Genomic DNA, 42,638 nt, shown 5'->3' on the forward strand with positions numbered 1-42,638 from the left:
CGGCCCGCCCGCCGGCCTCGGCCCCCGAACCGGCGCCGCCGCCTGCTCCCCCGCCACCGGCCCGGCGCACCGAACCCGCGCCCGGCGAGGGCCGGGAGGCACCCGCCCCGGCCCCACCGGCCCGCTCCGGCAAGGGACTCTGCGCCCTGGGCGACACCTACGGCAAGTGGCAGCAGGGCGGCAACGCTTCACGGATCTGCCACCAGGTGTACGGCTGATCCGCGGCGCCGCGAGAGCTCCCGGGGCTGCTCAGACCGCGATGTCCGGGATCCGCCAGTCGATCGGCTCGTGCCCCTGCGCGGCCACGGCCTCGTTGATCTGCGTGAAGGGGCGGCTGCCGAAGAACTTCTTCGCCGACAGCGGCGAGGGGTGGGCACCCTTGACGACGACGTGCCGCTCCTCGTCGATCAACGGGAGCTTCTTCTGGGCGTAGTTGCCCCAGAGCACGAAGACCGCCGGGTCGGGCCGGGAGGCCACGGCGCGGATGACCGCGTCGGTGAACTTCTCCCAGCCCTTGCCCTTGTGGGAGTTGGGCTCCCCGCCGCGGACCGTCAGCACGGCGTTGAGCAGCAGGACACCCTGCTCGGCCCAGGGCAGCAGGTAGCCGTTGTCCGGCACGTCATAGCCCAGCTCCTCGCGCATCTCCTTGTAGATGTTGCGCAGCGAGGGGGGCGTCCTGACGCCGGGCCGCACGGAGAAGGACAGGCCGTGCCCCTGCCCGGGGCCGTGGTACGGGTCCTGGCCGAGGATGAGGACCTTGACCCGGTCGTACGGGGTTGCCTCCAGGGCGGAGAAGACCTCCCCGCGCGGCGGGTACACCGGCGCCTTCGCCCGCTCGTCCTCGACGAACTCGGTCAGCGCCTTGAAGTAGGGCTGCTCCAGCTCATTTCCGAGGACAGCGTGCCAGGACTCGGGCAGCACGTCGGTGACGGTCACGTCGACAACCTCCGGGGTTCGTTCCGTTCTCGGAACAAGAACTTACCGGCGGCCACTGACAACGCGGACCGGAAGCCTCAGACCCCGGCGTTGAGGAAGAGGCCTCCGTCCACGACGAGGGTCTGTCCGGTGACCCAGCCGGCGGCGTCGGACAGCAGGAACGCGGCCGCGCCGCCGATGTCCTCCGGCATGCCCAGCCGGCCCAGCGGGTACGAGGCCGCCGCCTCCTCCTCGCGGCCCTCGTAAATGGCCGCGGCGAAGCGGGTCTTCACGACCGCCGGGGCGATCGCGTTGACCCGCACCGCCGGCGCGAACTCGTGCGCCAGCTGCAGCGTGAGGTTGACCATGGCGGCCTTGCTCATGCCGTAGGCGCCGATGAACGGGGAGGCCGCGACTCCGGCGACGGAGGCGATGTTCACGATCGCCCCGCCGTTCTCCTTCTGCCAGGCCTTCCACGTCTGCTGCGCGAAGCCGAGGGCCGAGACGACGTTGGTCTCGAAGACCTTGCGGGCGACGGCGAGGTCGAGCTCGGCGATCGGGCCGAAGACCGGGTTCGTACCGGCGTTGTTGACCAGGTAGTCGACACGACCGTAGGCCTTCATGGCGCGCTCGACGGCCACGGCCTGGTGTTCCTCGTCATGGGCCTTGCCGGCCACGCCGATGCAGCGGTCGGCGCCGAGCTTCCGGACGGCCTCGGCGAGGGTGTCCTCGTTGCGCCCGGTGATGACGACGCGGTCGCCACGGGCCACGAGGGCCTCGGCGATGCCGTAGCCGATGCCCCGGCTGGCGCCGGTGACCAGGGCCACCTTGCCGGTGGACGCGGGTTCTTGTGCGGTCATGTGTCCGTTCCTCCTGTGCGTCTCCTCCTGTGCGTTCCGGCGGTCAGTCGAGCGGCCCGCCGGCCACGTACAGGACCTGGCCGGAGACGAAACCGGCCGCCTCGGCGGTGAAGAACGCGATGGCGTTGGCGATGTCCTCGGGCCTGCCGACCCGCTGCACCGGGATCTGCGAGGCGGCGGCCGTCTGGAAGTCCTCGAAGCTCATGCCGACGCGGGCGGCGGTGGCCGCGGTCATGTCGGTGGCGATGAAGCCGGGGGCGACGGAGTTGGCGGTGATGCCGAACTTGCCGAGCTCCTTGGCGAGGGTCTTGGTGAAGCCCTGCATCCCGGCCTTGGCGGCCGCGTAGTTGGCCTGGCCGCGGTTGCCGAGGGCCGAGCTGCTGGAGAGGTTGACGATCCGGCCGAACCCGGCGTCCACCATGTGCTTCTGGCAGGCGCGGGACATCAGGAACGCGCCGCGCAGGTGCACGTTCATGACGGTGTCCCAGTCGCTGTCGCTCATCTTGAACAGCAGGTTGTCGCGGAGCACGCCGGCGTTGTTGACGAGGATCACCGGGGCGCCCAGCTCCGCGGCGACCCGGGCCACCGCGGCGTCCGTCTGCGCCGAGTCCGAGACGTCGCAGCCGACGGCGAGGGCCCGGCCGCCCGCCGCCGTGATCTTCTCCACGGTCTCCGCGCAGGCCGCCTCGTCGAGGTCGAGAACGGCGACCGCGCGGCCCTCCTCGGCCAGGCGGACGGCGGTCGCGGCGCCGATGCCCCGGGCCGCGCCCGTGACCAGGGCGACGCGCTGCTCGGTGGTGGACATGCGGGTTCTCCTCACCTCGAAGGCGGCTCACCCGCCGTCCGACCGTCCGGCCGTCCGACCTCAGGTGAGCGACTGCTTAGTAGCTCGGCCGGTCAGACGCTAGAAGCCCCGCCATCCCCTGTCAACGCCCCGCCGCGTCCCGGCGGCCGTCACCGCACCAGCAGGTCGAGGAGGCGTTCCGGTTCGGCTTCCGGATCCGCCGTCAGCCCGGTGTGCACGGGACCGGGCTGGACGACCGTGCTGCGCGGGGCGATCAGCCAGCGGAACCGCCGCCCGGCGTCGTCGCAGGCCGCCTGCCCGGCCCGGTCGCCGCCCGCGCAGACACCCTCCACCGCGTGCAGCGCGGCCCGGACGCCCTCGACGTCCACGGTCGGGTCGAGCGCCCGCAGCCGGTCCTCGTCGAGATGGACGGAGGCCTTCACGAAGGACCTGGCCTGGCAGTAGACGACCACGCCTGCGTTGATGAGCTCACCGCGCTCGACCCGAGGGACGACCCGCAGCAGCGCGTACTCGAACACCTCGCGCCCGTTCCGGCGTCCGTTGCGCCCGTTCACTTCTTTCCAGCCCTTCCGTCAAGCCTGACACGCACCCATTCCGGTGCCTGCGAGGGCTTCTCCGCGCTACGCTCGCCGAGCGTGATCCGCCCGCCGATCCCGGCGGCGCGCTCCAGCAGCACGTCGACATACGCCCGGCGCACGGCGTCCGGGCCGTCGAATCCCGGTTCCCCCTCGAGCCATTCGTCGGGCACATCGGACACGACCGCGGTCAGCAGCTCCTCGGTCACCCGCGGGGCCAGCTCGGCCGCCGCGGCCGCGATGTCCGGAGCGAAGGAGGCCAGCACGTGGTCGGAGGCGTCGTACGCCCTGCCCGCCGCGGCCGCCGCGGTGGGCCAGTTGTGGTGCCAGATCATGGTCGCGCCATGGTCGATGAGCCACAACTGGCCATGCCACACCAGAAGATTGGGGTTGCGCCAGGAGCGGTCGACGTTGCCCACGAGCGCGTCGAACCACACCACGCGGCCGGCCTCGGCCGGGTCCGTCTCGAAGGCGAGCGGGTCGAAGCCGAGGGCGCCGGGCAGGAAGTCCATGGCGAGGTTGAGCCCGCCGCTGGCCTTGAGCAGCGCCTGCACCTCGGGGTCGGGCTCGCCGCGGCCGATGACGGGGTCCAGCTCGATGACGGCCAGCTCGGGCACGCGCAGCCCCAGGCCGCGGGCCAGCTGCCCGCAGACGACCTCGGCGACGAGCGTCTTGCGGCCCTGCCCTGCGCCGGTGAACTTCATGACGTACGTCCCGAGATCGTCGGCCTCGACGATGCCGGGGAGAGAGCCACCCTCACGCAACGGCGTGACATAGCGGGTGGCGGTGACTTCTGGCAGCATTTTCCCAGGCCGTCCCGCTTCTCAACCTTGCATTCAACAGTGGAGGCCAGCCAAAGCAAAGTGAGCGGTCGGCCGCCAATCAGCCCTGGGGAGAATCTGGGGAGTTTCGGCCGGCAACCTGATCTCCCTGCCTCCCCAGCAGCCCGTCGATGGCCGTGCGACCCTTGCTTCCGGCCTCCGGCATGAAGTGAGCATAGTAACCGAGCGTGATGGCCGGTGACGAATGCCCGAGCCGGCGCGCCAAAGTCACCACGGACTCCCCTGCCTCCAGCACGTGGGAACGGGCGGTCGCAGCATGCTTGCGCACCTACAGCGCCGTTCGCGTCCGCCGCCAGGCCACCGATGACATGGCAGAGATGTTGGACGCCGCCCGGGAGGCTTTGCGCTCCGTGCCGGGGCGGGAGGCGGCCTTCTTCCGTATCCGGCTCGGTCTGACCGCCGTGGACCTCACGACGGAGACAAGCTCGGGGAGCGAGGATGGGCTGTGCACGGAGCCGATCCGGAACGCCGCGGAATCCGGCGATGCCCACGCCACCCGCGAACTCCTGCGCCACGAAACGGTCTGCGCGCGAACGAGCCTCCTCGTTGCGCTGCCAGGCGGGGCCGAGCGCCACCGGCACCACCTGCTCGGGCGGCTCCTCCTCCGCGGGTGCGGGGGTGTGCTCATGGCGCACATCCTCGGCACTCGAATACTTGCCCGCCCAGTCGTCGCTCTTTCGGCTATCGCTCGTCCCCGCCACCATGCAAGGAACGCCCGCACGCCGGGGGCGCGCACGATTGGAAGCGCAATGACTGAGCCAGAGCCCCAACCGTCAATCCCGCAGGCTCCTTCATCAGGCAGCAGCCGGCACCCTCAGAAACCGGGCATCACGACGGCCATGGACACCTTGACGTTCGTAGCCGCCCCGCTCTTCGCCGGCACAGCCATCGCGACCATCGGAGTGTTGGGCGCCGACTCCGACAAGTTCCGCTGGCCGGCCCTGTCCATGCTCATGCTGACACTGGCTGCCCTGGCCCTCGCTACCAGCATCCAAGTGGCCCTGCATGGACGGCGGTTCCTGTACACCGTGGATGAGGCTCGCTCCTGGGGCGCCTCCCCAGACGGCAACGCCCCCGGTGCAGCTTCAGCCGGGCTCACCGTCGAGGCGCAAGCGGCCGACTTCGAACTGTGGGTCAAGCTGAGTGGTCGAGCCACATGGGCCTATCAAATCGGCCTGGCCTTACTCAAGCTTGGGCTGGCGTGCATTTTGGCTCCTCCGGCCAATGCGACACCCTCGGACTCGGTCATCAGATGGATCGCGTCCGGTGCGGTCGTGTGCGCGCTGTGCGTCCACATCATCCTGATCAGCAAGCGAGTCAGGGAGCGTGCTCGGAGGCTCAGTTCTGACCTGCGCCTCATCATGGCGCACGTGCGCACTCCGTGATCCTAGCCGCTCAGTGCGTTCCGGTACATCTCCAGCACCGTCACACCCGCCGACACCGCTTCTTCGGTGGCGCTGCGCTCCAGCTCAACCCGAACCCGCCGGCGTCCGCCCTCCGTCGTCAGGAGGTCCGTCATCGCGGAGGAGACGGCGGCGAAGAGCTGGGCGGAGAACCGGCTGCTGTGCAGGGTGCGGCTCGTGGCCTCGGCCACATAGCGGGCCACGGCGACGTCGGAGGGCTCGTAGAACCGGGACTGGTCGGAGGCAGCCAGGGAGGCGTACCAGTCGGCCGCCACGGGGTGCCAGTCCGGATCGGGGTCCGGCCAGCTCACCAGGCCGGGGGCGGAAGCGGCACGGATCAGGGTGGGTCCGTCGTTGTCCTTGTTGCGACGCCGACGCTCGGACGAGCGCTTCGGCACAGGGCCCCGGTTCCGACAACCATCACCGTCTCGGGGCTGCGGTGGCGGGGAGCGGGACCCGGCGGAGTTGTGCCGGCGACCGCTCGGCACACCGTCGGGGTGCGGCTACCGGTCGTCAGCACGGCCCGCGCGTACGCGCAGTCTCACGTCGACTCACTTCACCCGCAGCAGCCGCGGGCGCAGAGCAGCACGGACAGCCGGCCATGGGTGGTCCGGGCAGGGGTTCACAGGGCGCATAACCGCACCGGCGAAGCCCTCCACGAACCTGCGAACGCCCCGTCCGCGCGGACCCGTTGAGACGCGCGCCCTTCGCGTCCACGTCCCGGCACACTCCACGGAAGACCTGCCCTTGCCCATGACGACACCGTCCGTCGATGCCCTCCCGTTCGACGTGCCCGCGCCGCTCACTCCCATCGAACAACTGCTGGTCCTCGCCGACCACTACACCCACCACAACGACGCGATCGACACCTTCCGCCTCAGCTACTCCTCGGACCCCGATCTAGGTGCGCATGCCGACTCCGCGCAGCGCCTGGCCCACGAGACCCTCGCCGCCGTCAAGGCCGTCCAGGACCAGCAGCTCTACGAAAGCCGCGAGCTGATCGACGCCGTGGTACGGCTCAAGCAGCTCGCCTACCTGAGCAACGAGGCTGCTCTCCACCTCGCCGATGCGCGAGAAGCTCTCACCACCCGGCCCGCCGCGACAGGCAGTACAGAACCTGACCATCCCAACGCACTGGAGATCGCCGGCCGACAGGTACGGCTGGCCGGTGAACTGACCGCGCTCGCTCCCCAAGCCGCCGTCGAGTCAACGACCGCATCGCCCGGGAAATGCGCCGACGCCGGCCCCCTACCGGCATCGCAGTGCAGGAGCTGAACGCGGTCCAGCACAGCGCGCTGCAGGAAGTCGCCCGCGGCCACATCCGCGTGTCCGAAAGCCTCGGCCGGCAGTACGTCCACAGCCGCGACGTCCGTGTGCTGATCAGCACGCTGCGATCCCTGGAGACCAAGGCCTCATCGCACGCGAGCCCAAGTCCGCGCCGCCCGCCTTCGTCGGCGGCCCGCTGCCGGACCGCGTGCGCCTCACCTCCCGCGGCACGACCACTGTCGCCGCATTCATCGGCCTGTCCCCGGCCGCCAGGGCCAAGGCGACCTGCAACGCGCCCTACTCGCCCGCGCCCGCACCGTCACCACCCTGATCACCACCTACACCGAGGACCCCGCGAACACCCCCCACCAGTTGATCACCGGAAGCCGCCGTGCCCTGGCTGGCCTCACCGCCTTGCGCACCCGCTGGAACCACGCCACCGCGCCGGCACCGGCGGGCGGGCCCTCCCCGGACAGCGGCCGCGTCCGCCGCACGCGCCTCCCGCTGATACCCAATCACCTGCGGCCAGGCCCTACGGTCCGGCCACAGGCCGAAACGAGGAACACTCCTTGACGGACCCCGCCATCGACGCACATGTGCGCCTCGACACCCACCCCAGCCACTCCAGTGCGGTGACCGCCGTCCTCACCGGCACCCGGCACCGCACGGCCCACGCCCTCCTGGCCGCCCACGGATTCGAACCCGTCGACGAACGCACCCTGGTCCTCGCCCGCATCGACCACGAGGAGCCGTACTGGGCGGAAAAGGCCGCCCAGGCACTGACCGCCGAGGGCATCACCACCGAGATCACCCCCCAGTTGCGTGAAGCCATCGCCGAGGAATGGGCATGGGCCAACTACCCCGTGCCCTGGTGCACCCGCGAGGAGATGCGAGAGGTCTCCAACGAAGCCCAGAAGGTCTACGACGACATACGCCACGGCCACCTCGTCATCCACGCCCACGCCGACGACAGCGGCACCACCGTCGCCGTCGGCACCTACCGCGACAGCAGCAAGAGCGTGTACCTCCACGGCGAGAACCACCTGCGGCAGGTCGCCGACGTCTACAGCTCACCCGCCCAGGCCATCGCCGCCTTCGAACGCCTCCACGGTTACACCCTGCGACCCGGCCCCGCGCCCACGACCGACACCGAACGCCAGACGGCCGAAGCCCTCAACTCCCTGCGTGCGCGGGCCTCAGCCGAACCAGAGTCACCCGTCCAGCGGCCGGAGTCGGTTCCCTCCTACGCCGCGGATCCCGGCGACCACGGCGCCATCCTCAACCAGTTCCTGGCCGAGCACGACGACTGGGAGAAGTGGCGTACCTTCTCCGACGACACCACCCACGCCATCCACGAATCACAGACCCTGCGCCTTGAACGGGTCCACGAAGCCGATGCCCGCGAGACGGCATGGACCATCGCCGCCTACGAAACTCCTGTCTCGGACAGGATCTGGTACCTCACGGCAACCGGCGCCACCCCGGCCCCCGTCCTCGACACCCTGCTGACGCGTCTCGCCGAGGGTGACGCCTGGGAGACCGCCCTCGGCAGCCCAGTCACTGAGACGACGGTTACCGCGGCCACCCACGTCCTCACCCACGCCGGCTGGAAGCACACCCGTCAACGGACGGTGGATCCGCTGGGAAACACCCCAAGGCGACGCCAGCGCCCAGTTCGACGCCTTCGCCGCCCAACACCCCCACAACACCTATTACTCCAGTGTGGTTTCGAGATCTCGCGGCGGGCCGTGTTGGGGTTATCCCCACCTTGAAGTGGTGGTCTGCCGGATCGGCGCGGCGGCGGCGTGCGGCAATCATGTTGCCTCCGGGTCTTCCGTTCGCCTGGTGGCGGGCTCAGATACACGGTGTCGGGATGCGACTGCCGTCTGGCGTTTCCGGAAGGCCAGTTGAAGGTCATGGAGGGGAAACAGTGGGTCGTCCCATGGAACGCGTTCTCGCACGACGTGCGCTGCTGGCCGGCGCGGCGGCAGCCGGTGCGGGAATCGTGTGGGGAACTGCTGGGGAGGCCGTCGCCGGCGGGTGGCGGCAGCCGGTGGAGCAAGGGGCGGTGGACGCCGAGGTGGCGCGCCTGAAGTGGAGGTTGATCAGGCTGCGGCGCGACATCCACCGGCATCCCGAGGCGCCGGGGCAGGAGCGGCGCACGGCCGGTGTGGTGGCCCGAGAGCTGCGGGCAGCCGGGCTGGCCGTCACCACCGGGGTGGGTGGTCACGGCGTCGTCGGCGTCCTGCGGGGCTCGCGTCCGGGCCGGACCGTTGCGTACCGGGCGGATATGGACGCGGTGCCGCCCAAGGACATCGTTGGCGGCGGTCCGGTGGCGGCGCATCTGTGCGGGCACGACGTCCATACCACCGTGGCGCTCGGCATCGCACGGGTCCTGGCGCGGATGCGGAGGCAGTTGGACGGAACCGTGGTGTTCCTCTTCCAGCCTGCCGAGGAGACCCTGAGCGGGGCCCGCGCGCTGCTCGAAACGGGCGTGCTGGAGCGCACCGGCGTGGAAGAGATCCACGCGCTGCACTGCGGGCCGTTCCCCGTCGGTCAGTTCGCGCTCACCCCGGGCTACGGGCTGCCGGGTCTGGACAAGGCGGAGGTCGTTCTGCCGCGGCCGGACGCGCCTGACGCTGCGCGACGACTGGCCGCCGAGATCGGCGCGCTCTCCACGGTGCCGCTGCCACGGACACCAGCGGACATCGAGCGGCTGGTCGCCGACGCCGAGACACCCGATGGGCCACTGGCCCGGTTCGTGGTCGTCCGGGCCCAGGCACCGGAGGCCGGCAATGTGACCGTGTCCTACCGCTGCTGGCCGCAGGAACGGTACCCGGAGGTACGCGCGGACATCCGCCGCCTGGCCACGTCGTACGCGGGAGCCGAGGTCGGCTTCCCCGCCGAGCCGTTCCCGGCCATGGTCTGCCCGGAACGCGACGCCCGCACACTCGCCCGCCACCTGCGGCGCGCACTCGGCCAAGACGCGGTCACCGAACTCCATGCCGCCTTCCCGCCTTTCAGCGGCGAAGACTTCGCCCTCTACTTGGACCGCGTCCCCGGCACGTTCACCTTCCTCGGCGTCCGCTCCCCCGGCGCGCCCATCACCACCAGCTACCCGCACTACCCCGACTTCGATCCGGACGAGCGGGCCATCGGCCTCGCCGTACGGGCCATGGCAGGGTGGATCGCGGAGCGGACGCATATGGGCATAGCACCGTGAACTGTTGTCCCGTCATGCAGCAAGGAGGATGGCTCGGCTGGAGAGTCTTCTGGGTGACCGGCATCCGAAAGGTGAACAAAGGGCCGGCCGGCACTGGTGGACCATGCAGGCTCCGGAGGGCAACGAGTTCTGCGTGGCGTAGGTCGGGCTGTGGCTGTCCGCGGCGGCGGCGTTCTGCTCGCAGCGGCACAGCGCCGGAGCCGGCGCAAAGGGCTCGTCCTGACCGGTGTCGCCGCCGACGCGGGACCCGACCGGCCCGTCGATCGGCACCACCCCGCCCGCAGCAGCGATCCGATCACGCTGACCGTCCCGGAGATCCGCCACCTGCTCACCTCTGTCTTCGTCACACCGGCCGCGACTGCCGCCAGACTGGATAGATCACGAAACCGCATGCAGCCTGCCGGGGTCGTTGTCTGCGTCCGACGGTTGTCCGTGGCCGACCGCCTCTGCCGGTGCGGTGGTGGTGCGCGGGGTGGTGAAACCGAGACGGGGAGACCGGGCCGCGAGGTTCTGACGGAATGTTGGTTACGAGGGCTGTGGCTTTGGTGAACTCATTGTTCTGTTCTCCAGGTTGTGGGTCATCCGCTCCAGGACGGTGACGGTGATCCGGTATTCCTCGCGGGTGATGCCGGCCGCCGACAGGTCGCGGAAGGCGTGCACGCGCTCGGCGACGTCGCTGAGGCGGGCGCGGCCGTCGTCGGTCAGGGCGAGGCGGCCCGGCTCTGGGCGGGCGATCCAGCCGGCGGCGATGGCTGTCTCGATGGCGGTGGTCAGCGTGCCGATGTCCGCGTTGGCGGCAAGGACGGTCAGCACTTCGGTGTCGGTGGCCTGCGGATCCTCCCTGATGACGTCGAGGACCTGCCAGGCGGTCCGGGTGAGGCCGAACTCGGCCAGCATGGCGTTCATGTGGCAGGTGAGGGCCTTGTCGGTGCGGTTGAGCCAGTAACCGATGGGTTTCATGTCGTGCTCCGGAGCGGGTCAGTGATGCCGGGGCCGGGCCCTGCGCGGCAGCAGCCGCACGAGGGCGCAGCAGGCGAGGGTGCCGACGGCGACCGTGGCGAGGCTGTGGACGGCTGCGGACGCGGGGCCGCCGGCGGTGTGGAAGTAGACGGTGGTGATGGCCGCGGCGCCGATGCTGTTGGCGAGTTGTGCGACGGCGGAGAGTGCACCGCTGGCGCTGCCCGATTCCTTGGGGCCGATGTCGCCGAGGGTGACCTCGTAGAGGGTGCCGAAGCAGGAGCCGAGGCCAAGGCCGATGACGAAGACCGGGGCGAGGAGCGTCCACGCCGTCGGGCTGGTGGCGTGGACCAGGACGAGCAGCGACAGCGTGCCGGTCAACGTGAGCAGCAGGCCGATGAGGATGAGCGTGCGGCCGAGGCGAGCCATGAGACGGTGCGCGGCGATCGAGGCGAGGATGATGCCGGCGGCGACCGGGGCGAGGCCGAGCGAGGTCTGGGTCGGGGTGCGGTGCAGCCCGTCCTGGAGGAAGAGGGAGAGAACGAGGAGCAGGCCGGCGACCGCCGCGTTGAAGACGAGGCCGAGGATCAGGCCGGAGGTGAAGCCACGGTTCTTGAGCAGCGAGGGCTCGATGAGTGGGCCGGCGGCGCTGCGCTGGCGCAGACAGAACAGCGCGAAGAGCAGAGTGCCTGCGGTGAGGGAGAGGATCGGGACGGGCGTCCAGCCGTGGCCGGAGCCGTCGATCAGGCCGTGGAGCAGGCCGAACATCGTGGCGGCGAGCAGACCGGAGCCCGGAACGTCGACGGTGACCGTCCGGTCTCCGGCGTCGCGGGGCAGCAGCCTGGCGGCCAGGGCGATCGTGAGGCCGCCGAGTGCGATGTTGATCAGGAACATGGAGCGCCAGCCGAAGCTGTCGATGAGGAACCCGGCGAGGACCGGGCCGCTGATCGCGGACAGGCCGAGGCAGGGGGCGAAGACGCCGAACGCCTTGCCGATCTCGTTCGGGGGGGAAGACCGCGCCGAGGATGCCGAAGCCCTGCGGGATCACGAGGGCGCCGAAGGCTCCTTGGAGCAGGCGGAACCCGATGACGGAGGCGGGCCCTGTGGCCAGGCCGCAGGCGACGGACGCGAGAGTGAAGCCGGTGAGGCCGGTCAGGAACAGGCGACGGCGGCCGAACTTGTCGCCGAGCCTGCCGCCGATCACCAGCAGGACGCCCATGGCCAGGGCGTAACCGGCGCCCAGCCACTGGACGAGGGCGTCCCCGCCGTGCAGGTCGGTGGCGATGGTCGGGGCGGCGATGTTGGTGATCGTGGCATCGAGGAGGTCGAGGACGGCGGCGAAGAGGACGACGGCGAGGACGGCCCATCGGCGGCGGTCGGGCCTGGTCTGTGGGGTGGCAGGGGCCTGGGTCAAGGCCGTGGACATGGAATCCCTTGGGTTGAGGGGACGGGCCCTCTGTGTGTGAGCCCGTCCGGATCAGTGCCGAGCAAAGGCGGCGGCGTTCTCGCGGGCCCACTGCCTGTAGGTGCGGGCGGGGCGGCCGAGGAGGGTCTGGGTGGTGTCGGCGATGACGGCCGGACCGTGGTTGGCGGCCTCCCACAGGTCGAGCAGCGCGGTGACCATCGGCGCGGGCATGTGGCGGCCCATCTGCTGCTCGGCCTCGGCGCGAGTGATCTGCTCGACCGGGATCTGGCGGCCGAGGGTGTCTGCGAGTACGGCGAGTTGTTCGCGGAAGGTGAGCGAGTCGGGGCCGGTCAGGGTGACCGAGCGGCCGGTGAGGGAGGTGCCGGTCAGCGCCTCGACGGCGATGTCGGCGATGTCCTCGGGGTGGATGGGCGCGATGTGCGCGTCCGGGTAGGCGAGTTGGATCGGCATCGACTGGCCGATGAAGTAGGCCCAGCCGAGGGAGTTGCTGGCGAAGGCGTCCGGGCGCAGGAACGTGCAGGCGAGGTCGGAGTCGGCGAGGGCGCGCTCGACCTGGAGGCTGTGGCCGGCGAGCGGGTCGTTCTCGGCGTCCGGGCCCAGGACCGAGGAGGACGAAAGCAGGACGACGTGCTCGACGCCGGCGGCCTCGGCAGCCTTGACCAGTTCACGGATGCCGGCCGGCTCGGGGTAGAGGAAGACCCGGCGGACGTCGCGGAGTGCGGAGCCGAAGGTCTCGGGCCGGTCGAGGGCGAGCTCGGCGACGTCGACGCCGTCCGGGACGGTCAGTTCGGCGGGGTTGGCGCTGGCGGCGCGGACGGTGAGACCGGCCGATTGCAGGCGGCTGATGATCGCCTGGCCGATCCTGCCGCGGGCGCCGGTGATGAGGGTGGTCATGGAATGCTCCGTTCGTTCATTGCTCGAAGTCATATGCATGCAACCATGCACACGATTGCTAGTCAACACATGCCTTCATGAGGGCACTCATGCTCTGTACGATGAGGGCATGACGAAGCGCGAACCGAAGACCGCGGAGGAACTGCTGGACGCCGTGGGTCCGGCCTTCGGGAAGCTGCGGCGCTCCTCACTCCTGGAGGTCGAGGACCCGATTTCCCAGAAGGACCTGAGCCGCACGCTGGTTCTCAGAATCGTTCTGGAAGCCGAACAGGACGCCGCGGAGGGCGAGTCGGACGGGGAGCCCGGCGAGGGGGAGATCACGGTCGGGGCTGTCGCCCGGCACCTGGGCGTGGATCCGTCGGTGGCCAGTCGCATGGTCTCCGACTGCATCTCGGCCGGCTATCTGATCCGCGCGGCCTCCCAGCAGGACGGCCGCCGCACCGTCCTCCAGCTCAGCCCCGAGGGCCGTGAGCTGATGGCCCGCTTCGTCCGCCATCAACGCTCGGCCTTCGACTGCATCACCGCCGACTGGACCGAGCAGGAGCGCCTGGAATTCGCTCGCCTCATGCTCAAGTACGTCGACTCCCAGGACGCCCTCCGCCACCGACGCCCAGGCAAGGACGCTCCACGCTGAGCCACCCCGGCGCCTGTCCTCGGAACTCGTGAGGAGTTGCCCCCGGCACACTTTCCGCACGTTGTGTTTGTCCGGGGCGGGGTGCACCGGAACGTTCCGAGGTCGGGCCTCAACTGCTCCTGGGATGGGCGGTGATGGAGAAGCGGCGCACAGTGCAGAATCCTGCTCTGTGGACCTCCCCACCCTTCGTGTGAGCTTGAGCTTGATCGACGCGCTCCGTGATCGGTGACGGACCGGGGCCTTCGACTGCTGTACGTGCTGGTCGCTCGTGAGCCGGTGTCAGTGAGCCGGGATAAGGTCCCCCTCAAGATCCCGCACGGCAAGATCCTCAAGGGGGAGATCTGTCATGAGCAGCACCGGAAACAGCGCGTACGAGGGGTTCACGGCCGAGGAGCGGGCCGCGATGAAGGACCCCACGCCCAAGAGCTGAAGACGGCAGCGCGCCGCCGCTCGCGCGCGGACAAAGCGGCGGAGGCAGAGCGGGATGTACTCGCGAAGATCGCCGAGATGCAGGACTCGGACCGGATGATGGCCGAGCGCGTCCACGCCGTCGTCACAGCCGGCGCCCCGGCCCTGGCGCCGAAGCTCTGGTACGGGATGCCCGCCTACGCGCTGGACGGCAAGGTCGTCTGCTTCTTCCAGAGCGCGGAGAAGTTCAAGGCACGCTACGCGACGCTCGGGTTCAGCGACCAGGCGAAGCTGGACGATGGCACGATGTGGGCGGCCGGCTTCGCCCTGACCGAGGTGACGGCCGAGGTGGAGGCGCGGATCGGTGCGCTCGTGAAGCAGGCGGTGAGCTGAGGCGGCCGGCGGTCTCATCAAGGGGCGGGGTGATCTCGGTGGTGGGTGTATCCCGGTGCCGTGCGATATCCCGATGGGGGCCGGTTTTGACCGCGAAGCAGCGGGGTCAGCTGGAGCAAGTGCGCTTCGAGACCACCGAGTTATTCATACAAGAGGTGAGGTAACCGCAGGTCGCCCGGCCCCTGCGGGCCTCCTCCCGGAAGTCGGCCTATGACTGGCGCGCTCGCTGGCGTCAGGGTGGCGCGGAAGCCCTACGTTCCAAGGGCCCGTCCGGGCGGCCGTCGCGGATGAAGCCCGGCTGGTGTGCCTGGCTGGCGGCGGAGCTGGAGTAGGGGCCGGCCACGCGCGGTTGAGGGAGGTCCAGCGGTGGACGCTGGCGCGGGTGGCCACGGTGATCGCCCAGCGGTTCCATATCCGCTTCAGCCGGCGCAGACCTGGCACATCCCGCGTCAGATGGGCTGGTCGGTGCAGGTTCCGGTGCGCCGGGCAGCCGATCGCACCGAGACGGCAGTGGCTGCCTGGATGAAGAAGACATAGCCACGCGTGGAAAGACGGTGAGGGGCCAGGACGCGTGGCTGTGCTTCGCGGACGAGGCGGGTCAGGTGCTCCGGCCGCCGCGGGCGCGTACCTGGTCCCGGCGCGGGCACCCGCCCCGGGTCACCGTCCGCGCCGCCGGTTCGGAGCGCATCTCTCTGGCGATCCTGGTCTGCCGCAGACCGGGCCACCGTCCGGCTCGTGTTCCGGATGCTGGTCCACCATGGCCGCAAGGGTGAGAAAAAGGGCTTCCGGAGCGGGACTTGGCCCTGCTCCCGGCCACTGCCCGCTGACAACTCGGCGGGCCTGTCGTGCTGATGTGGGGCAACTACACCCACCATGTCGACGCCACCATGCGCGAGTTGATCGGCCGACGGTCGGCCTGGCTGACGGTCTTCCGCTTCCCGTCGTACAGTCCCGCCCTCAACCCTGCTGAAGGCGTGTGGGCGTACCTGAATCAGACAACGTTCGCCGTGCAGTCCGCCACCTCTACAGGCATGGGTGGCAGGTCTCGTGATCCGGCTACGGTGGCGGATATGGGCGACGATGCCGATGCTGCGGTGCGGGAGCAGATCGCCTACTACCGGGCTCGCGCGTCCGAGTACGACCGGGTCTACGCCGAGCGGGAGGACCTGCGGGTGCTGCGGCCACTGATCGAAACACTTCCGGTCACCGGTGACGTGCTGGAACTGGCGTGCGGAACGGACGGCCCGACCTCGACAATCTTCCGGTGCGGCTGCGGCAGGTTGTCGCCGTATGCCTGACCGAGGAGCCCGAGGAGCGGGCGACGCCCACCCAACTGCTTGCCATCATCGAGGCGTTGGAGCCCGAAGTGCCCGTCTGGACGGTCGAGATCGACGACCTGATCACGTCTGCCGGCGGCCCCTCCGACATCGTCCCGCCCCCGGCCACCCCGGTCGAGGCGTCGCCGCGCCCGGAGCTGCGCGGCCTGTCCGGCGCCCGGCTCGCCCTCGCGGTCGTGGCCGCGGTCCTCTTCGGCGCGGTCGTCACGGCGCTGCTGCTCCTGGTACCCGGCCGCGGCGGCGGCACCCGTACCGCCGACGCCCCGGCGAGGAGCCGGCCTACCTTGCTTCAGCCGGCCGAGGGCGACACAACCCCGCAGCAGCGGACGACCCCGCAGCAGGACCCGAGTGAGGAACAGGACCCCTCCCCGCATCCCGCCACACCCACCAGCCAGGCACCGCCCGCTCCGCCTCCCAGCGGACCAGTGGTGCTGCTGCCGATCCGGAACCGCCCGTTCGTCGGCCGCTTCGCGGTCTCGCCCAGCTTGCACACCCCGGCGCTGCCGACCCAGTTGCCCCGCTGATCGTGCACGCGCATCTGCACCCCGGCGAGGCCGGAATCGACCATCTCCTGGATGACCTTCTGCAGCTCCGGGCGCTTCTGCTCGGCAGCGGCTTTCGGCACGGCCGCGCCGACCTGGGTGGTCAGCACGGGTGTGGCCACCCAGGCCAGCAGTGCGGCAGTCAGCGCCGTGCCCCCCGCCGGGAGACCCGCGACATCCGGACCCTGTTGTGCTTGGCGCCCCTGGTCATTCCTGGAACCTCCTCCTCGGCCATACCGAGGACGTTGCATGTCGTCACCATGGCGCCAAGCTGGCGCATATTTGCCCCCAGCACAAGCCATAGTGGCTCAATCTGAAGCCTCACGGAGTGAGCCAAGCGAAGCACAGCGATCACACCCAGGCAGGGTGGCCGCCTGTTCGCCCCCTTGGACGTCATCATGTGGCGCCACTTCGGCTCGCAATGGCGCCACATATGTGCCATGATCGCTAGACACGAGTACCGAAGCATCCACTCGGCGTCGCGCCTTGCGGGCCAGCGGCCATAGAACCCGGTCCCGCACGTTCGCCCGGCACCTGTCATGTACCGATATGTGCCAGCTATGCGCCATCTCGATGCCATGCTGCGCTCCCCAGGCGCCCAAAGCATTGACCCAGACCGACCCGACCGACTGCATACCGACCGAACCGAACCGACGGGAGCCCCAGCGTGGCTACGTTCCTTTCCAGGCTCGGCCGCCTCGCCTTTCGCCGCCGGGGGGTGACACTGCTGATCTGGCTGCTGATATTCGGCGGCATAGGCTTCGCCGCCGCCTCCGCTCCGCCACCGCCCGCCGATACGTTCTCGATGCCGGGCACCGAGTCACAGGAAGCCTTCGACCTGCTGACGAAGAAATTCCCCGACGCGAGTGCCGATGGCGCCAGCGCCCGCGTCGTCGTCCGGGCACCCGAGGGCCGGAAGCTCACCGACGCCGGCCAGCGGGCCGAAGTCGGGCGGCTCGTCGCCGCGCTGGGCACATCGTCCCCGCAGGTGGTGGCCGCCACCGACCCGTACAAGGTCCCCGCGGTCAGCATCAGCAAGGACGGCACGACCGCCTACACCGTGGTGACGTACAAGGTCCCCGCGATGAAGGTCAGCGACCAAGCACACGACGCACTCGACGCCGCCATCGAGAAGGCCCGCAAGGCGGGCCTGACCATCGAGGCCGGCGGTGACGCCGTGAGGGTCGACCAGGCGATGGGCGGCACCGGCGAGAAGATCGGCATCCTGGTCTCCGCGATCGTCCTCGTCCTGACCTTCGGCTCGATGATCGCGGCCGGAATGCCGCTGATCACCGCGCTGATCGGAGTCGGAATCGGAATCTCCGGCATCACTGCGCTCGGCTCCACGCTCGGCCTGTCCGGCACCACCTCGACGCTCGCGATGATGATCGGCCTCGCCGTCGGCATCGACTACGCGCTGTTCATCGTCTCCCGGTTCCGTGCCGAGCGGGTCGAGGGGCGCATCCCCGAAGAGGCCGCGGGCCGGGCCGTCGGCACCGCGGGGTCGGCGGTCGTCTTCGCAGGACTGACGGTCATCGTGGCCCTCGCCGGGCTGGCGGTCGTGGGCGTCCCGATACTCACCAAGATGGGACTCGCCGCGGCCGGCACCGTCGCGGTCGCCGTGCTCGTCGCGCTCACCCTGGTCCCCGCCCTGCTGGGCTTCGCACCGGTCAAGGTGATGGCCCGCAAGGGCCGCCTGCAGTACGCCGTCAAGCCGCTGTCGGAGCGCCGGCAGCGCAAGGCCGCCAAGCACGCCGCCAAGTCGGCCGAGAACAGCAGGCCCAACCTCGGCGCCCGCTGGGCGGGTTACGTCCTGCGCCACCCCGTGGCCGTCCTGCTCGTCGGCGTGGTCGGCCTCGGCACGGTCGCCGTACCGGCCGCGAGCCTGCAGCTCGGGCTGCCCGGCGAGGGGTCGATGTCGACGAAGACCACTCAGCGCAAGGCGTACGACATGCTCTCGAAGTCCTTCGGCCCCGGGTTCAACGGACCGCTGATGGTCACCGTGCAGGCGAAGGGCGCCAAGTCCGCCGGCGACAAGGTCGGCGCGGCCCTCCACAGGGCGAACGGCGTGGCCTCGGTCTCCCCGGCCACCGCCAACAAGGCGGACGACACCGCGATCCTGAGCGTCATCCCGAAGACCGGCCCGACCGAGCAGAAGACCGAGGAACTGGTCCATGAACTGCGGGCCACGGCAGGCGCCTTGGAGAAAGACACCGCGTCCCGGATCCTCGTGACCGGCCAGACGGCCATGTTCATCGACTTCTCACAGACCCTCGACGACGCGCTCCTGCCCTACCTCGCCCTGGTCGTCGGCCTCGCCTTCCTGCTCCTGATGGTGGTCTTCCGCTCCCTCCTGGTCCCGTTCAAGGCGGCCCTCGGCTTCCTGCTCTCGGTGACCGCCGCCCTCGGCGCCGTCGTGGCGATCTTCCAGTGGGGCTGGCTCGCGGACGTTCTCGGCATCCAGCAGACCGGCCCGATCATGAGCACGATGCCGATCTTCATGATCGGCGTGGTCTTCGGCCTCGCCATGGACTACGAGGTCTTCCTGGTCAGTCGGATGCGTGAGTCGTACGCTCACGGGGCACGCCCCGCCGAGGCGGTCGTCGACGGCTTCCGGCACGGCGGCCGGGTCGTCGCCGCGGCCGCCGTCATCATGACGAGCGTCTTCTCCGGCTTCATCCTGGAGGACAACGACTTCATCAAGATGATCGGCTTCGCCCTCGCGATCGCCGTCCTCTTCGACGCCTTCCTCGTCCGTATGGCAATCGTGCCCGCACTCTTCGCCCTGTTCGGCAAGTCCGCCTGGTGGCTACCGAAGTGGCTGGACCGGATCCTGCCCCGAGTGGACGTCGAGGGCGAGAAGCTCGACCAGCACACCGCCCCCGCGCCGCACGCACCGCGGGAACACACCCTGGTCGGCTGACGCCTTCGAACCGGACCGCGCCCGGTCGGCCGGAGGCATCCCGGAAGCGTGCACTTCCTTGCGCAGCCGGGCGAGTTCGGCGGGTGGCAACCGCGTCCGTTTCCGTACCGGCCCACACCCGCACCCGCGCCTCGTCAGCCCGCATCCACCCCGGGCTCGTAGTTGGTGAGGACACAGCCCGGGACGGATGCCTTCTCCAGCCGGTATCCCTGCGGTGCGCTGAAGCCGGGCTCGCAGTTCAGGCGAAGGAACTGCTGCTGGTAGAGGCCCACGCGGGAAGCCTGGTTGTTTGTCTCGACCGCGATGTTCCGGCCGACGAGCACCATGCTCGCCGTGGCCTTGATGTGGCCGTCGTGCTGCACGTCCTGCAGTTGTGCGGCCTTCGCCTTCGCCTGGAACGTCGCCATGTCGTTCACGGTGTCGAGCCAGGTGAGGTCATGCGCACGCTTGCCGCCGGAGGCAGGGTATCCGCACATGCCACGTTCCCCGATGCCCCAGGCGTGGGGATCGCCCGTCACGGCGGGCTGATAGTCGATGGACTGGATGTCGACGGACTGGGGATCCGTGGTGAACTTCTTGCAGTCGACGCTTGAGCCGATCAGCTTCTTCAGGTCGGCCATGCTGTCGGCACGTGGCAGCCCCATGCTGTTCGCATCCGGCGTCCGCAGCTCTCCGTTCGCGCCGCCGGGTGTGGCCTCGTCCTTGGGATGCTCGGGACCAGCGCCACCCTGTCCGTCCGTACTGTCAACGAAGTTGCTGAGGACACAGCCGTCGACTAGGGCCTGCTCCTTCTTGTATCCGTCGGGCACGGCGAAAGTGGGATTGCACGTCAGGACGCGCAGTCCTGACGTGGCGAGCGTCATGGCCGTCTTCGTCTCCGTCGGTTCGACGGAGAAGTTCTCGCCGACGAAGACGTGTCTGAAGAGACCGTACGTCGGATTCTTGGCAAGGCGGTCCATGACGAGCTTCTTGTAGCCCGCTTGGAACTCCTTCATGTCCGAGGCGGTGAAGAGGAAGATGCGACCGTGGTCGGGCCGGTCGTCGCACACGCCCGCCGCGGTCACGGACCACTTCCCGACGGACGTGAGAGAGCCATGGGCGAAGCGCCGGTCGTCGGGGGCTCTGCCGTCGCCCAGGTTCTCGCACGAGGTGTACTGCTGCACGTACTTCTGCGCTTCGGTGAGGGAGTTCGCCGTGGGCGTCCCCGCCACGGACGGTGCAGCGACGCCGCCGCCCGCCGGCGGCTTCGCCGAGGAACCACCGCCGTTCGCGCTGCCGTCCTCGCCTCCCTTGCACGAGGTGAGGACGGCGAGAGCCGCGGCCACGGCCAATATTCGCTTGATGCGCATGTGTTGCTTTCGTCGCATGGAACGGAACGGTCCCGGCGGACTGGATAACGTGCACATGTTAGTGGCTTGCCGTCGGGGTGGAGCTTGTGCTGAATCGTGCGCCTCCGCGGCACCGAAGCGGGCGTCACACTCCGCAGACGTGTGTCGGCACCTGTCGGCACATCGCGGGATGAAGGCGTCGCGCACGTGATCAACGGGACCGGCCCGGTTCAGCTGCAGCCAATGGGCGAACTGGCGTGTGCGGCCTGCTTCGTTGTGCACGGGCGCCAGCAAGACCACGCCGAAACACCGCAAACCATGCAGTTCCCCGAACGCAGGAACCCCCGTCGGCACCTGCCCGACGAGGGTTCCTCACCTGTCACTTGCTCTCACGTGCGTCTCACCAACACCGTCGACGCGCTTGGACCACAACGCCCCCCACCTGCGTAAACGGCCCCGACCTAGACACGTGGACGCCAGAAGACGCTTCCGCCTACCTGTGCCAAGTGGGACCGTTATGACTCAGAGCAGGTGTCCACCTCCCTTGACCAGCGGCCAGCGGCCAGCGGCCAGCGGCCAGCGGCCAGCGAATTGTTGCCCTGCGCCAGCAACGTGGCGGCTTCAGTGCGGGTGCCACTGTCCGGACAGGAGAGCGCGCGGCTACCACGAGGCCGAGCACTGGATGCCCGCCGGGCGGCAAGCCGGCGGCTTACAGCATCCACCTACTCAGGCAGAGCCAGACCCACACGCGGTCCGCGCAGCGCAAGCTTCTGCCTTGCCCGCGCGCGTCAGTCACTCAGCGTGCCATGGGCAGCGCCTCCGATGGGGTGACCTCACTCCGTCACAGCCCCCTGCACCGGCCCTTCCTGGGGAGAATCTGGGGAGTATCGACGGCACTGGGGAGCGCGTGGGGAGAATCGACCGCGTAAAGCAGCGCAGTGCTGAAAGACCCTGAAAGGCTCGTCCGCGCAGGCCAGATAGGGGTGCAGCCACATCGACGCTGGTCAGCGCCACCAGGTGGTCAACTTCATGACGTACGTCCCGAGATCGTCGGCCTCGACGATGCCGGGGAGAGAGCCACCCTCACGCAACGGCGTGACATAGCGGGTGGCGGTGACTTCGGCAAGCATCGCCCCGGGTTACTCGGCCTGCACACCGGTCACTGAACGCAACGGCTGAACGGAGCGGGCGCCCCGACCGTACGACTTCTCGTACTGCTCGTACTCCTCGTCCCTCATCGAAGGAGCGATCGTGTCACTTTCCCCGTCCTCGTCGGATTCCTCCTCATCCTCGTCCTCCGGCAGCGCGAGCCGCCGCACCGTCGTCGTGTCCGCGGGGGCGGCGGGACTCGCCGCCGCGCTGGCCGCGTGCGGCGGCTCGGACAAGAAGTACCAGGAGACGTCCTCCGCTCCGCCGAGTTCGCCGTCGGCATCCGCGAGCGCGCCCGCGGACGCCAAGGGCCCTGTCCTCGCCAGGACCTCGGACATCCCGGAGGGCGGCGGAAAGGTCTTCAAGGACAAGAGGGTCGTGGTGACCCAGCCGGCGAAGGGGGAGTTCAAGGCGTTCTCGGCCGTGTGCACCCACGAGGGGTGCACGGTCTCGGCGGTGACCGGCGGGACCATCAACTGCCCGTGTCACGGCAGCAAGTTCGCCGTCGCGGACGGCAGCGTGAAGCACGGCCCGGCGCAGTCGCCGCTGCCGGCGAAGAAGATCACCGTCAGCGGCGACTCCATCACGCTGGACTGACCTCCGGGCCGCCGCCCCGCCGGCGCCGCCGCCAGCTCCGCAGCACCTCCTCGGTCGTGGTGACCGTCGCGACGAGGGAGAGCGTGTGGCGGACCATCGCCGCGGTGTAGTCGGCGGGGACTCCGGCTATGGCGTCGGCCGGGACGACGGCCGTGTATCCGAGGTTGACCGCGTCGAAGACGGCATTCGGCACGGCGATGTTGGCCGAGACGCCGGTGACGAGCAGGGTGCGGCAGCCGAGGTTGCGCAGCACCGCGTCCAGGCCGGTGCCGGCCAGGGGCGAGAGCCCGTGCAGCCGCCGTACGACCAGGTCGCCGTCCCCGACCGGGACGGGATCCGCGATCCGCACGGCTGCCGTGCCGGCCAACTGCTGGACGGGCAGCCGCTCGGCGGCCCGGAAGAGACGGGCGTTGCGACTGGCCCCGCGCCCGTCGGGGCGGCGCTCGGCAACGGCGTGCACAACCTGCACGCCCGCCTCGTGAGCCCCGGCGACGAGCCGCGCGATGTTGGTCAGGGCCCCGGACGCCCGTGTGACGGCGGCCAGTTCGGGCAGGGCGCTCTCCGGTCCGACGACACCACGCTGGCATTCGACGGTCAGCAGCACGGTGGCCGCCCGGTCGCGCAGATCGTGCGGGCCGTGCTCCGTGCGTGCCATGGCGCTCCCTGCTGCTGTGGGCCTTGTCTCCGTGGGCCTTGTGTCCGTGGGCCTTGTGTCCGTGGGCCTTGTGTCCGTGGGCCTTGTGTCCGTGGGCCTTGTGTCGTCGAGCAAGAGGCTTCATCCTGCCGGACATGGCCGTCGGAGAGCCACAGTCACAGCGACCGCCGCAGCGGCGCGGCCGCCGGATCATGATGCGGCCGGCGGAGTTGGACGCCTTCCTGACCGCTCAACGCACCTGCCGCCTGGCCACGGTCGGCCCGGACGGGTCTCCGCACGTCAGCCCGCTGTGGTTCGCCTGGGACGGCCAGGCGCTGTGGCTGTACTCGCTGGTGCGCAGCCGCCGGTGGGCTGCGCTGCGGAGCGGGCCACGGGTGGCCGCGGTGGTCGACGACGGGCGGGAGTACGGCGAACTGCGCGGTGCGGAGCTCGCGGGCCGGGCCGAGCCCGTCGGCGAGGCGCCCCGCAAGGGCGAGCCGTGCCCCGAACTGCACTGCGTGGAGGGGCTGTTCGCCGACAAGTACTTCGGCATGGCCACCATGCCCCACGACGGCCGGCACGCGTGGGTCCGGCTGGAGCCGGACCGGATCGTCTCCTGGGACTTCCGTAAACTCCCCGGCCTACCGGGGCAGTAGGGACACCCGGTTCAGGACGAGGCGCCGGAGACCGCCTTCCCGGCCGCCTGCAACGCCCCCACCGCCGCCCGGATCGACGGCCGCCGGTCCGCGTCGGCACGCCACACGGCATACACATGCCGGTGCATGGTGTGCCGCACCGGGAGGATCCGCACCCCTTCCGGGACCGGCCCGCGCCCGAGCCGCGGCGCGACGACGACGCCGAGCCCCGCCGCGACCAGGGCGAGTTGCGTGTGATGCTCGTCGGCCATATGGGATGTGCGCGGCTCGATCCCCTTGCTGCGCAGCGTGGACATCAGCCACTCGTGGCAGAACTGTCCATGGGGCCAGGAGATCCACTCCTCCTCGGCGAGGTCCTCCAGGTCGACCGCCTCCCGCGCGGCGAGCGGATGCCCGGCGGACACCGCCACGTCGACGGGGTCGTCGAGGACGGACGCCCTGGCCAGGCCCTCGGCGATCGGCAGCGGGTGGTTGCGCCACTCGAGCACGACGGCGAGATCCATGTCACCGCGCACCACGCGGGGCAGGGAGTGCTCCGGGTCCATCTCCTCCAGCCGGACGCGCAGTTGGGGCTGGCTCGCGCGCAGGCTCGCGAGCACGGCCGGGGCCAGTCCGCGGGCGGCCGTCGGGAAGGCGCCCAGCACGAGCTCGCCCACGGCCCGGCCGCGCTGGGCCTCCAGGTCGGCCTGGGCCAGCTCGACCTGGGAGAGAATGCGCGAGGCGTGCTCGGCCAGCAGCTTCCCGGCATCGGTGAGCCGCACCCCGCGGCCCTGCTTGGCCAGCAGCTGCTGGCCCGTCTCCCGCTCCAGCTTGGCGAGCTGCTGGGAGACCGCCGAGGTGGTGACGTGCAGCCCGTCCGCGGCGGCGCTGACGGAGCCGTGGCGGGCGACGGCGTTGAGGGTCCGCAGGCGGTCCAGATTCAACATGTAAGCGATGCTACGCGATGGCCCGAAATTTTATTTACTTGTCCTAATGGGTGATGCCCGGCATGGTGATCGTCATGAGCACCGTCGCCACTCCCGATTCCTCGTCCTCCCCGGCCTCGTCCTCCTCACTCGACAGACCCGCCTCGGCTCCCCCCGCACCGGCACCCGCCGTCCCGGGGCGTTCTCCTGTGGACTGGCGGATACGCTTCGGCGCTCTCGCCCTCATCTGGGGGTTCAGCTTCCTGTTCATGAAGCTCGGCACCAAGGGCTACGCCCCGGCATACGTCTCCTTCGGCCGGATGCTCTTCGGCACCGCGGTGCTGCTGGCGGCACTGGCAGTCAAGCGGCAGCGGCTCCCCCGGGCTCCCCGCACCTGGATGCACCTGGCCGTCGCCGCCCTGCTGCTCAACGCCCTCCCCTTCACGCTCTTCGCGTACTCCGAGCTGACCATCTCCTCCACGCTGGCCGGCATCTGCAATGCCACCACCCCGCTGTGGGGCATGCTGCTCTCCCTGGTGGCGCTCTCCGAGGACCGGCCGACCCGGCGGCGGTTCGCCGGCCTCGGCCTCGGCTTCATCGGGGTCCTGACCGTGCTGGGCGCCTGGCAGGGCTTCTCCGGCCAGGACCCGGCGGGCACCGTGATGGCGCTGATCGCCTCCGCCTGCTACGCGATCGGCTGGATCTACGTCCGGCGCACCCTCTCCGGCACCGGCGAGTCCAACCTCTCGCTCACCGGCGGCCAACTGCTCGTCGGCACCGTCCAACTGGCGGTCGTGGCCCCGCTCAGCAGCCCGCTGCCCACCTCCTTCCACCTCGTTCCCGTGCTGGCGATCCTCGCGCTCGGTGCTCTGGGCACGGGCTTCGCCATGCTCGTGCAGTTCGGCCTGGTCGCCGAGGTCGGGCCGACGACCGCGACGCTGACCACCTACTTCATCCCCGTCGTCGCCACCGCGGCCGGCGTGGCGCTGCTGGGCGAGCAACTCACCTGGAACACCCCGGTCGGCGCGGTGATCGTGCTGGCGGGAGCGGCCCTCACCCAGAGCAGGGCCCGCACCGGGAAGGCGGCCGGCGGCCGTCAGTCGTAGCGCCGCCCGGCGGAGCCCGGCCCGGTCGCGGAGGCCACGGCATCCGCGACCGCCTCCGCCTCCTCCACGGCCATCGCCGAGACGGTGAGCCGCACCCCCGGCGGGGAGGAGAGCCGGAAGCGCGCGCCGGGCGCCACGGCCCATCCGGAGTGGAGCAGCCGCGCCACCGCCCCCGTCTCGTCCGGCACGGGCAGCCACACGTTCATCCCGCTGCGCCCTTGCGCGGCAACGCCCCGCTCCCGCAAGGCCGTTATCAGCGCTTCCCGGCGCCGCCCGTACGACGCGGCGACCGCTGCCTCGTCGACCGCCCCGGAACGCCAGAGGTGCAGCACCGCGTCCTGCAGCACATGGCTGACCCAGCCGGGGCCCAGGCGCTGCCGCCCCCGCAGCCGGTCGACGGTGACGGCGTCGCCCGTGAGCACCGCGAGACGGAGGTCGGGCCCGTAGGCCTTGGCGAAGGACCGGACGAGCGCCCAGTGGCGGGTGGCCCCGGCGAGGGGGAACAGGGGCAGGTCGACGATGCCGTGGCCGTGGTCGTCCTCGATGAGGAGCACGTCGGGGTGGGCGGCGAGGACCGACCGCAGCTCGCGGGCCCGCGCCTCGCTCACGGCCGCGCCCGTGGGATTCTGCGCCCGGTCGGTGACCACCAGTGCCCGCGCCCCCTGCCGCAGCGCCCGGTCCGCCTCCCCGGGCAGCGGCCCCTCGTCGTCGACGGCGACCGGAACGGGCCGCAGCCCGAGCGCCGGGACGAGATCGAGCAGGCTGCCCCAGCCCGGGTCCTCCACGGCGACGGCATCCCCCGGCCTCAAGTGGGCGGCAAGCAGGCGCTCGATCGCGTCCAGCGCACCCGAGGTGACCGCCACGGGCCCCTCCGGCACACCGTCCGCGGCGAAAGCCGCCACGGCCATCCGTTCCAGCTCCGTATCCACGGCCTCCTCGCCGTAGAGCACGGGATTGCGCGCCGCCTTCGCGGCAGCCGCGGCGAAGGCTTCGCCGAGCGCGGGCAGCAAAGCCGGGTCGGGATTGCCCGTCGAGACGTCCCGCACCCCCTCGGGCACCTCGACCTGGAGGAGGTCCCGGGGCGTGCTGGCAGGACGGGGACGCACCCGGCTGCCGCGCCGCCCCGCCGTCTCGATCACTCCGCGCTCGCGCAGTGTCCGGTACGCGGCGGCCACCGTGTTGGGATTGACGCCGAGCTCGACCGCCAACTCCCGCATGGGCGGGAGCAGTTCGCCCGGCGCGAGTCGGCCCGCCCCGACAGCGCGCTCCACGCTCGCGGAAATCTCCGCTGCGCGACGGCCTTCGATCCGATACTCTCCTAGCACAAACACGAGTATGCACTAGTGCAATGGAGATCGCAATGGCTTCTTCCACGGCCACCGGGCCCGGCACCCGGCCCGGGTCGCACGAGCCGCATGAGCCGTACGCGCCGCAGGAGTCGCATGAGCCGTACGAGCGGACCGCGCGCACCACGCCCTCGCGCTACCGCGACCGCACCTCCTACGACCGCGAGGCGGTCCACGCGATCCTCGACGCGGGCTACGTCTGCCATCTCGGTTTCGTGCGCGACGGCGCCCCCGTCGTGCTGCCCACGCTCTACGGCCGGATCGGCGAGCGTCTCTACGTCCACGGCTCGACCGGGTCCCGGCCGTTGCACGCCGCGGGGCAGGCCGAGGACCCGGGGATGCCGGTGTGTGTGACGGTGACGCACCTCGACGGGATCGTCCTGGCGCGCTCCGCCTTCCACCACAGCCTCAACTACCGCTCCGTCGTGGTGCACGGCACGGCCCGGCGGGTCACCGACGAGGCCGAGCTGACCGCCGCCCTCGACGCCCTGGTGGACCAGGTCGTGCCGGGCCGGGCGGCCGATTCCCGGCCGCCGACGGCCAAGGAGCTCGCCGCGACGGCCGTGCTGCGGATCGATCTTGCAGAGGTGTCGGCCAAGGTGCGGAACGCCGGGCCCGGCGACGACCCCGAGGACCTCGCCCTCCCCCACTGGAGCGGAGTCGTGCCGGTCTCCACGCACTACGGCACGCCGATACCCGCGGAGAACCTGGCCCCCGGGATCCCGGTGCCGGGGTATCTGCCCGGACGCTGAGCCGAGTTGGGGGCGGGCGAGGGTGGAGACGGGCAGGAGCGGGAATGGGGGCGGCTAACCGTTCGAAACCCCCATCCCGTGGCTCTGCACGTCCGGAGCCGCCCGCCCTCCCTCCGCCACCGGCCCCGCAGACGCGCGCTTCGGAGCGGCACTCTGGGCGATGAACGCGCCCGCCAGCACCAGGACTCCGCCGACGATCTGCGGAGCAGCGAGGTGCTCGCCCAGCAGCAGCCACGCCAGCACCGTCGCGACCACCGCCTCCAGGTAGGCCACGACCCCGGCCACCTGGGGAGACAATCGGCGCACGGAGAGGACGCCGGTGAAGTAGGCGACCACGGTCGCCGGCAGCACCAGCCAGGCGACGAGCAGCGCGCACGGCACCCGGCTGCCGCCGAGGTCCGCGGGTCCGGAGAGGACCGTCCAGTCCAGGTCCCAGGGGTGTGCCACGGCCGTCAACAGCACGGCGCCGACGAGCAGTCCGAACGCGATGACGCCGACCGGATCGGCGCCGTCGCCGTCCGCGCCGGCGTGGTCGGCCATGAGGAAGTAGGCGACCGTGCAGCAGGCCGCTCCCCCTGCCGCCAGCAGGCCGACCACATCGAAGCGCAGCCCGGACCACACCTCGACGACACAGCTCAGCCCGCCGACCGCGAGGACGACCCCCATCACCGCGCCCCGGCTCACCGGCCTGCGTCCCACGAACCGCATCCAGCACAGCAGCAGCGGCGGACCGAGGTACTCGACGAGGACGGCCACCCCGACGGGTATCCGGGACAGCGCGGCGAAGTAGCCGATCTGGACGCCCGCGACGCCCAGCAGCCCGAAGCCCGCGAGCAGGGCGGGGCGGCGGCGCACCAGGGAGCGGTGGCGCCAGGCGAGGGGCAGGACGATCAGCGCGGCGCCCGCCAGCCGTATCCACACCACTTGGAGCGGGCCGAGCCCCGCCTCGATCAGGGGTTTGGCCGCAACTCCCGAGCCTCCGAAGGAACATGCGGACACCAGGGCCAGTACGAGGCCCGTACTTCTGCTGCTTCTGTCACGAGACGCGTGCACCGCCGCATCATGACAGCAGCGGGCGGGGAGCGACAGGGGTGTCAACCTGATTGCTCATGGCGGGAGTTGTCCATGACGGGAAATCGTCACGGCGGAATGTGCCCACACCCGTCACACCCCCAGTCCGGCGGCGAGCCGCCCGGTGTCCACGCCGGCCCGGTGCAGCACGTCGACGGCCCGGCAGCCGGGGTCGCGCACCAGGGCCGCCAGCAGGTCGGTCCCCTCCACCTGCGCGGCGCCCCGCGCGCAGGCGCGGTCGTGCGCCCTGCGCAGCGCGGCCGCCGCGGCCGGCGACCAGCCGGAGGTCCCGCCGGTGGGCAGGGCGCCGGATTCCTCCACCGTGCCGCTCCATCGCAGCCCGTAGCCGATGGTGCGCTGGACGAGATAGCCGAGCAGTCGGGCGACCTGGGCCGGTCCGCCGTCGAAGGCGAGCCGTGCCGCGGGGTCGGATTCGAGGAGCGTGTGCAGCAAATGCGCGGTGTCGGTCTGCCGGTCGCCGTCCCGCGCGGCCCGTCTGCGGGCACCCGCGACCGCCGAGGCCAGTTCCGCGCTCAGCGGTCGCTCGCACGTGGCCCCGGGACGCTGGGTGTCAGGTGTACGGCTTTGCACCTTCCCACCCCATCAGTCCCGTGCCGTCCGGTCATCCCCGAGGGGGAGCATTCACGCATCCGACGACAGTTGGGGACGGATGCCCGGGCTCTCCTCCTTGAGGAGGAGATGCGCGCCGCGGGATCAGGGTCCAGGGCTAGGTGACGTCCACGGTCACCGCGCGGCCCCCGGCCGTGAACACGTACGCGCCCCGCTCGACGCGCGGCGTCCCGGAACCGTCGATGTCGCCCGGGGTCACCGCCAGTGCCCGGGCCGGGACGACGAGCCGTACGGTCGCCCGCACTCCCGCCCTCAGGTGCACTTTGGTGAACGCGGCGAGCCTGCGCGGCGGGGCGAGCACGTCGCTCACCGGACGGGACACGTACACGGGCACGACCAAGTCGCCCTCGCGCGCACCGGTGTTGCTCACCGTGACGTTCACCCGCACCGGTGCACCCGCCGGCACCGCGGCCGCGTCGGCGCCGATGCCGTCGAAGGCGAAGCGTGTGTAGGACAGTCCGGCGCCGAAGTCGTAGGCCACGTCGTGCGCGGACTCGGCGCCCGCGTTCGTCCCGGGCAGCTGCTGGTAGTACAGCGGGTCGTTGCCGTTCCTCCTGGGCCAGGACACCGGCAGCCGCCCGGCCGGGTTCACCCGGCCGAACAGCACGTCGGCGACCGCGTGCCCGCCCTCGGTGCCGGGCAGCCAGGACATCAGCAGTCCCTCGGTGCCGTCGGCGTCGCCCAGGGTCAGCGGCCGCCCGGCGATCACCACGACCACGACCGGCCTGCCACTCTGCCTGAGGGACTTCACCAATGCCTGCTGGTTCGCGGACAGTTCGGGACGCGGGCTGTCGGCCCCGCCCTCGGCGCCCGCCCTTTCGCCGACCACGACGACGGTCGCATCGGCCGTGCGGGCCTGGGCGACGGCGTCGGCATCGTCCGCCGCATACACGACCTGCGTCCCGGCCGGTGCGGCCTCCTCGATACCCCGGAGCACCGTGGTGCCGGGCAGCTTCACTCCGGCGGGCACCCGCTGCCAGCCGATGGTCCAGCCGCCCGCCTGGTCGTCGATGTCGTCCGCGTAGGGACCGGCGACGACGATCTTCCGGACGGCCGGGCCGAACGGCAGGACGCCCTGCTCGTTGCGGAGCAGCACCTGCGAGGCCGCGGCGGCACGCCGGGCCGGCTCCCTCCCGGTGCCGAGGACTTCGATGTTTGCGCGCGAGGCGTCGACAAAAGGATGCTCGAACAGACCGAGCTCGAATTTGAGCCGCAACACGCGTCCGGCCGCTTCGTCGAGGCGTGCCCGGGAGATCAGACCGTTCTGCACTGCGGTGCGCAGTGCGTCACCGAACTCCCGTGCTTCGTACGGCTCCATCGCCATGTCGACGCCTGCGCCGAGAGCGAGGGCGGCGGCATGGGGGTAGTCCGCGGCCACCTTGTACTGGTCCCGGAGGGCGCGGACGTCCTGCCAGTCCGAGACGGTCACGCCGGTGAATCCCCACTGCTGCCGGAGGACGGTGGTGAGGAGGTAGCGGGAGGCGGTGGCCGGTACGCCGTTGACGGCACCGGAGTTGACCATCACGGTCCTCGCCCCCGCCTCGACCGCGGTGCGGTAGGGCGGCAGCAGCGTGTCGTGGAGCGTGCGCAGGGAGATGTCGGCGGGCACCCGGTCGTGCCCGTTGCCGGGGATCGAGTAACCGCCGAAGTGCTTGACGGTGGCCGCGATCCGTTTGACGCCCCGGGCGCCCTGGATTCCCTGCACGCTCGCGGCGGCGAGGGTGCCGGCGAGCAGGGGGTCCTCACCGTAGGTCTCGTAGTACCTCCCCCAGCGCCGGTCGCGGGCGAGGTCGGCGACCGGGGCGAAGTCCCAGTCGATGCCCGTCGCGGCAACGGCACGGGCGGTCGCCGCGGCGGAGTCGCGGACGAGCCCCGGGTCCCAGGCCGCCGCGAGGCCGAGCTGGTGGGGGAAGACCGTGGCGCCGAGGACGTTGTTGTGCCCGTGGACCGCGTCGATGCCGTAGAGGACGGGAACGTGCAGCCGGCTGTGGTCCACCGCGTACCGCTGGACGGCATTGACCATACGGGCCCAGTCCGCCGGGGTGTTGACCGGCGGACCCATCCCGCCGCCGGAGAGCACCGACCCGGCTGCGCAGTCCTGCAGCACGGTCTTCATGCAGCTCTCCGTCAACTCCCCTCCGCCGCCCCGGCAGTTGCCCTGCAGGCGGTCCACGGCGATCTGTTCCAGCTGCCCGATCTTCTCGTCGGGCGTCATCCGGTGCAGCAGGTCCCGTACGCGGTCGTCCGTGGCCGCTCGGGCGTTGCGGTAGAGCGGTTCGGGTGCGCCGGTTGCTTGCGGTACGACGGTGACGGACACGGCGCAGAGGGCGGCGGCCGCCAGGGGAACGGCGGGGTGTCTCCGGCGCCTGCAGCGGATACGCAAGGCCATGGCGAGCGCTCCGTTTCTGTCGGATGCGGTTGCCGGAGTCTGGCCGCGCGCCGCCGCCCGGTCAACGGGACACGGCGAGGGTGCCCCCGCGGCGGTCCGCGGGGGCACCCTCATCCGTTCTTCGCCCGGGCCCTCAGTCTTCGTCGGCGAGGATCAGGTAGAGCTTCTTGCGTGCGTCGTTGATGACGGTCATGGCCTTCTGCCGCTGCTCGGCACTGCCCGTCCGCCAGACCTGGCCGAAGGCCTCCATCAGCCCGTAGCCGGCCTGCCGGATCTCCTTCATCGTCTCCCAGTCGACGCCGCGCCCGGCCTCTTCCCAGGGCGCCTGGGAACCGGCCTCCGCTTCGGTGCGGCCCTGCTCGGTGAGCGTGAACAGCTTCTTGCCGCCCTCGCTCGCGCTGACGATCAGGCCCTCGTCCTCCAGCAGCTGGAGCGTGGGGTAGACCGAGCCGGGGCTCGGCTTCCAGGCGCCCCCGCTGCGCTCGGCGATCTCCCGGATCATCTCGTAGCCGTGCATGGGCCGGTCGTTGAGCAGCGCCAGGATCGATGCCCGGACGTCGCCGCGGCGCGCCCTGCCGCCCGGTCCCCCGCGCCCCCGGCCGCCGAAGGGCGGTCCTCCGAAAGGCGGCCCGAACGGCCCGAAGGCACGCCGCCCGCCGAACTCCTCCCGCCCCTGATGGCCGGGCCCCCAGTGCTCGTGATGGTGAGAACGCATCCTTACACTTCCTTCCATCGTTGATCTGTCGCGATGTTCTCGCGATGCTTCGACGATATATCGGAACCGATCGGATGGCAACACCCTTCCTCGAAGAGGCGGGGGAGGCGTCCGCGGGTGGGCCTGCGGAGACGGGATCGGCCTGCGCAAGAAGCCACTTGGGCAGGAAAAACGCAACTTCGACAGGGCCCGCAGAGGCAGCTACCTTCACCTGGCCCTCGGCGATCCGGGCCCACACCAGGCACCCCTTGACCAGGGAGAGACGTATGCCCCACCTTGCTCTGTACACATTCGGCACCCTGAAGTCACCACTCGCCGATCCCGCACCTCTCACGCGCGAGTTCTACGACATCGGTGAGGCCGTCTACCGGACGATCGGTCAGCACCCCGGCTACCTCGCGCATGCCGAAACGGCAGACGCGGGCCCGGGCTCACACTTCGAGGCGGACTGGGGCGCATGGGGAGAGTTCGCCGTACCGGCCTGGTACGGCAAAGGCCGTACGGCGGAAACCACCGCCCTGGCCGCGTCCCTCTCGCTCTGGACCGGCCTGCGCCCCGCCTTCGACGCCGTCTACACCGGTGTGCACCGTGAAGCGCTGAACAGGCGTCACGACTGGTTCGAGAGGTCGGAACACCCGAATCACGTGTTCTGGTGGGTCCCCGACGACGTGATACCCACCTGGCAGGACGGGGTGTCCAGGCTGGAGCACATCCACGACCACGGCTCCGCGCCGCACGCCTTCACCTTCCGCCACTCGTTCGCCCCGGACGGAACTCCGACCAGGATCAAGGACATCGGGCCGAAGAGCGACCTGGTTCGCTGACCGAAGGTATCCCGCAAAAGGTCCAGATTCCGGCAATTGGCCTTGGCCTACGGCCTTGCAGGCCTTCTACGCTCCGGCCATGCGGATGCGAATCGTCGACGCCTTCACCGACCGCCCCTTCGCCGGCAACCCGGCCGGGGTCCTGCTCTTCGACACCGGGGCCTTCCCCGACGACACCCGGCTCCAGCAGATCGCCGCCGAGGTCAACCACCCCGAGACCGCCTTCGCCCACCGCCTCCCCGACAGCGGGGAGGCGGACTGGGCGCTGCGCTGGTTCACCCCGGTCGCCGAGGTGGACATGTGCGGCCACGCCACGCTCGCCACGGCCCACGTCCTGCACACCACCGGCGCCGCCACCGGCACCGTCCGCTTCGCGGCCCGCTGCGGGATCCTGACCGCCACCGCCCGCGAGGACGGCTCGATCACCCTGGACTTCCCGACCTCACGCCTCACCCCGGTCGCCGTCCCCGACGGCGTGGCCGCCGCCCTCGGTGCCGAGCCGACCGGCGTGTACGACACCAGCGAGCACATCGGCGACCTGCTGGTCGAACTGCCCGACGAGAAGTCCGTACGCGCCCTGGCCCCCGACTTCCGGGCGCTCGGCCGGCACTCGCGCCGCGGCATCATCGCCACCGCCCGGGCCGAGGACCCCACGCGCGGCTACGACTACGTCTCGCGCTGCTTCTTCCCCAACGTCGGCGTCGACGAGGACCACGTCACCGGCAGCGCACACACCGCACTGGCCCCCTTCTGGTCCGCCCGCCTGGGCCGCGACGAACTGACGGGCCTGCAGGCCTCCCGTCGCGGCGGCCTCGTACGCACCACGCTGCGCGGCGAACGGACACTGCTGACGGGCAACGCCGTCACCACCGTCGAGGGCGACCTGCTCGTCTGAACACCCCCTGTGGAGGGGCGGGTCAGGGGTGGGGCAGCCAGCCCACCTTGCCCACCAGCAGCGCGTAACCGACGAAGGCCACCGTGTCGATCAGCGCGTGCGCGGCGACCAGCGGCCCGACCCGCCCCCACCGTCGGTACAGCAGGACGAAGAGCACACCCATCGCCATGTTGCCGACCATCCCGCCGATGCCCTGGTACAGGTGGTACGAGCCGCGCAGCACCGCGCTCGCCGCCAGCGCGGCGGCCGGTGTCCACCCCAACTGCCCCAGCCTGCGCAGCAGATAGCCGACGACCACGACCTCCTCGAGCACCGCGTTCTGCACGGCCGAGGCGATCAGCACCGGGACCTTCCACCAAACGTGCGGCAGCGCCTCGGGCACCACGGTCAGGTTGACCCCCGCCGCCCGGCTGGCAAGGTAGAACGCCAGCCCCGCCCCGCCGACGACCGCCGCGACGGCCGCACCGCGCCCCAGGTCGGACGCCGGGCGGAGGCGGTCGAAACCGACGGCACGCAGTCCGCCCGCACCTTCGCGCTGCAGCAGGTGACCCACCAGGAGGACCGGTACGAGGGCGGTGGCGATGCCGAAGACCTGCCAGGCCAGGTCGAGCCAGGGGCGGCCGGGGGCGTGCGAGGCGTTGAGGGTGGCGGCCTGGTCCGCGAGCCCGCCGGGGCGGGTGACGGAACCCACGAAACTGATCACTGCCGAGACCGCGCTGGCCCCCAGCGACAGCGCCAGGACCAGCACCGTTTCGCTGCCCAGCAGCCGTCGGCCCGGCACCCCCGCCGGCGCCGGGCCGGACAGGGTCTCCGGCCGGCCGCCCCCGCCGTCCCTCGCGTCCTGCCGCACATCCGCCTCCGCCGTCAGCTGCCCACCACGATCGTCACAGCTTGCCGGACGCACGGGGTGACCGCACGACAGGGGGTGGCTCCGTGTCCGTACCGCCGGGTCAGTCCCCGGTCCCGGGAGGCCAGGTGTGGACGGGCTCGCCGGTCCGCATCAGCTCGCAGTAGCGGCGCGTGGTGGCGGCGAGGGCCTGCTCGCGGTCCAGTCCGCGGTCCCGGGCCCGGTGGTAGGCGGCCGCCTGCCAGGAGGCGCCGTTCACCCGGCGGCGGCAGCGCTCCTCGACGACGCCGAGATAGCGGTCGCGGTCGGCGGGCTCGACGCCCCAGGCGTCCAGCCCGGCCGCGGCCAGCGGCAGCAGCTCGTCGAGGACCAGGCGGACGGCCGGGACGCGGGCGAGCGTGCCGGTGCGGCCCGCCCGCGGCCAGCGCAGCACGGCGTCGATGCCGTGGCGGCAGGCCACGTCGAAGTTGTCGGCGGCGACGGCGAACGGCAGCCGGGACCACACCGGCCGCGGCTCCTCGGCCAGCCCCCTCACCACCCCGTAGTAGAAGGCCGCGTTGGCGATGACGTCGGTGACGGTCGGGCCCGCGGGCAGCACCCGGTTCTCCACCCGGAGATGGGGGACGCCGTCGGCGACCCCGTAGACCGGCCGGTTCCAGCGGTAGACCGTGCCGTTGTGCAGGGACAGTTCCGACAGCCGGGGCACCCCGCCCTCGTCCAGCACCCGCAACGGCTCCTCGTCGTCGGAAATGGGCAGCAGCGGGGGGAAGAAACGCAGATTCTCCTCGAAGAGCTCGAAGGCGTCGGCGATCCACCGCTCGCCGAACCAGGTGCGCGGCCGCACGCCCTGGGCCTGGAGTTCGGGCGGACGGGTGTCGGTGGACTGGACGAACAGCGGCGGCCGCGACTCGCGCCACAGCTCCCGGCCGAACAGGAAAGGGGAGTTGGCGCCGACGGCGATCTGCGCGGCGGCGATGGCCTGCGCCGCGTTCCACACGGCGGCGAACCGGCCGGGGGTCACCTGCAGATGCAACTGCACGGAGGTGCAGGCGGCTTCGGTGACGATCGACCCGGCCGTGCAGGTGAGCCGCTCGATTCCGTCGATGTCGATGGTGAAGTGCTCGCCGCGGGCGGCCAGTATCTGCTCGTTGAGCAGGGCGTACCGGTCGGCGGCGGAGAGATTGGCGGTGATCGCATGGCGACGGGTGAGGGTCGGGAGAATGCCGATCATCACGATTCCGGAATCGAGCTCCATGGCCCTGCGGTCGGCATAGGCGAGGCCGGTGCGCAGCTCCTCGGCAAGCTGGTCGAGGACCCGGCCGGACAGCCGGTGCGGCACAATATTCACTTCCAGGTTGAACTGTCCGAGTTCGGTCTGGAAATCCCGGCTCGCGATACGCTCGAGCACCTCCGCATTCATCATGCTCGGCATGCCGTCGGGGCCCGCGAGATTCAGCTCCAGCTCCAGCCCCATGAGGTTCCGGGGGCGGTCGAACCGCTTCTCCTCCAACAGTCTCGCCAGCGCTTCCAGGCACTGCCGGAGCTTGTCCCGGTGGTGCTGCGGGTCGGCGGGGCCGAACCCCTCGGCCGCGACCTTCTCACCCATTCAAGTGTCCCTCCTCAAACGGGTCGCCCGCGGCGGCGCCGCCCTTGTCACGGTCGATGATGCCCAGCGGGACGATCGATAACGCCTCGCCGGAGCCGGATACCCGATAGGCTCTGCACCATGCGCACTCCGGCACATTCCGTCGGCATACGGGTGGTCGGCAGTTGCCCGGCCGGTTCCTGGTGATAAACACCGACGAGATCCGGCCGACCGCTGCCCGGGAAAAGCCCGAGGCCATGGGCGCGGGATTGCGGCATAATCGCCGAAATCACCCCGAAAAGAGGCCTCGATTTCCTCTTGCCGGAAATGCTGCGGACAGCTAGCCGAAACATCCCGTGAACACCTGTCGTATAAACTCCGGGGTGAGGCAGAGAGCAGGCGCCCCGGAAGTCGGTCCGGCCCCCCTCTGACCCCGTTCTCCGACAGCGTCGTCGCACCTGCCCAGCACCCCCGCGTGTCTCCCGAAGCGAGAGGCGACCCCCATGCCGCTGCACGTCCCCCCTGCCCCCGCACCCGCACTCCGCAGCGTCCGCGCGGCCCTCGGTTCCCCGACCGCCGTCCGTGCGGCACGCACCCCGTCGCTGAAGTCCGCGCAGACGGCCCTCACCCCCGAACTGCCGCTGCCCGTCCACGTGCTGGAGCCGGTCGCCCTCCACGGCGGGGCGCCCCGGACCCGGCTGACGGGCTGGCGCTTCCTGGTCCGGGGCGGCGGGCGGTCCATCGCCGCGGCCGAGACCATGCTCACCCCGGACGGCTGGGCGTTCTCCCACTTCTTCGAGGGCCCCTACCTCGCCTCCACCGAACTGGCCCTGCACCAGGCGGAGCTGCTGACGTCGCCGCACCAGCCGAGGCTGCTCTCCGTTCCGGGGCTCTACATGCTCACCCTCTGGCTGCACGGCGACATCACGGCCGAGGCCTCGTCGGGCGTGCTCGCCCCGGGCGATCTGCTGGTGCCCCTCGCCCCCGCACCGCCCGGCATCGCCGCGCACCGGCCGCACCGCGTCGCCGACCTGCTGCCCGTGCTCACCCTGCGTCTCGCCCCGGCCCCGCTGCTGAAGACCTCCGCCTGATCGGCGCACCCGCCGCAGAAGTGCCCCGCGGGCCCATGGGCCACGGGGCACTGCGCCATGCTCCCCCGACCGGGCTAGCCCACCGGGGCCATCGCGAACCCCCCGAAGGGACAGGCTTGTTGGCCGCAACCCCCCGCACGGGTGACGCGTCCTCATCCTGTGAGGAGCACCACAGGGAAATGCCTGCGGAATTCCGCTCACAGGGCAACACTGGGATCGACCGACGAATGCAACGGGGGGCGGCATGACCACCGCATCGAGCCGCAGGACAGTCACAACACCACAGCGAAAGATCCCTGCCATGTGCCAGCACCAGCCCACGTGCCCGTCAGCCGACTCCGCCGACCGGGAGGCCGCCCAGCTCGTGGCGCACTTCCCGGAACAGGGCTGGAGCCTGCTGTGCAACGGCGTCCTCTGCTTCGAGGACACCGGTGAGCTGCTGCCGGACGGACAGATCATCGCCCCGCACCGGCCGCTCGGCGCCGACCACGTGGTGACGGCTGCCTAGCCGCAGCACTACCCGGCACACCCGCACATCACACACGGAAACACATAAACGGAAACACATAAGGGGCCGGCCCGGCGAAGATCGCCGAACCGGCCCCGACGCGCATCAGCCGCGCATCACCGCCGAGTTGCTCAGCCCTCGTAGGCGTCGAGCGGCGGGCAGGAGCAGACCAGGTTGCGGTCGCCGTACGCACCGTCCACGCGGCGCACCGGCGGCCAGTACTTGTCGGCCGCCGTCACCCCGGCGGGGAAGGCCGCCTCCTCGCGGGTGTACGGGTGATCCCAGGCACCGGCGACCGAGGCCGCGGTGTGCGGGGCGTTGCGCAGCGGGTTGTCGTCCTTGGCCCACTCGCCCGAGCCGACCTTCTCGATCTCGGCGCGGATCGCGATCATGGCGTCGCAGAACCGGTCCAGTTCGGCCAGGTCCTCGCTCTCCGTCGGCTCGATCATCAGCGTGCCGGCCACCGGGAAGGACATGGTCGGGGCGTGGAAGCCGTAGTCGATCAGACGCTTGGCCACGTCGTCGACGCTCACCCCGGTCGCCTTGGTGAGCGGGCGCAGGTCCACGATGCACTCGTGCGCGACCAGGCCGCCCGGGCCGGTGTAGAGCACGGGGTAGTGCGGCTCCAGGCGCTTGGCGATGTAGTTGGCACCCAGCACGGCCACCTGCGTGGCGCGCTTGAGGCCCTCGGCGCCCATCAGCCGCACGTAGGCCCAGGAGATCGGCAGGATGCCGGCGGAGCCCCAGGGCGCGGCCGAGATCGGGCCGACGCCGGTGGCCGGACCGGCGGCCGGCTGCATCGGGTGGTTGGGCAGGTAGGGCGCGAGGTGGGCGCGGACGGCCACCGGGCCGACGCCCGGACCGCCGCCGCCGTGCGGGATGCAGAAGGTCTTGTGCAGGTTCAGGTGCGAGACGTCGCCGCCGAACTCGCCCGGCCGGGCCAGGCCCACCAGGGCGTTGAGGTTCGCCCCGTCCACGTACACCTGGCCGCCGGCCTCGTGCACGGCCGCGCAGATGTCCGCGACGTGCTCCTCGAAGACACCGTGCGTCGACGGGTAGGTGATCATCAGCACGGCCAGCTCGTCGCGGTGCTGCTCGATCTTGGCGCGGAGGTCCTCGATGTCGACCTCGCCGTCGTCGGCGGTCTTCACCACGACGACCTTCATGCCCGCCATCACCGCGCTGGCCGCGTTGGTGCCGTGCGCGGAGGACGGGATGAGGCAGACGGTGCGCTGCTCGTCGCCGTTGGCGCGGTGGTAGGCGCGGACGGCCAGCAGGCCCGCGAGCTCGCCCTGGGAGCCCGCGTTGGGCTGCAGGGACACCTTGGCGTAGCCGGTGACCTCGGCGAGCCGCTCCTCCAGCTCGGTGATGAGCGTGAGGTAGCCCGCGGCCTGCTCGGCGGGCGCGAAGGGGTGCAGCGCGCCGAACTCCGGCCAGGTGACCGGCTCCATCTCGGTGGTGGCGTTGAGCTTCATCGTGCAGGAGCCGAGCGGGATCATGCCCCGGTCCAGCGCGTAGTCGCGGTCGGCGAGGCGGCGCAGGTAGCGCAGCATCGCCGTCTCGGAGCGGTGCTGGTGGAAGACCGGGTGCGTGAGGTACTCGTCGGTGCGCAGCAGGCCCTCGGGGAGGGTGTCCGCGGTGGCCGCGTCGAGTGCCTCGATGTCGGCCTCGACGCCGAACGCGGCCCACACGGAGGTCAGATGGGCCCGCGTGGTGGTCTCGTCGCAGGCGATGCCGACGTGGTCGGCGTCCGTCAGGCGCAGGTTGACGCCGTGCTCGCGGGCGGCGCCGACGACCTCGGCGGCGCGGCCGGGGACGTGCACGGTGAGGGTGTCGAAGTACGCGCCGTGCACGACCTCGACGCCCGCGGCCCGCAGGCCCTCGGCGAGGAGGACGGCGTAGCGGTGGGTGCGGCGCGCGATGGCGGCCAGGCCCTCGGGGCCGTGGTAGACCGCGTACATGCCGGCCATGACGGCGAGGAGCACCTGGGCGGTGCAGATGTTGCTGGTGGCCTTCTCGCGGCGGATGTGCTGCTCGCGGGTCTGCAGGGCCAGCCGGTAGGCCTTGTTGCCGTCGGCGTCGACGGAGACGCCGACCAGGCGGCCGGGCAGGCTGCGGGCGAACTTCTCGCGGACGGCCATGTATCCGGCGTGCGGGCCGCCGAAGCCCATGGGCACGCCGAAGCGCTGGGTGGTGCCGACGGCGATGTCGGCGCCGAGCTCGCCGGGCGGGGTGAGCAGGGTCAGGGCGAGCAGGTCGGCCGCGACGGTGACGACGGCGCCGAGCTCGTGGGCCTGCTCGATGACGGGGCGCAGGTCTCTCACGGCACCGGAGGCGCCCGGGTACTGCAGCAGCACGCCGAAGACGCCGCGGCCGGCGATCTCCTCGGGGATGCCCGCCGACAGATCCGCGACGACGACCTCGACGCCGGTCGGCTCGGCGCGGGTCTCGATCACCGCGACGGTCTGCGGCAGGGCGTCCGCGTCGACGAGGAAGACCCCGTCCTTGACCTTGCCCATGCGCCGGGACAGCGCCATGGCCTCGGCCGCCGCGGTGCCCTCGTCCAGCAGGGAGGCGCCGGAGGTCGGCAGTCCGGTCAGCTCGGCCACGACGGTCTGGAAGTTGAGCAGGGCCTCCAGCCGACCCTGGGAGATCTCCGGCTGGTACGGCGTGTAGGCCGTGTACCAGGCGGGGTTCTCCATGACGTTGCGCAGGATCACCGGCGGGGTGAACGTGCCGTGGTAGCCGAGGCCGATCATGGGGGTGAGCACCTGGTTGCGGTCCGCGAGCGCGCGCAGCTCGGCGAGGACCTCGGGCTCGGTGCGGGCGGCGGGCAGGCCCAGCGCCCCGGCGCTCTTGATCACTTCCGGGACGGCGGCGGCGGTGAGCTCGTCGAGGGAGCCGAAGCCGACCTGGGCGAGCATCTTGGCCCGCGCCTCGGGGTCGGGCCCTATGTGACGGTCCTCGAAGGGAGTGCCGCGCTCCAGGTCGGAGAGGGAGATGCGGTGGGCGGTCATCTGCGGAGGCCTCCTGGTCATTGCGACCTGCGAGGGGTACCACGGCGCGGGTACCCGGACGGCCTCCCCCTCTGTCATCGCAACCTGAGAGCTTCACCGGGCGGTGCAGTACCCGGCTTTCACCGTCGGTGAGGAAGGGTTCGGAATACTGCCGGACCGGACCCGCCCTGCTTTCCAGAGTGGCCTCGTCCATGCGGTACGGGGTGCCTGAGAGATTCCGGGGAGGATTTGCTCCTTCGGCGCCTCCGGGCCCGCCCCTGAGGGCGTCGGAGGACTCTCCCGCACGGATTCTGCGGCCACTGGCCAGCCTACCAGCGAGGATTCGCCGACGGAGCGCCCAAGTGGCCGCTTCCCGCTTTGTGGCTTTTGGTTGGTGACAGGTGCGCCGGACGGGAGGAAACAGGAGGAAGGCCGTGCAGTCGGATGTCGACCCCCGGAGCCTGATCGGCCGCAAGGTCTTCGACCGCGACGGCGTACGGATCGGCACGGTGGACGAGGTGTACCTCGACGACGCGACCGGCGAGCCGGGGTGGGCCGCGGTGCGCACCGGGCTGTTCAGCCGCGACGCGCTCGTGCCGCTGCAACCGAGCCGGGCCGACGGCGAGGGGCTGCATGTCCCCTACGAGCGGACGCTGATCAGAAACGCCCCGGACATCGGCGCCGGCCGCCACCTCTCCCCTGAACAGGAACTGCGGCTTTACCGGCACTACGGGCTCGCCATTCCTTCCGCGGAGGGCGGCTCCGGCGAGTCGGCAGGGTCCAGCGGGTCGGGCGAGCCCGGCGGCTCCGGCGAACCCGGCGAGCCCAACGGCTGATCCTCCGCAGGGCGGACGAGCGGCAGCGGATCCGCGTGTTCCAGCGCCGGGTCGTCCACGGCGAACGTGCGCACCCTGCCGGGCCCCTCGGACCACGGCTCCTCGAAGCGGATCGTGACCCTCCCGACGCCGCTGCCCTGGACCCAGCCGGCCCCGTACTCCGCATGCCGCACGTCCAGCCCGGGCAGCCACTGCCGCGGTCGTGCCGCCTCCTCCGCGGCCTCCTCCTGTTCCCGTTCCGCGGCCGCCTCGGCCTCGGCCGTGCCGCCTGCCGCCTGGGCGAAGAGGTCCTCCTGGGTGTAGTCCGCGAGCCCCGAGACGCCGACCCCCAGCAGCCGCACCCCGGCCGTGGTGTCCACCCCGTCCAGCAGCCGG

Annotated in this window: 36 protein-coding genes, 7 pseudogenes and 1 riboswitch; of the genes and pseudogenes, 19 read left to right on the top strand and 24 right to left on the bottom strand. The window is 71.1% G+C overall.

Annotated elements, in window-relative coordinates; translation table 11 throughout:
* Positions 1 to 218 (top strand): annotated as a pseudogene (locus HG542_RS28555) (hypothetical protein); the annotation flags it as partial.
* A gap of 31 nt (positions 219 to 249) precedes the next feature.
* Here HG542_RS28555 and HG542_RS28560 read toward each other — a convergent pair.
* From HG542_RS28560 to HG542_RS35850, 6 genes and pseudogenes are all read right to left on the bottom strand, one after another.
* Positions 250 to 936 (bottom strand): uracil-DNA glycosylase, encoded by a 687-nt coding sequence (locus HG542_RS28560; RefSeq protein WP_171086445.1) that lies wholly within the window; start codon positions 934 to 936, stop codon positions 250 to 252.
* Positions 937 to 1,013: 77 nt separating this feature from the next.
* Positions 1,014 to 1,775, bottom strand: coding sequence for an SDR family oxidoreductase (locus HG542_RS28565; RefSeq protein WP_171086447.1), 762 nt, complete (start codon positions 1,773 to 1,775; stop codon positions 1,014 to 1,016).
* A gap of 43 nt (positions 1,776 to 1,818) precedes the next feature.
* Entirely contained in the window at positions 1,819 to 2,580 is a 762-nt protein-coding gene (gene fabG, locus HG542_RS28570; protein ID WP_171086450.1) for a 3-oxoacyl-ACP reductase FabG, read from the bottom strand.
* Positions 2,581 to 2,729: 149 nt separating this feature from the next.
* A complete protein-coding gene (locus tag HG542_RS28575; RefSeq protein WP_171086452.1) occupies positions 2,730 to 3,134 on the bottom strand; it encodes a DUF3037 domain-containing protein in 405 nt (134 codons plus the stop codon).
* The gene (locus HG542_RS28580; protein WP_171086454.1) at positions 3,131 to 3,958 is read right to left on the bottom strand and encodes a HipA family kinase; all 828 of its coding nucleotides are present in this window, start codon (positions 3,956 to 3,958) and stop codon (positions 3,131 to 3,133) included. The genes HG542_RS28575 and HG542_RS28580 overlap by 4 nt, the downstream gene beginning before the upstream one ends.
* Before the next feature lie 79 nt (positions 3,959 to 4,037).
* Positions 4,038 to 4,247: pseudogene (locus HG542_RS35850) on the bottom strand (site-specific integrase); the annotation flags it as partial.
* Positions 4,248 to 4,836: 589 nt separating this feature from the next.
* Here HG542_RS35850 and HG542_RS28585 point away from each other — a divergent pair.
* Positions 4,837 to 5,382 (top strand): hypothetical protein, encoded by a 546-nt coding sequence (locus tag HG542_RS28585; RefSeq protein ID WP_171086456.1) that lies wholly within the window; start codon positions 4,837 to 4,839, stop codon positions 5,380 to 5,382.
* 2 nt (positions 5,383 to 5,384) lie between these two features.
* On the opposite strand, the gene HG542_RS28590 is transcribed toward HG542_RS28585, so the two are convergent.
* On the bottom strand, positions 5,385 to 5,798 hold the full coding sequence (locus HG542_RS28590; protein ID WP_171086459.1) for a phage terminase small subunit: 414 nt from the start codon (positions 5,796 to 5,798) through the stop codon (positions 5,385 to 5,387).
* Positions 5,799 to 6,153: 355 nt separating this feature from the next.
* On the opposite strand from HG542_RS28590, the gene HG542_RS28595 reads away from it, so the two are divergent.
* The 3 genes from HG542_RS28595 to HG542_RS28605 all read left to right on the top strand — a co-directional run bounded on the left by HG542_RS28595 (position 6,154) and on the right by HG542_RS28605 (position 9,889).
* Positions 6,154 to 6,675, top strand: a complete 522-nt coding sequence (locus HG542_RS28595) for a hypothetical protein (protein WP_171086461.1) — start codon at positions 6,154 to 6,156, stop codon at positions 6,673 to 6,675.
* Between the two features lie 560 nt (positions 6,676 to 7,235).
* The gene (locus HG542_RS28600; protein ID WP_306665349.1) at positions 7,236 to 8,438 is read left to right on the top strand and encodes an SPDY domain-containing protein; all 1,203 of its coding nucleotides are present in this window, start codon (positions 7,236 to 7,238) and stop codon (positions 8,436 to 8,438) included.
* Between the two features lie 170 nt (positions 8,439 to 8,608).
* Complete coding sequence (locus tag HG542_RS28605) at positions 8,609 to 9,889, top strand: M20 metallopeptidase family protein (RefSeq protein ID WP_171086463.1); 1,281 nt, start codon at positions 8,609 to 8,611, stop codon at positions 9,887 to 9,889.
* A gap of 525 nt (positions 9,890 to 10,414) precedes the next feature.
* Here HG542_RS28605 and HG542_RS28610 read toward each other — a convergent pair.
* From HG542_RS28610 to HG542_RS28620, 4 genes and pseudogenes are all read right to left on the bottom strand, one after another.
* Positions 10,415 to 10,849: a MarR family winged helix-turn-helix transcriptional regulator gene (locus tag HG542_RS28610; RefSeq protein WP_171086465.1), complete on the bottom strand. Its 435-nt coding sequence runs from the start codon at positions 10,847 to 10,849 to the stop codon at positions 10,415 to 10,417.
* Positions 10,850 to 10,867: 18 nt separating this feature from the next.
* Positions 10,868 to 11,842, bottom strand: coding sequence for an MFS transporter (locus HG542_RS28615; RefSeq protein WP_268256414.1), 975 nt, complete (start codon positions 11,840 to 11,842; stop codon positions 10,868 to 10,870).
* A 58-nt stretch (positions 11,843 to 11,900) separates the two neighbouring features.
* A pseudogene (locus tag HG542_RS35490) lies at positions 11,901 to 12,272 on the bottom strand (MFS transporter); the annotation flags it as partial.
* A gap of 51 nt (positions 12,273 to 12,323) precedes the next feature.
* Entirely contained in the window at positions 12,324 to 13,166 is an 843-nt protein-coding gene (locus HG542_RS28620) for an NAD(P)H-binding protein (protein WP_171086467.1), read from the bottom strand.
* 109 nt (positions 13,167 to 13,275) lie between these two features.
* On the opposite strand from HG542_RS28620, the gene HG542_RS28625 reads away from it, so the two are divergent.
* The 5 genes and pseudogenes from HG542_RS28625 (at position 13,276) to HG542_RS28650 (ending at position 19,403) form a co-directional block, all read left to right on the top strand.
* Positions 13,276 to 13,800, top strand: a complete 525-nt coding sequence (locus HG542_RS28625; RefSeq protein ID WP_171086469.1) for a MarR family winged helix-turn-helix transcriptional regulator — start codon at positions 13,276 to 13,278, stop codon at positions 13,798 to 13,800.
* Positions 13,801 to 14,146: 346 nt separating this feature from the next.
* Positions 14,147 to 14,601: pseudogene (locus tag HG542_RS28630) on the top strand (iron chaperone).
* A gap of 60 nt (positions 14,602 to 14,661) precedes the next feature.
* A pseudogene (locus HG542_RS36325) lies at positions 14,662 to 15,599 on the top strand (IS630 family transposase); the annotation flags it as partial.
* Between the two features lie 266 nt (positions 15,600 to 15,865).
* Positions 15,866 to 16,462 (top strand): hypothetical protein, encoded by a 597-nt coding sequence (locus tag HG542_RS28645; RefSeq protein WP_229922427.1) that lies wholly within the window; start codon positions 15,866 to 15,868, stop codon positions 16,460 to 16,462.
* A gap of 685 nt (positions 16,463 to 17,147) precedes the next feature.
* A complete protein-coding gene (locus HG542_RS28650) occupies positions 17,148 to 19,403 on the top strand; it encodes an MMPL family transporter (protein WP_171086473.1) in 2,256 nt (751 codons plus the stop codon).
* A gap of 134 nt (positions 19,404 to 19,537) precedes the next feature.
* Here HG542_RS28650 and HG542_RS28655 read toward each other — a convergent pair whose 3' ends face one another.
* Together HG542_RS28655 and HG542_RS35505 are read right to left on the bottom strand one after the other, a co-directional pair.
* Positions 19,538 to 20,770 (bottom strand): hypothetical protein, encoded by a 1,233-nt coding sequence (locus tag HG542_RS28655; protein WP_171086475.1) that lies wholly within the window; start codon positions 20,768 to 20,770, stop codon positions 19,538 to 19,540.
* Positions 20,771 to 21,750: 980 nt separating this feature from the next.
* A pseudogene (locus HG542_RS35505) lies at positions 21,751 to 21,861 on the bottom strand (HipA family kinase); the annotation flags it as partial.
* A gap of 121 nt (positions 21,862 to 21,982) precedes the next feature.
* On the opposite strand from HG542_RS35505, the gene HG542_RS28660 reads away from it, so the two are divergent.
* On the top strand, positions 21,983 to 22,477 hold the full coding sequence (locus HG542_RS28660) for a Rieske (2Fe-2S) protein (protein WP_190076186.1): 495 nt from the start codon (positions 21,983 to 21,985) through the stop codon (positions 22,475 to 22,477).
* On the opposite strand, the gene HG542_RS28665 is transcribed toward HG542_RS28660, so the two are convergent.
* Positions 22,464 to 23,132 carry a cysteine hydrolase family protein gene (locus HG542_RS28665; protein ID WP_171086477.1) on the bottom strand — a complete coding sequence of 223 codons (669 nt, stop codon included), beginning with the start codon at positions 23,130 to 23,132 and terminating at the stop codon, positions 22,464 to 22,466. The two genes, HG542_RS28660 and HG542_RS28665, sit on opposite strands and share 14 nt — an antisense overlap.
* A 134-nt stretch (positions 23,133 to 23,266) precedes the next feature.
* Between HG542_RS28665 and HG542_RS28670 the strand changes: the two genes are divergently transcribed.
* Positions 23,267 to 23,767, top strand: coding sequence for a pyridoxamine 5'-phosphate oxidase family protein (locus HG542_RS28670; protein WP_171086479.1), 501 nt, complete (start codon positions 23,267 to 23,269; stop codon positions 23,765 to 23,767).
* Between the two features lie 11 nt (positions 23,768 to 23,778).
* Here HG542_RS28670 and HG542_RS28675 read toward each other — a convergent pair whose 3' ends face one another.
* A complete protein-coding gene (locus HG542_RS28675; RefSeq protein ID WP_171086481.1) occupies positions 23,779 to 24,693 on the bottom strand; it encodes a LysR family transcriptional regulator in 915 nt (304 codons plus the stop codon).
* A 74-nt stretch (positions 24,694 to 24,767) separates the two neighbouring features.
* Between HG542_RS28675 and HG542_RS28680 the strand changes: the two genes are divergently transcribed.
* Positions 24,768 to 25,778 (top strand): DMT family transporter, encoded by a 1,011-nt coding sequence (locus tag HG542_RS28680; protein WP_171086482.1) that lies wholly within the window; start codon positions 24,768 to 24,770, stop codon positions 25,776 to 25,778.
* On the opposite strand, the gene HG542_RS28685 is transcribed toward HG542_RS28680, so the two are convergent.
* Positions 25,769 to 27,103, bottom strand: a complete 1,335-nt coding sequence (locus HG542_RS28685; protein ID WP_171086485.1) for an aminotransferase class I/II-fold pyridoxal phosphate-dependent enzyme — start codon at positions 27,101 to 27,103, stop codon at positions 25,769 to 25,771. The genes HG542_RS28680 and HG542_RS28685 overlap by 10 nt on opposite strands.
* A 35-nt stretch (positions 27,104 to 27,138) precedes the next feature.
* Here HG542_RS28685 and HG542_RS28690 point away from each other — a divergent pair, with 35 nt between their 5' ends.
* On the top strand, positions 27,139 to 27,876 hold the full coding sequence (locus HG542_RS28690; RefSeq protein WP_229922426.1) for a pyridoxamine 5'-phosphate oxidase family protein: 738 nt from the start codon (positions 27,139 to 27,141) through the stop codon (positions 27,874 to 27,876).
* A 54-nt stretch (positions 27,877 to 27,930) separates the two neighbouring features.
* Here HG542_RS28690 and HG542_RS28695 read toward each other — a convergent pair whose 3' ends face one another.
* From HG542_RS28695 to HG542_RS28710, 4 genes are all read right to left on the bottom strand, one after another.
* Entirely contained in the window at positions 27,931 to 28,929 is a 999-nt protein-coding gene (locus tag HG542_RS28695) for an EamA family transporter (RefSeq protein ID WP_171086489.1), read from the bottom strand.
* Between the two features lie 111 nt (positions 28,930 to 29,040).
* Entirely contained in the window at positions 29,041 to 29,538 is a 498-nt protein-coding gene (locus tag HG542_RS28700) for a Clp protease N-terminal domain-containing protein (RefSeq protein ID WP_171086490.1), read from the bottom strand.
* Between the two features lie 136 nt (positions 29,539 to 29,674).
* Positions 29,675 to 31,966 (bottom strand): glycoside hydrolase family 3 N-terminal domain-containing protein, encoded by a 2,292-nt coding sequence (locus tag HG542_RS28705; RefSeq protein WP_171086491.1) that lies wholly within the window; start codon positions 31,964 to 31,966, stop codon positions 29,675 to 29,677.
* A 133-nt stretch (positions 31,967 to 32,099) separates the two neighbouring features.
* Positions 32,100 to 32,681 carry a PadR family transcriptional regulator gene (locus tag HG542_RS28710; RefSeq protein ID WP_171086492.1) on the bottom strand — a complete coding sequence of 194 codons (582 nt, stop codon included), beginning with the start codon at positions 32,679 to 32,681 and terminating at the stop codon, positions 32,100 to 32,102.
* A 266-nt stretch (positions 32,682 to 32,947) separates the two neighbouring features.
* Here HG542_RS28710 and HG542_RS28715 point away from each other — a divergent pair, with 266 nt between their 5' ends.
* Both HG542_RS28715 and HG542_RS28720 read left to right on the top strand, forming a co-directional pair.
* A complete protein-coding gene (locus HG542_RS28715; protein WP_171086494.1) occupies positions 32,948 to 33,505 on the top strand; it encodes a DUF3291 domain-containing protein in 558 nt (185 codons plus the stop codon).
* 79 nt (positions 33,506 to 33,584) lie between these two features.
* The gene (locus HG542_RS28720; RefSeq protein WP_171086495.1) at positions 33,585 to 34,400 is read left to right on the top strand and encodes a PhzF family phenazine biosynthesis protein; all 816 of its coding nucleotides are present in this window, start codon (positions 33,585 to 33,587) and stop codon (positions 34,398 to 34,400) included.
* 22 nt (positions 34,401 to 34,422) lie between these two features.
* Here the strand turns inward: HG542_RS28720 and HG542_RS28725 are convergent, their stop codons facing one another.
* Together HG542_RS28725 and HG542_RS28730 are read right to left on the bottom strand one after the other, a co-directional pair.
* A complete protein-coding gene (locus HG542_RS28725) occupies positions 34,423 to 35,205 on the bottom strand; it encodes a CPBP family intramembrane glutamic endopeptidase (RefSeq protein WP_171086506.1) in 783 nt (260 codons plus the stop codon).
* Positions 35,206 to 35,350: 145 nt separating this feature from the next.
* Positions 35,351 to 36,853, bottom strand: coding sequence for a glutamate-cysteine ligase family protein (locus HG542_RS28730; protein ID WP_171086496.1), 1,503 nt, complete (start codon positions 36,851 to 36,853; stop codon positions 35,351 to 35,353).
* A 482-nt stretch (positions 36,854 to 37,335) separates the two neighbouring features.
* Between HG542_RS28730 and HG542_RS28735 the strand changes: the two genes are divergently transcribed.
* Positions 37,336 to 37,923 (top strand): hypothetical protein, encoded by a 588-nt coding sequence (locus tag HG542_RS28735; RefSeq protein ID WP_171086497.1) that lies wholly within the window; start codon positions 37,336 to 37,338, stop codon positions 37,921 to 37,923.
* 301 nt (positions 37,924 to 38,224) lie between these two features.
* The gene (locus tag HG542_RS28740; RefSeq protein ID WP_190076185.1) at positions 38,225 to 38,431 is read left to right on the top strand and encodes a DUF5999 family protein; all 207 of its coding nucleotides are present in this window, start codon (positions 38,225 to 38,227) and stop codon (positions 38,429 to 38,431) included.
* Between the two features lie 131 nt (positions 38,432 to 38,562).
* Here the strand turns inward: HG542_RS28740 and gcvP are convergent, their stop codons facing one another.
* Positions 38,563 to 41,448 (bottom strand): aminomethyl-transferring glycine dehydrogenase, encoded by a 2,886-nt coding sequence (gene gcvP, locus HG542_RS28745; RefSeq protein ID WP_171086499.1) that lies wholly within the window; start codon positions 41,446 to 41,448, stop codon positions 38,563 to 38,565.
* A 184-nt stretch (positions 41,449 to 41,632) separates the two neighbouring features.
* Positions 41,633 to 41,740, bottom strand: a riboswitch (glycine riboswitch).
* Positions 41,741 to 41,861: 121 nt separating this feature from the next.
* On the opposite strand from gcvP, the gene HG542_RS28750 reads away from it, so the two are divergent.
* Positions 41,862 to 42,263 carry a PRC-barrel domain-containing protein gene (locus HG542_RS28750; protein ID WP_171086501.1) on the top strand — a complete coding sequence of 134 codons (402 nt, stop codon included), beginning with the start codon at positions 41,862 to 41,864 and terminating at the stop codon, positions 42,261 to 42,263.
* On the opposite strand, the pseudogene HG542_RS28755 reads toward HG542_RS28750, so the two are convergent.
* Positions 42,155 to 42,638, bottom strand: a pseudogene (locus HG542_RS28755) (DNA polymerase IV); the annotation flags it as partial. The gene HG542_RS28750 and the pseudogene HG542_RS28755 overlap by 109 nt on opposite strands.

Origin of the sequence: Streptomyces morookaense, assembly GCF_013030945.1 — a bacterium.
GTDB lineage: Bacteria > Actinomycetota > Actinomycetes > Streptomycetales > Streptomycetaceae > Streptomyces > Streptomyces morookaensis.

What these genes read in the sequence shown, in the direction of transcription:
- HG542_RS28610 (WP_171086465.1), bottom strand. Translation starts at nt 10,849, where the DNA reads ATGAAACCCATCGGTTACTGGCTCAACCGCACCGACAAGGCCCTCACC.
- HG542_RS28580 (WP_171086454.1), bottom strand. Translation starts at nt 3,958, where the DNA reads ATGCTGCCAGAAGTCACCGCCACCCGCTATGTCACGCCGTTGCGTGAG.
- HG542_RS28625 (WP_171086469.1), top strand. Translation starts at nt 13,276, where the DNA reads ATGACGAAGCGCGAACCGAAGACCGCGGAGGAACTGCTGGACGCCGTG.
- HG542_RS28705 (WP_171086491.1), bottom strand. Translation starts at nt 31,966, where the DNA reads ATGGCCTTGCGTATCCGCTGCAGGCGCCGGAGACACCCCGCCGTTCCC.
- HG542_RS28710 (WP_171086492.1), bottom strand. Translation starts at nt 32,681, where the DNA reads ATGCGTTCTCACCATCACGAGCACTGGGGGCCCGGCCATCAGGGGCGG.
- HG542_RS28690 (WP_229922426.1), top strand. Translation starts at nt 27,139, where the DNA reads ATGGCTTCTTCCACGGCCACCGGGCCCGGCACCCGGCCCGGGTCGCAC.
- HG542_RS28665 (WP_171086477.1), bottom strand. Translation starts at nt 23,132, where the DNA reads ATGGCACGCACGGAGCACGGCCCGCACGATCTGCGCGACCGGGCGGCC.
- HG542_RS28670 (WP_171086479.1), top strand. Translation starts at nt 23,267, where the DNA reads ATGGCCGTCGGAGAGCCACAGTCACAGCGACCGCCGCAGCGGCGCGGC.
- HG542_RS28720 (WP_171086495.1), top strand. Translation starts at nt 33,585, where the DNA reads ATGCGGATGCGAATCGTCGACGCCTTCACCGACCGCCCCTTCGCCGGC.
- HG542_RS28680 (WP_171086482.1), top strand. Translation starts at nt 24,768, where the DNA reads ATGAGCACCGTCGCCACTCCCGATTCCTCGTCCTCCCCGGCCTCGTCC.
- HG542_RS28595 (WP_171086461.1), top strand. Translation starts at nt 6,154, where the DNA reads ATGACGACACCGTCCGTCGATGCCCTCCCGTTCGACGTGCCCGCGCCG.
- HG542_RS28585 (WP_171086456.1), top strand. Translation starts at nt 4,837, where the DNA reads ATGGACACCTTGACGTTCGTAGCCGCCCCGCTCTTCGCCGGCACAGCC.
- HG542_RS28740 (WP_190076185.1), top strand. Translation starts at nt 38,225, where the DNA reads ATGTGCCAGCACCAGCCCACGTGCCCGTCAGCCGACTCCGCCGACCGG.
- HG542_RS28605 (WP_171086463.1), top strand. Translation starts at nt 8,609, where the DNA reads ATGGAACGCGTTCTCGCACGACGTGCGCTGCTGGCCGGCGCGGCGGCA.
- HG542_RS28655 (WP_171086475.1), bottom strand. Translation starts at nt 20,770, where the DNA reads ATGCGACGAAAGCAACACATGCGCATCAAGCGAATATTGGCCGTGGCC.
- HG542_RS28675 (WP_171086481.1), bottom strand. Translation starts at nt 24,693, where the DNA reads ATGTTGAATCTGGACCGCCTGCGGACCCTCAACGCCGTCGCCCGCCAC.
- HG542_RS28565 (WP_171086447.1), bottom strand. Translation starts at nt 1,775, where the DNA reads ATGACCGCACAAGAACCCGCGTCCACCGGCAAGGTGGCCCTGGTCACC.
- HG542_RS28620 (WP_171086467.1), bottom strand. Translation starts at nt 13,166, where the DNA reads ATGACCACCCTCATCACCGGCGCCCGCGGCAGGATCGGCCAGGCGATC.
- HG542_RS28715 (WP_171086494.1), top strand. Translation starts at nt 32,948, where the DNA reads ATGCCCCACCTTGCTCTGTACACATTCGGCACCCTGAAGTCACCACTC.
- HG542_RS28735 (WP_171086497.1), top strand. Translation starts at nt 37,336, where the DNA reads ATGCCGCTGCACGTCCCCCCTGCCCCCGCACCCGCACTCCGCAGCGTC.
- fabG (WP_171086450.1), bottom strand. Translation starts at nt 2,580, where the DNA reads ATGTCCACCACCGAGCAGCGCGTCGCCCTGGTCACGGGCGCGGCCCGG.
- gcvP (WP_171086499.1), bottom strand. Translation starts at nt 41,448, where the DNA reads ATGACCGCCCACCGCATCTCCCTCTCCGACCTGGAGCGCGGCACTCCC.
- HG542_RS28730 (WP_171086496.1), bottom strand. Translation starts at nt 36,853, where the DNA reads ATGGGTGAGAAGGTCGCGGCCGAGGGGTTCGGCCCCGCCGACCCGCAG.